Here is a 57671-nt window from a genome sequence, read left to right on the forward strand (position 1 = left end):
ATCCCGACTCCAGCGTTGATGGAACGCAGATGCCGCAGATTGAACGGATGAACGCCGATCACACAACAAACAATGCCGATCCGCGCCCATCCGCGCCATCCGCGCCATCCGCGTGCCATCCCGACTCCAGCGTTGATGGAACGCAGATGCCGCAGATTGAACGGATGAACGCTGATCACACAACAAACAATGCCGATCCGCGCCCATCCGCGCCATCCGCGCCATCCGCGTGCTATTCCGGCTCCGATCCGCGTGCAATATAGATCACAAGGTTGCGTATGCCCACCTTTACCGTCGGCTCCCTGGTGCGTTGTCGTGAGCGCGAGTGGGTGGTGTTGCCCTCGCTCGACGCGGATCTGCTGCTGCTCCGCCCGCTCGGTGGTGCCGAGGCCGAGATCTGCGGCATCTTCTTGCCCGTTGAGGGCGAGCGCGTGGCTGAGGCGAGCTTCGCCCCGCCTGACCCGGCGAGTATGGGCGACTTTGAGGCTGGCGCGTTGCTGCGTAACGCGGCTCGCCTGAGCCTCCGTAGCGGTGCCGGCCCCTTCCGTTCGCTGGGCCGCCTCGGGGTGCGGCCTCGTCCCTACCAACTGGTGCCGTTGATCATGGCCCTGCGCCTCGATCCGGTGCGTCTGCTGATTGCTGATGATGTTGGCATCGGCAAGACCGTTGAGGCCGGGCTGATTGCCCGCGAGCTGTTTGACCGTGGTGAGATCGCCCGGCTCACCGTACTCTGCCCGCCCCACCTCTGCGATCAGTGGCAGCGCGAATTGAGCCAGAAGTTTGCCCTGGAGGCCGTGATCGTCCGCTCCAGCACCGCTGCCGCCCTGGAACGCAGCCTGCCCCGTGGTGATACCAGTGTCTGGGAGCATTTCCCGGTTACGGTGGCCAGCATTGACTACGTGAAGAGTGACCGGCGCCGCGATAGCTTCTTGCGCGCTGCCCCAGAGTTGGTGATCGTTGATGAGGCCCATGCTGCGGTCGGGATGGGTGGCAGTGCGGCCCAGCAGCAGCGTTACGAGTTGGTGCGCAAGTTGGCCGCCCAGGCCAACCGCAACCTCATCTTGGTCACCGCGACGCCGCACTCTGGGGTTGAGGATGCCTTCACCAGCCTGATCGGCTTGCTTGACCCGCGCTTCGCGCAGTTCGACCTTGCACACATGGCTGATGCCGACCGCGACGCCTTGGCGCGCCACTTTGTGCAGCGTCGCCGCGGCGATGTGCAGCGCTGGATCGGGGCCGATGATGTCACGCCCTTTCCTGTGCGTGAGGCGGCTGAACTGACCTACACCATGCCGCGCTCTTCAGCCTATCGCAAGCTGTTCGACGAGGTCTTCGCCTTCACGCGGGAACTGGTGCAGGATGGTATGCACCACGAAGGCACAAAGGCCACAAAGGATTCGGATTCTTCACACCTTCGTGCCTCTGTGGTGAAACAACCCTGGCGCCAACGCGCACGCTACTGGGCCGCCCTGGCCTTGCTGCGCTGCGTGATGAGCAGCCCCGCTGCTGCTGAGAAGGCTCTGCGCTTGCGCGCCGCAGCGCTCACTACGGATGCACAGCGGCACAAAGCCGGTGCAGAGGAAGTGGACGTAGAGATTGATGCAGCGCCCCTGCGCGATGCGGTGCAGGATGAGCGTGAGCAGGCGCTCGATTTTGAGCCTGCCCTCGGTGGCATGGACGAAGAGGGGCTAGACCCCGCCGTCTCGTTGAGCCTTCGTGGTGATCCCACAAGTGAGCGTGGCCGCCTGAACCGCTTTGCTGCTCGCGCCGTCGCGTTACGCGGCAAGGATGACCCGAAGCTTCAGCGGCTCATTCAGGTGCTCAACGACCTGCTGCGTGATGGCTACAACCCGATCATCTACTGCCGCTATATCGCTACCGCCGACTATCTGGCCGCCGAGTTGGCGCAGAGCCTGAGCCGTCAGGTCGGCCTGCGGATCCTCGCCGTGACCGGCGAACGCTCCGAAGAGGAGCGCGAAGTCCTGATCAGCGAACTAGAGGCGAGTCCGCGTCGTGTGCTGGTGGCGACCGATTGCCTCAGCGAAGGCATCAATCTTCAGAACGGCTTCGACGCGGTTATTCACTACGACCTGCCCTGGAACCCGAACCGGCTGGAGCAGCGCGAGGGCCGCGTGGATCGCTACGGCCAGCGCCGCCCCACTGTGCGTACCGTCCTGCTCTATGGCCAGGACAACCCGATGGACGAGGCGGTGATGAAGGTGTTGTTACGCAAAGCGGTACGTATTCACAAGACCCTCGGGATCACGGTGCCGCTGCCGGTTGAGAGTGGTACCGTGGTCGAGAGCCTGATCGCTTCGCTCTTCCAGCCCACTGCCGAGCAGATGGCACTGTTTGATACCGCCCGCCAGATGACCTTGCTGGATGCGGTGCAAGCGGTGCAGGCCGTTGACGTCGCTTGGGATCGGGCGGTGGAGCGCGAGCAGGCGAGCCGCACGCGTTTTGCGCAGCGCCGCATTAAGCCCGAGGAAGTCGCTCGTGAGCTGGAAGAGAGCGATGCTGTGCTTGGCGATGCGGCCGCCGTCGAGCGCTTCGTCATGGCGGCCTGCGAACGCCTGGGCGTAGAAGTCAAAAGGCAAAAGGCAAAAGGCAAAACTGAAGACGCGGCTGCCTCTTACGAGATCGTCATGGCGCAGTTACCGCTGCCGGTACGCGAGCGGCTAGAGGCTAGCCTGAGTGCCAGTATCCCAGAACGCATGCGTCCAGTTCGGGCGACGCCTTTTTCCTTTGACCTTTTTCCTTTTTCCTTCGACGAAGTCGGGCGTAATCATCCGCTCGTGGTCGCCCTGGCCGACTACCTGATGGAGACCGCGCTGGCCCCTGATGAGGATGTGCCGGTGGCAGCCCGCTCGGGCGTCGTGCGCACCCGCGCAGTCACGAAGCGTACCCGGCTGCTGTTACTGCGCGCCCGCATGCTGATCGAGAGTGTCCGCCAGCGCACCCCGGTACTCGCTGAGGAGTTGGTCGTTGTCGGCTTTAGCGGGCAGCCTGCGGCACCCGCATGGCTCAGCCAGCCTGATGCGCTGGCCCTGCTTGAGCAAACGCAGCCTGCCGCCAACCTTACCCGCGACGAACGCAGCATGGCGTTGAACGCCGCTCGTGCGGAGTTGCCCGCACTGGCTGACGAGCTTGGAAACATCGCTGAAGCGCGGGCCGCAAAGCTGCGCGAGGCCCATCTGCGCGTGCGTACCCAGACCGGCGGCGGCAGCGTGCGCGTGCGTCCCGCTGGCCCGCCTGATGTGCTTGGATTGTATATGTTGTTGCCGACGTTGTCAGGCTAGGATGGAACGCGGATAGCGCGGATGGCGCGGATTAGCACCGATCATACCTTTTTTGCAGTGAGGAGTTGATGATGAGCTTGAAGCACCACGATCTGACCGATGCGGTTATCAATGCTTTTTACCACGTCTACAACACCTTGGGATCAGGCTTTCTAGAGAAGGTGTATGAAAACGCGTTGGTGTATGAACTGAGGAAGCGTGGTTACACTGTCGCTCAGCAACTACCGATCAAAGTCTTGTACGATGGGCATGTGGTGGGTGACTACTATGCCGATCTCGTTGTCAATAATTGTGTCATTTTGGAGCTGAAAGCAGTCGCTACAATCACCACCGATCATGAGGCACAATTGCTGAACTACTTGCGTGCCACGCGCTATGAAGTTGGGTTGCTGCTGAACTTTGGCCCAAAGCCACAAGTCAAGCGCAAAATCTACGATCTCGCCCGTCAGAATAGATGATGTAAGGGAACGCGGATGGCGCAGATTGGACGGATTGACACGGATCGCACAACTAAAAATTCCGATCCGCGCTCATCCGCGTTATCCGCGTTATCCGCGTGCTATTCTGCATGCTATAGGCTAAACTACCATGCCCTACACGACCATCACAACCGAGGGCGGGTTGCTCCCCGCCGACATCCTCGACGCGATTGCCGCTGGCGAACTTGAGGGCCAGCGGCCCGAGGATTTTGGCCTGGAGCGCACGCGCAAGCTCTCCGACCGCATTTCGGCGGCGTGGCAGGCCGTGCGCGGCCAATGGCTGCTGTTTCAGTCCTACCTCGCCGATCTTCCCGCTGGTGAGACGGCTACGACTGAGACCCGTGAGCAGTGGGTGTTGCCCCTGCTGCGCATCCTTGGCTACCAGCTTGCCCGCAACCGCAGCGCCTACATCGTCCATAGCCGCACCTTTGCAATCTCCCATCGGATGGGCGAGGGTGATGATGCGCCGCCGGTGCATATCGAGAGTATCCGCAATAGTCTTGATGCCCGCCCGCCCTCGGGCCGCCCGCGCCTCTCGCCCCACGCCTTGATGCAGGAGTACCTCAATAGTACCGAGCAGCTCTGGGGCATGGTGACCAACGGGGAACGCTTGCGGCTGCTGCGTGACTCGGTGCGCTTCACGCGCCCTTCCTACGTTGAGTTCGATCTGCGGGCGATGATTGAGGGCGAACAGTTTAGCGAGTTCGCCCTGCTCTACCGGCTGCTGCACCGCTCGCGGTTGCCAGTGCATGCTGATGAGGCTGCGGCTTGCCTGCTGGAGAAGTACCACCAGCGCGCCATCGAGTCCGGCGGTCGCGTGCGTGAGGGCCTGCGTGATGGCGTGGAGTTCGCACTCAAGCGGCTTGGTGATGGTCTGCTGCGCCATCCTGCGAACGCCGGGCTGCGCGCGAGGCTGGGCCTCGTTGCTGTTGATGGAACGCAGATTCCGCACGATGGAACGCAGATTCCGCACGATGGAACGCAGATTCCGCAGATTGGACGGATTGACGCAGATCGGACAAATGAAAATTCCGATCCGCGCTCATCCGCGCCATCCGCGCCATCCGCGTTCTATTCCGATCCCGCGCCATCCGCGTTCCCTCAACTCACCCCAGAGGAGTTCTACCGTCAACTCCTCCGCCTCGTCTACCGCCTGCTCTTCCTGATGGTCGCCGAGGAGCGCGGCCTAATCGCGTCAGAAGGGGCGCACCACCAAGGCACCAAGGACACCAAGGCCGAACCTGATCTTTCCGATCTTGGTGCCCTTCGTGCCTTGGTGGTTCCTCCTCCGAATACGGCTCTGCGCATCTACTACGACTACTACTCGGTAGGCCGCCTGCGCCGTCTCGCCGAGACTTCTGGGGCCGGGCGCGGTCCCTACAGCGACCTTTGGGATGGCTTGTTGACCACGTTCCGCATCTTAGAGGGCAGCGATGAGATCGCTCCGCGCCGCCTCGGTCTGGCGCCGCTCGACGGCGACCTCTTCGGCGAAAGCGCCTGCGCTGCACTCACTACCGACACCCGCATCGCTAATGCCGATCTGCTGGCGGCAGTGCGCGCCCTCTCGCTCTACCGTGACAAGGAGAGCCAGCAACTGCGCCGCGTCAACTATGGTGCGCTTGATGTTGAGGAGTTGGGCAGTGTCTACGAGAGCCTGCTCGACTATCGTCCCGTCGTTACTGTTGATAGCACGCGGATGGCGCAGATTGGACGGATTGGCGCAGATCAAACAAATGAAAATTCCGATCCGCGCTCATCCGCGCCATCCGCGCCATCCGCGTGCTATCGCTTCGATCTCGTTTCCGGAACTGAGCGCAAAACGACGGGCAGCTACTATACCCGCCCTGAGCTGGTGCAGGAGTTGATCAAGAGCGCCCTGGTGCCGGTACTAGAGGAGCGCCTACGGCTCGTTGAGAAAACGCGGATGCCGCATGATGGAACGCGGATGCCGCAGATTGGACGGATTGGCGCAGATCGCACAACTAAAAATTCCGATCCGCGCCCATCCGCGCCATCCGCGCCATCCGCGTGCTATCAAACAGCCGAAGAGGCCATCCTCTCGATCAGGGTCTGCGACCCGGCCTGCGGCTCGGGGGCGTTCTTGCTCGCCGCTGCGCGCCGCCTCGGGCGCGAACTGGCCCGTGTGCGTGCCGGCGAAGACCAACCCTCGCCGACGCAGTTTCGCCACGCCGTGCGCGATGTCATTCGCAACTGCATCTTCGGTGTTGACCTCAACCCGCTGGCAGTTGACCTCTGCAAGCTGAGTCTCTGGATTGAGGGCCACGCCGCTGGGCTGCCGCTGAGTTTCCTCGACCACCACATTCGCCACGGCAACAGCTTGGTTGGCGCGACCCGCGAGCTGGTTGAGGCGGGTATTCCCGATCAGGCCTACAAGCCGGTTAGCGGCGATGAGAAAGCAACCGCCAGTAGCCTCAAGAAGCGTAATAAGCAGGAGCGCGAGCTACACCAGCAGCAGGGTATGCTGCAGCACGATCTCTTCGGCGCTGCGACGGCCCTCGGCGCTGATCTGGCCGCTGCGCTGCGTGCGCTCGATGCAGCCGCCGATGACAGTGTGGCCGCCGTGCGCGCCCGCGCCGCCCGCTACGCCGCCCTGCGCCGCCAGGCCCACGCCGAACGCGCTCGGTTTGATCTCTGGACAGCAGCTTTCTTTCAGCCACTCACCTCAGCAAACGCCCGCTATGTGCCGACGACCAAGGATCTGCTCGACTTCGACCCCGGTAGCGAACAGGCGCTCATGGCCGCGCCCCTGGCTGAAGAGGTCGGCTTCTTCCATTGGGAACTGGAGTTCCCACAGGTATTTGCGGATAGCACGCGGATGACGCAGGATAGAGATAGAACGCGGATTCCGCAGATTGGACGGATTAACGCAGATCGCACAACTGAAAATATTGAAAATACTGAAAATTCCGATCCGCGCTCATCCGCGTTCTATTCCGGCTCCGATCCGCGCTCATCCGCGTCATCCGCGCCATCCGCGTTCTATTCCGGCTCCGGCTTTGACGTGATCCTCGGCAACCCACCCTGGGAGCGCATCAAGCTCCAGGAGCAGGAGCATTTCGTGGATGTACCGGAGATCCGTGCGGCCGCCAACAAAGCCGCCCGCGCGAAGGCCATCGCCGCCTGGCGCCAGGGCGACGAGCGCCAGCGTGCGCGCATCGCCCAGTTCGACGCGGCCAAGCAACGCGCCGAGGCCGAGAGCCGCTTCGTGCGCGCCTCCGGGCGCTTTCCGCTGACCGCCGTCGGTGATGTGAATACCTACGCGCTCTTCGCCGAGCATTCACGCAACCTGCTCGCGCCCACCGGGCGGGCGGGGATTATTGTGCCGACCGGGATTGCGACCGATGATACGACCAAGGCGTTTTTTGCTGCTATTGTGACGTCACAAAGTCTGGTTTCCTTCATCAGTTTTGAGAATGAAGCGCGCATTTTTGCGGAAGTGCATCACGCGTTCAAGTTTGCTGCGGTGACGATGAGTGGTAGCGGTACTCAGATCGACCAGGCCCGCTTTGTCTTCTTCTGCCGCCATTTTGAGCATGTCACCGATCCCGTACGCAACTTCACCCTGAGTACGGAAGATTTCCTGCTGATTAACCCCAACACGCGCACCGCGCCGGTCTTCCGCACCGCACAGGATGCGGAGTTGACCAAGAAGATCTATCGCCATGCCCCGGTGTTGATCAACGAGCGCGCCGACGTAAGGGCGCAGCATGCTGCGCCCAATCCGTGGGGCGTGAGGTTCACGGCGATGTTCCACATGTCCAACGACAGCCACCTCTTTGCAACCGCGCCAGGCGATGGTCTGCTGCCGTTGTATGAAGGCAAGATGATCTGGCACTTTGATCATCGCTATGGTACCTATGCAGGCGCAACTCAGGCCCAACTGAACCTAGGGAGTTTACCGCAGCCTGGTGCAGATTGGAAGCAAGATCCTGCCAATGCCATCACCCCGCGCTACTGGGTTCCTACCAACGCGATCACGGAGCGATTGGCCGGGCGCTGGGAGCGTGGGTGGTTGCTTGGTTTCCGTGATGTCACCAGCAATGTCGTTGAACGCACCGCGATCTTCAGCCTGCTGCCGCGCGTGGGGGTGGGGCACACGCTGCCGCTAATCTTCTTTGCCAGCGCCAGTGCAACGCAGATTGCATGTTTTCTGGTCAGCATTAACAGCTTAGTCTTTGATTTCATCACTCGCCAGAAGCTTGGCGGCACCCACCTTACCTACACCTACCTCAACCAACTCCCCGTCCTACCCCCTTCATCCTTCACCCCCGCCGACATCCTCTACATCGTGCCACGGGTCGTGGAACTGGTGTACACCGCCTGGGACATCAAAGCCTTCGCGGAGGACGTGTGGGCAGAAGCCGACGACGAACTCCGGGCGCTGATCTACGCCCGCTGGGAAGCGCAGAACAGCACCCACATGCCGGACAATGGAACACGGATAGCGCAGATTGAACGGATAGACACCGATCCGAACCAAAACAACGCCGGCCCGATCCGTGTTCATCCGCACAATCCGCGCAATCCGCGTTCTATCCTACCTCCCCCCTTCATCTGGAACGACGCCCGTCGCGCCCAGATCCGTGCCGAGCTGGACGCACGCATCGCGAAGCTCTACGGGCTAACGCGGGACGAGCTGCGCTACATCCTCGACCCGGCGGACGTGTACGGGCCGGAGTTCCCCGGCGAGACGTTCCGGGTCTTGAAGGAGAAGGAGACGAAGCTCTACGGGGAGTATCGGACGCGGCGGTTGGTGTTGGAGGCGTGGGATGGGGAACACCGTAAAGGGTAAAAGGTTTATGTAATGCAGCAGATAAGCACTGTTACTTTAGAGCTTCATCCGCTGATGATCTTCTCTGCCATCTGTTGCTCCACACGGCACTGTGCAACCTACACGGCTCGCACGCGCTCCCCCAGCGACTCGCGGTAGACGCTCACATACGTTATGATGTTGCACACGACGTGACGAGGAAACGACGTATGCCAACCGTCTTGCGTGTCGGCCGGTTCCGCTTCTATTTCTTCAGCAACGAGCGGCAGGAACCACCACATATTCACGTCAAAGCAGCCGAGGATCAAGCCAAGTTCTGGCTTGATCCGCTGGTTCTCGCCGCCAATTACGGCTTTGCAGCGCGTGAACTGAACGAGATCGAACAGATCATCGTGGAGCATCAAACCGAACTCTTGGAGGCATGGCATGACTACTTCAGCCAGACCTAAGCTCCGCCACGTGCGGGCGTATGTTCCAACGACTGCGCTGGTGAAAGCGGTTACTTTTGATGATGCGCTCATGCACGTCACCTTAACGGATGGACGGATTGTAAGTGTGCCGATTATCTGGTTTCCGTTGTTACATGCCGCCGCATCTGAACAGCGCAGCCACTACGAAATCGGTGCTGGGGGACGATCCCTCCATTGGGCAGAGTTGGATGAAGATATCTCAGTCGCCCACTTACTGGCCGGTGCGGATCATACCTCGACCTAACCACGCTTCTCCACGACAACTGCCGCCGCCCTGCCGGATCGAGGTGCTTGTGATTTTTATCTCAAATAGAACGTAGTACCGATCGACAAAGGCGCTCTCATGGCAGGCGGCTGACGCAGGCCGTTATGCGCAAGAATGTAACAGGAAACTGAGCACATGAGACTTGTTGAAGTTAAAATAGAAAACTTTCGCGGCGTCCGTTCCCTGCATCTGCCCCTTGACCGTGTGACAGTGCTGATCGGCGAGAACAACACCGGCAAGTCAACCGTGCTAGAGGCCATCCGGCTGGTGCTGGCGCGCGGTTTCGGCGTCCGGCGAGATGGTCGGTTCACTGAATACGATTTTCATCTGAAGGACGCTACTGCCACGCCGCAGACAGCTGAGCCGATTTCAATCACCCTGCATTTTGCCGAGGAACAGGAGGAAGAATGGCCCGATGCTGTCGTTCAGCAGATGAGCGAAGTTATTCAATTGGATATGACAGCCGGATTGAATCATATCTGGTTGCAGGCCAAAGGTGTTTTCCAGGCGGAATCGGCATCGTTTGAAACCAAATGGGCCTTTCTCAATACTGGTGGCACGGAGCTAGTTCTCAAGAACGCAACGTCGCTCAATCTGATTTCCCGTTTTGTGCCGCTCTTTTTCCTGTCGGCGCTACGCGACGCCTCACAGGAGTTCGGGCAACGTGGTCAGTTCTGGAGTGGTTTTCTTAAATCCATTCAACTCCCAGATGATCAGCGGGAAAAAATTGAGGAAATGCTCCGGGAGGTCAACACATCGGTCATCGGCGCGAACGCCGGGCTGACCGAGGTCACGAAAAAAATCGCCGACGCCGGGCGGCTCGTTCCGCTGGATGCCGCCGATCCCGTTGCGCTGGAAGCTATCCCGACCCGTGTCTTCGACATGGTCGGAAAAGTCCAAGTGCATCTGAAGTCGAGCCAAGGCGCGAAACTTCCCCTGCACCGTCATGGCGAAGGAACCCAGAGCCTTGCCGTGCTCATGCTCTTTCAGGCCTTCGCCGCCGCCAATCTGGCCGAAGCCTACGCCCCGGAATCCACACCGATTCTGGCGCTGGAAGAACCCGAGGCGCATCTTCACCCATCGGCGATCCGTTCTCTTGGATCGTTTCTGGAAACGATGACGGGACAGATTCTTGTTTCGAGTCATTCCGGGGATCTGGTGTCGCGGGTCTCGGTCATGGCGCTACGAAGGCTGTATAAACACAATGGGGAAACGAAAATAGGGAGGGTGGAGAGCGGCGTCTTCACGGATCGGGAACTACAGGCCATTGACTACAGCATACGCCTCGCCAAGGGCCATTATCTGTTTTCTCGCTGCTGGCTGTTGGTGGAAGGCGAATCGGATTTCCACCTCATGCCGCTGCTTTTTGAATTGATGGGGCACTCGCAGGATCAAGTCAGTTTCTCCGTTCTGGAGATAAGCCAGGTTATCGACAAGGGCGAACCGCTTATCAAATTCGCCAAAGCGCTGGGCATTCAGTGGTTTTTGATGGCGGACGGAGATAGTGCCGGAAACGATTATGTGAACCGCGCAATCAACCACCTCGCAACAGGCGAAAACTCCGCGGACCGTGCCCGGACATTAACTCATACCGACATTGAGCATGAGTTCTGGTGTAATGGTTATGACGGCTTTATCGAAAACATGGTGACCAATACACGCAAAGGCCAAATCGGGACCGCGGCTGCGGGCGACGACGTTAAAAAAACGAAACTGCTGATCAAGGCGGCCATCCAACAAGCGGGGGGGAAACCGGCTTTTGCCCAAGCCTTGGTGAAAGAGGTTCGGCAACGTGGAGTCGGCTCTATCCCGCAGACAATTCAGGACATCATCGCTCGTGTTGTCCAACTGGCCGGAGGTTGAACAGCATGATCGATTTATCATCACTGAACGAAAACCAGCGTGAGGCGGTGCTGTGGGACAATGGGCCTCTTCTTGTCTTAGCCGGTCCCGGCTCAGGCAAGACACGGGTGCTGACCTGTCGGATCGCCCGGATTCTGGAACAATCCGCCGGGCAGCATTTCCGGATTCTGGCGTTGACTTTCACCAACAAGGCCGCCGCCGAGATGCGCGGCAGGGTCGAGGAACTGGTTCCCGGCGAACTTGGCCGGGTTCGACTTACCACCTTTCATTCCTACGCCGCCGAGCTTCTCCAGCAGCATGGCAACCATCTCAGCTTCCGCCCCGATTTCCAGATTCTCTCAAACGATGCAGACCGTGAAGCCCTGCTGGACGATGTTCTCGGCCGGATTCGCAAGGATCTGGCGTATTCTCTGCCCAGCCATTTCAAGGCGGCCCAGCTCTTGCCGGCGGTCACCCGGCTTCTCGAACAATGCGTTCCCGCGGATCAGGCGGAAGTTAAGCTCCAGCAAGCGAACGTGGAGAACGCCATTCCCCTAGCCCGTGTCTACGCCGCCTACCGGGAAGCGTTGCGCAAAACAAACGCCCTCGATTTTCCAAGCCTGATCGCGGAGTCGCTCGACCTTTTGACCCAATATCCCTTCCTGGTGAAACATATTCGCAAGGTTTACAAGCATATTCTTCTCGATGAGTTCCAAGACACCAACCAAACCCAGTACCGGATTCTATCTTTTATCGTCCAGCCTGACCCAACCACGCTTTTTGTCGTGGCCGATGACGATCAGATTATCTACCAGTGGAACGGCGCGAGTCCCAAAAGAATTCAGGCGTTGCGGGACGATTTCGGCGTCTCCGAGTTACAGCTTCCGGAAAACTACCGATGCCCACCGCTGGTAATCGAACTGGCCAACGCTCTTATTGAAAAGAACCTCAACCGATCCGCAGGTAAAAAACCGTTGAAGGCTGTCAAGCAGGGTGAAAGCGGCGATGTCGTGCGGGTGTTCCATTTCAACACCGTGGATGAGGAAGCTGGGTGGATCGCGCAAGACATATCGCAAAGAAATCCTGATGAGCGGAAAAACTGCGCTGTTCTAGCCCGGACTAAAAAGCTTCTGGATCTGGCCGGACGAAAACTTGAGGAGGCTGGGGTTCCAGTCTATTACGCCGCTCGCAAGGATGAATTCAAAAGCGCTCCCCTGAGGATGCTGCATGCTATCCTTCGCATGGTGAACACAACTGAAGACAAGCAGTCCCTCGCACGGCTTTCCAAGGCGTTTTACGAACTCGAAGGCATCAGTATCGAACTGGCCCCCGTGCTTTCCAGTGCGTCCGCCGATGGCAAGGACTTGCTACGTTCCTGGCTTGACGAAGTTAAGCGCCGTGATGCCATTGAAGTGCGGACACAGCAGTTGCTTGACACAGGCATCAAGCCCCTTTTGAATTCGTTGAATTACCGCGACTTTTCGGAAAAGCTCCTTAAATGGGCGGAGGCCTGCCAACAAACATCGCGGCCGGATGAAAACGCCTTCAACGAATTCGAGGAGGAACGCGAGGTCTGGAAAATACTGCTGGCAGAAATAACCAAGAAATTTGAAGGCGAGGACGTGAGTCTGAATCAGTTGCTTCACGAACTCGACCTCACATCCAAAACACCGCCCAAACCGGCGGAAGCGGTTCCTTGCTTCACCATTCACGCTTCTAAAGGAATGGAGTTCGGGCACGTTTTTCTTATGGGACTGGTAGAGGATCAGCTTCCCAGTTGGGCCGCCGTTAAGAAAGGCGACAACTCTTTTGAAATGCAGGAGGAGCGCCGGAACTGCTTTGTCGCCATCACCCGCGCCCAGGAAAGTCTGACGATAACTTTTTCAGCGCAGGTTTTCGGATGGGCTAAACGGCCTTCCAGGTTCCTTGGTGAAATGGGAATCAAGCTATGAGCAAAACGAACCTTGCACAGGCGCATAACAAATCGCTGTACTGGATTTTTACTCCGCTGCGCTCCGTAAAAACCTCGGTACGGCTCGGTTCATCGCTACCCCGCTTGAGCGGAAACAAGTAGTCTTAGGGTGTCTTGGTAATGCGACATGTTCAAGGGTAATTGGTATAACACACTGCCACTTGCTGCCGGTGCAGTCATTTTTGAGCTATCACTTTACGAGCCGTTGATGGATGCGCGAGCTTGGGTTGAGACATTCTTTACAACAGGCAAGCGCCACAGTGTAAATTTAAATTTTGGAGTATCCCATGTCCCGTATCCATCTCCCCACCGCGCAGCCCTTCTATGACTCTGCTCATGCCTTCGTAGATCTGTGCCTGCGCGAGGATGGCTCGCTCTTCACGCCGGGGGCTGCGATCTGGACACAGGCCAACCTTGATGATCTCCACCAGCGCTTCAATAGCAACCCCGACGAGAGTCGCGGCAGCTTTGAGCATAAATTCCAGCGCCAGCTCGTGGATGCCGACCCGGCGATCTACCAACTGGCTGGCGAACTGATCTATGTCCACCTGCTGATTGCCATCGGCAATATCAACGGCGGGGCCAAGCGGCTGCTCATCCGCCGGGTGATTAGTTGGTCGCCCGATCCGGTCAGCATTCCCCCCGATCGTGATGCCGCCCTCGATGCTGGGCTCGCACGGGTGGGTACGGCCTACCTGACCTATCGCCCCTTCCAGCTCTGGTTCTTGATTGACTTTGCCCGCGCATGGAAGGGCATCCTGGACTCGGAGCGGGATCGATTGCTTGGTGACCCGTGGGCGTTCAAAGATTTCGTCTTCGGGCTTCCTATAAGCCGAGCCTACGCTCAGCGTGAAGCTCTGCTGCATATCGTCCATCCCGATAGCTTCGAGGCGATTGTCTCGCGCGAACGCAAGCGCAACTATGTCGCCCACTTTCGCGATCTCGTTGCCGCGCCGACCGGCGATGTGGATCGTGACCTCATCCAGATTCGCGCCGTCCTCGATCAGCGCTACGGGCCGGGCCACAGCCTCTACGCAATTCGCGACGGAAATGTACGCGAGCTTCCGTCTGCTGGCCCGCTGCCGCGCAGCCTCGGTGCCGAACTGAAGCCCTATGTGCGCCTCGCTGCCCTGCTCGACGATGTGCGCTATACGCCCGAGCAGATTGTTGAGCGGCTAGGGCGCGTTAGTCCGCCGGTGGCCAACCTGGCGGCCCTGCCCGAGCCTGCGGCCCTCGTTGGTGACCTGCTGCGTCTGCGCCTGATCGCGCCGCTTGAGCCCGACGGCAGCTATCGCCGCCAGCCTTTCCTCGATGGTGCGCTTGAGCACCAGGTGTTGCGCTACGCCGCCCTGACCGTGCTCGTTCCGCTCGGCGATGGGCGTCACGAGTTGCCAGCCCTGCGCGCCCCGCTCGATGGCGCTGCCCATCCGCCGAGTGCCTGGCCCTACGCCGACGCGCTGCTGCCCTGGTACGAGGAGGCGGGGCTCGTGAAGCCGCTGGGCGCTGGGCGCTGGCAGGCCCTGCCCGACGCGCTCAGCCCCCTCGCCGATGCGAACGACTGTGCCCGTGCGCTCAACCGCTTCCTTGGCTATCTCACCCAGGCCCGTGCCAGCCAGGTCGAGTCTCCGCCCATCAGCGACGAGGCTCTGCCGGTGCTCGATCCGATTGTGCTGGAGGAGCGCATCGCCGCAATTCAGCGCGAGTTGCTGATCGAGCGCAGCACCATCCTGCGTATCTATCGCGCCCTGGTCGCTGGCCAACACGTTATCCTGAGCGGCCCGCCGGGCACCGGCAAGACCCACCTAGCGACGCTGTTGCCGCGCGTACTCTGGCGCGACGTCGAACCCGTCGTGCAGCTCATCATGGGCACTGACCCGCGCATCGCGCCAACGGAGCCACCTGAGCAGCGCCAGGTCTACCGCGATGGCTACGTCGCCGAGTTGGTCACGGCCACCGAGGATTGGGGCGTACGCAACGTAATCGGCGGCATCAGCCCCCAGGTGCTGCGCGAGAACGGGCGTTCAGCGCTCGTTTACCAGGTGCGCCACGGCTGCCTCACGCGGGCCGTCCTGAGCAACTACGCCGGCTACGACGGCATCGCGCCACCGGCTACCTTCCAGCGGCAGGACGTACTAGAGGGGGCAACGCGCTGTCGCGGGCGCTGGCTGGTGATCGACGAGTTCACGCGCGCCCCGATTGATGCCGCCTTTGGGAGCCTGCTCACGACCTTGGGCGGGCAGCGCAGCCCACTGGCCGTGCCCACCGACAACGGTGAACTGAACGTGCCGTTGCCACGCGACTTCCGCATCATCGGCACCCTCAACAGCTTTGACCGCCATTTCTTGAACCAGATCAGTGAAGCGATGAAGCGCCGCTTCACCTTCATTGACATCCTCCCGCCAGGGCCGCAGCTCGCCGCCGCCGAGCGCGGGGCTGCCGCCACACGAGCGCTGCTCCGGCTCGCTGAGCAGAGTCTGATCGAGGTCAGTAGCGATCCGGTGGCGGGGCGCCTGCGCTGGGAGGATGTGCTTGCGATCAGCCGGAGCGAAGCCACCGGTAGCGACGTGCCCAGCTACACGCTGGAGTGGGACGACGAGGATGGCGCACGGGCGCTCAGTTCCTTCTGGCGCATCTTTGGCGCGATCCGTGTCTACCGTCAACTCGGCACCGCTCAGGCCGAGGCGGTCTGTACCGCACTCTTCAGCGGCCATGTGATCGGCATGGCCTGGGACGAAGCGCTGGACGCGGGTTTAGCCGATACGCTGGCCGATCAACTCCAGGTACTCACCCGTGACGAGCAGCGCGTGCTGCTGGCCTACCTTGACCACGCCGCCGAGCCGGTGCGCTTCACGGCGCAGGTGGGCCAGATCCTAGGGAGCATGCCGGCGGCGCGTCAGGCCGCGCATCTGGCTCTGCTTGGCTTAGCCAGCCCGGACGATCTGAAGAGTGAACGCCTCGCGGCACGCTTCAGCCTAGATGCGCCCCTGAGTATCAGCGGCGCGGGGCTCTTCGCGGCGCGCCTCAGAGCTTTTGTCGGCGAACGAGGCTTGTGATAGAACGCGGATTATACGGATTGTACGGATAAGCACAGATCAGAAACGTATATATATATTATCCGCGAACATCCGTATAATCATCGCTCGATTTAGATGATAGAATATAGAACGCGGATTATACGGATTGTACGGATAAGCACAGATCAGAAACGTATATATATATTATCCGCGAACATCCGTCCAATCCGTTCACATCCGCGTTCGAGAAATGTATGCAAATTATCCGCGAACATCCGTCCAATCCGTCCAATCCGCGTTCTATTAACCTGTCTTCTAGCACAGAGATAGCCGCCTACGCCGCGATGCAGGCCCGCCTCGTCGCCCTGCTACTGCGCTACGACGAAGGCGGCTTTGGGCGGTTGATCGGCGCCCGCACGAGCCACGCCGCCGAGCGGGCTGAGGGAGCGTTGCGGGAATACCGCGCCCTCGGCGTGGTCTTCGTGCTGCGTGACGAACTGTTCGAGGACATCCTGCCGCGCATCGTGCGCCGCCTGAGCTTTGCCGCGCCGCGCAACCTGATCGTCGAGGATCCGCCCGCCCGTGGCCGGATTGATTGGGGCCGCAGCCTTGATGCGGCCTGGGCCGAGCGCCCTGGTGATGCACCACTACTGTTGCACACACGCCAGCGCCGACGCGACTTCGCCACGCCCGAGAACCTGCTCGCCGTCGTGACCCTGCTGGAGTACCGGGCCGAGGTGGAACGGCTGCTCTGGGATGAGCAGGTGACCGTTGGCAGCGCAGCGCTGCGCCACCCGCTCAACGAACTGGTTGAACGCTGCGCCCGCGAGTTGGCCTTCCCGCAGTTCGCCGGCCTCCGGGGCGTAGCCCAGCAGATGCTCGATGGTGCGCAGGGTGGCCCTGAGGCACTGGAACACCAGGTACACGAGCAACTCATCCCCGGCGGCAATAGTGCCTACGAGGATCTGCTCGAATGGCGGGCGCGGTTGCGGTCATTGCGGCTGCTCCGCCGCAGCGCTGCCTGCGCCGATGCCGTCCTGGGGGCCGACCCCGAGCGCGACAACTACCTCTACCAAGTCTGGATCTTCTACGAACTGGCCGACCTGCTCCAGGAGCTAGGCTGCCTTGAGCGGGTGGATCCCCGTCCGGGGCGGATGGCGCTGCGCTTCCGCTGGGGCGTGGGCGCGGAACAGCGCACCTACGAACTGCGCCACGATCAGGCCGTGCCGACTCCATCGGCGCGCTGGGGTGCGACGCCGCTCAAGAAGTACGCCGTGCCAGGTGTGCGGCCTGACTTCTACCTCTGGCGGTGCGACCCACCCATAGAACAGGTATTCCACCAGGGCACCCTCATCTGGCGCGAGCCGGGGGTGGTCTGGGATGCCAAATACTACCGCGAGCGCGAACGTGCAGTCGCGCCTTCGTCGCCGGTAAAGCGCATGATCGCCGACCTGACCCTGCTGGGTGAAAACCAGGGCACGCTGCTGTTTGCGTTCCTGAAGGGAATGGAGGACGCACCGTTAGCCGCAACCTACCGCCTGCACCCGACCGTTCGCAATCAGCCGCTCGTGCCCGATCAGGAAGTCATCATCCAGCCACTCTGCCCGGCCCTGGATCTGCGGGCGGTGCGAACGACTCTGACGGGGTTGCTCGCGCACGCGCATGCCCACCTCGGCACGCCGCGCATGCCGCGCTGCCACGGCGTCTTCCTCGACACGCTGAGCCTGAGCGAGCGCGGGACGCTGGTTGGGCGCGATGGGGGCGCGTTGGCGCCAGAAGATCTGTTGGTCTGCCCGAAGCCGCACCTCGGCCCTTGGCGGGTGGATCTGGTGAGCCGGATCACCCACTGCTGCCGCGACGGGCGGCTCTGCCACATCATCGGCCAACCGGGGGCCGCCCCACCGATGCGTCCGCCGCGCACTGTGCGTGAACTTTTGAGTGAACTAGAGCGCCTCGCAGCCACAGACGCCATCGCAACCCTTGACGACGAACTGGTCGAGCAGGTGATTGGCCGCATCGAAGGCTTGACCCGGCGCTTTGCCGAAGTTACGGGGGCTTTGGAGAACCTGGGGCGCTACGAAGCCAAACTAGGCGACATCGGACTCGACCGCACGTTACCCATGATCGGCCCCAGCGAGCGCGAGTCGCTGGCACTCGCAATCTACCTCCGCGACCAACTCGATGACGTGCAGGCCAACGACTACTCAGCCTCAATCATCCATGTTGCACGAGTCCTCGAGCGTGAACTGCAGCGGCGCATCTTGGCCGTGCCTGGCATCACGGGCGCAGACTTCCCGCACGGCAAACCGACCCTGGGCACCCTCGGCGGCGTCTATCGCAAGAATCCAGCGCTCTGGGCACACATTGCCGCGCACTTGGCGCAGGTCTGGGTGGGCCAGATTGACCCTGAAGACGCGGCGTTCGAGGTCAGGATCGAGCAGTTGATCGGTGAAATCGACATCATCGTGCGGGCGCGCAATCAGGCCGCGCACACCACGCCGATCATCCGCACGCGCTTCCGTGAATTACTACGCACGCTCTGTAGTGGTGGGCCGTTGCGGGTGGGGGCACTGAATGTATTGCTCCTCGCATGGCCCCTGCCCAATTAATTATGGGTGTGACTGGAATCTGTAGGGCGGTGCCCTGCAACCCCGCCAGACAGGGGGAAATGCGGGGGAACCATGTTCCCCCGCACCCCCTATCTACACATGTTGGTCACACCCAATATAATATAGCCGATAGCCGATAGCCGATAGCTGAAAACCAAGGCGGGTTTTAGTGCGACAGCCCTAAACGTAGCATGGGGAACCTGGTTCCCCATCCAAGCTTAAGCAATACTAGAGGAGCGAAGGCGTGAGCAGTGAGCAAGCGACCAGGCCCAAGCAGCCTGAGACCATCCCACTTGTGGGGTTTAGTGATAAGGATCGCCCGAGTACCGACATGATCAATACCTGTGTCCACTGTGGCCTCTGCCTGCCTGCTTGCCCAACTTACCGCGAAACGGGCTTAGAGATGGCCTCGCCACGGGGACGCATCTACCTGATGAAGGCGGTAGATGAGGGGCGCATCGGGATGGAGAGTAGGGTCTTTCAGGAGCAGATGAGTCTGTGCCTCAATTGTCGTGCCTGCGAGGCGGTCTGCCCTTCGGGGGTGCAGTATGGTGCAATCCTCGAAGCGAGCCGTGTGCAGTTGGAACAGGCGCGTTCAGCGGGTAACTTGCCGGTGCCGCTGCTGCCGATTGTTGGCACACAGCCGGCCCAACTCCCGCCGCGCCCCCTCTGGCAACAGGCGCTACGCAGCATCGTCTTTGGCGGCCTCTTCAAAGAGATGGCGCTCTTCCGCGCCTTTTCAGGCTCAATGCGCCTCTACCAGCAGAGCGGCTTGCAGTGGCTGGCCCGCCAGAGCGGCATCCTCAAGCTGATCGGCATGGCCGCTACCGAGCGCATGTTGCCGCCCCTCAGCGAACGTTTTGTCACCCCTATGGGCCAAATCTACCCGGCTGAGGGCCAACGGCGCTATACGGTTGCGCTACTCACCGGCTGTATTATGAGCACCGCCTTTGCCAATGTACACCAAGCGAGCATCCGCGTGCTGCAAAAGAATGGCTGCGACGTGATTCTTCCGCCCGACCAAGGCTGCTGCGGGGCGTTGCATACCCACGGCGGCGATCTCGATGGCGGGCGCACAGTAGCGCGGCGCAACATTGCCGCCTTCACTGGCCTGGGCATTGATGCGATCATCGTCAATGCCGCAGGCTGCGGCAGCACGCTCAAGGAGTATGGCCACCTCCTGCACGACGATCCAGCATGGCATGCCCAGGCCAACGCCTTCACCGCCAAGGTCAAAGATATTCACGAATTCCTTGCCGCTATCGAACTCAACCGCGCCGATCTTGGCCGCCTAGAGCTGAAAGTTACCTACCAAGAGCCATGCCACCTTGCCCATGCCCAACGCATCACCGTGCAGCCGCGCAGCATCCTACAGGCCATCCCTGGCCTTGAACTGCACGAAATGCACGAGAGCGCCCTCTGCTGCGGGAGCGCGGGGGTCTATAACCTGACCCAACCGACTATGGCGGCCCAACTGGGCGCACGCAAGCTCAATAACGCCCTAGCCACTGGAGCCCACGTCATTGCCACCGCCAACCCCGGCTGCGCCCTGCAACTTGCGGGCGCATTGCAGCAACGCGGCGAGGATGTCCAGGTGCGCTACATTGTTGAATTGCTGGATGCGAGCTATAGGACTACGTCAAAGTGACCTCCGGTGGGGGTGCGGGGGCGCAGCCCCAACAATGTTGACGGAGCCCTATGGGTAGAGCCGCCCCAACGGGGCGGCTGCTCAAAACATCTATTTGGCCAAGTTCGCCGCTACGAGGATGGGATCCCAGACGGGCGCGAAGGGCGGGGCATAGCTGAGGTCGAGTTCAGCGAGTTGCTCGATGCGCCAGCCCGCATGCAGGGCGGTTGCGATGGTATCAATGCGCTTTGAGACGCCTTCGCGCCCAACCAGTTGCCCGCCCAAGAGGCGGCGCGTCGTGGCCTCATAGACCAACTTGATCTGAATGGGTTGGTGACCGGGCATGTAGTGAGCGCGTGAGCCAGCAGTGGCGCTGACGGTCTTGACCTCAAAGCCTTCGGCTTGGGCTCGCTGTTCAGAGAGGCCGCTGCTGGCTGCTTCAAGGTCGAAGACCTTGACAACAACAGTGCCAACGATGCCACCAAAGCGGGCATCGCCCCCTCCTAGATTTTCGCCAAGCACACGCCCCTGCTTATTGGCGGTTGTACCCAAGGGAACCCAGGCAGGCCGTCCGGTCACCAAGTGGTGGGCCTCGGCCAGATCGCCCGCCGCCCAAACATTGGGCACACTCGTGCGCTGGTGGTCGTCTACCGCAACGGCCCCGGTGGGGCCGAGGGTTACGCCAGCCGCTTGGGCCAACGTGACACTAGGGCGGATGCCGACCGCCATGATCACGATGTCGGCGGGGATGCTGGTGCCTGCAACCTGCACTTCACGTACCCGTTCGCTGCCGACCAGCACCTCAACCGCCTGTTCGAGGCGCAGGGTAACGCCCTGTTGCTCCAGTTCTGCTTGCACATGGGCGGCCATTTCGGGATCAAGTGAAGGAATGACTTGGGGCAAACGTTCAACGAGGGTCAAGGCAATCCCGTGGGCCGCGAGGGCTTCGGCCATTTCGAGGCCGATGTAGCCACCACCGATGATCACGCCACGGGTGGGGCGCTCTTGTTCAATCCATGTGCGAATGGCGAGAGCGTCTTCAACGGTACGCAAGGCAAAGACGCCGGGCAGATCGATACCCTGCAGGGGCGGGCGGGTAGGGGCACCGCCAGTGGTTAGCACCAACGCATCCCAGCCAACCTCAGTCTCGGCGCCACTGGCCCGTTCGCGCACCCGCAGCGTTTGGGCGGCGCGATCAATCGTCAGCACCTCATGGCCCACATGGGCCTGAATGTTCTGCTTGGCAAACTGGGCTGGCGTGCGTACCACCACATCTTCCACCTGCGCGATTTCGCCCTTAATGGCATAGGGAAACCCGCAAGCACCGTAGCTAACGTAGCCCGAACGCTCATAGACGACAATGTTGAGCGACGGATCGGTGCGGCGCGCCTTGGCGGCAGCACTCATGCCTGCTGCGCCACCGCCGATGATCACGATGTTCTTACCCATGGTTTCTGTTCCTTGTTCAGCCTATCGGCGGGGGTTGGGGGAGGCTTCGCCTCTTTTGTGCTGTTTTGGCGGCTACGCCGCCAAAACAGCACAAAAATCGTAAATGGTCTACAACCACTCATCCTGGGGCTTGCAGATAAAGGTGCAGCAGGGATCGCCCTTGGCAATACAAGTTGTCTCACGGCAGAAGAGGTTGAGGCCAAAGACCTCGCTACAGTAGCCGCCAATATAGCCTGCGAGTTGCCAGCAGACTGGCTCGGAGGCGGGGCCGATTTTACGCAGAAACTCTTCAGCGAGGTAGCTATGACGAAACTCAACGACAAGGTTAAACGTAGAGGCACCATCATACTCAAGACTGGCCAGTTTTGGCAAGCCGACACCCTCCCATGTGTGGAGCGTAGGCCCAAAGGCGAGCCATTCCATCTTGTCGGCAGGCTGAAACTCTTGCTTGACGGTACGCGCCCGTTCGCGGCCATTCGCCGCGCCAAAACGGCGCATAACCACCCGCGCTGCCGGCAGATCACCAATGTTGAGCAACTCTTGGTACAATTCCCCGAAGGCTTCGACGCCAAAGAGAACCATGCGGCTGTTGCCAAGGGTGATTTTGCCGTTTGTGGGGTCGAAATTGAGCGATTCCTTGAGGTTGAGATCGGATGCTTTCATTGAGATTCCTTTGATTTTCTTCTTTGTTTGTTTTTTGACGGCAAATCCGTCAAAAAAAACAAAGAAACATGTTAGTACGAAAAAACCTTGGGTTGGCAGGCTGCCTCGCGGTGGCTGAGCCTGTCGAAGCCAGCCTGTCGAAGCCACCGTCGCGGCCCAGAACTTTTTCGCGCTAACAAAAACCTTTAGGGGTGGCACATCCACTCCCAACCGCCAGCATGAGGGCTTGATTCAAAACACCCGCACATTGTAGCAATTGGTTATAACGAGGTTGAAACCATACATTGGGGAGTAGCTTGTATGCTCAGATTGACGCTCTTTGACAGTGGTTACTGTTTCGTGCCGGAGTGGCAGGTGTTGCGTGGTGGGCGACGGCAGCGTTTTGCTTGTCATGCCCTAGCGGCCTTGCTGGAGCATCCGCAGTATGGGCTGTTGCTCTTTGATACGGGCTATGCCCCGCGTATGCTGGATGCGACCGAGGCGTGGCCATTCCGCCTCTACCGCTACATGACACCGCTGTATCTGCGGCATGAGTTGGCACTGGTGGAACAGTTGCAGGCACGAGGCATTGGGCCTGAGGCAATCAGGATGCTGATTATCTCCCATTTCCACGCTGATCATGTGGCGGGGCTGCGCGATTTTCCCCAGGCGCGGATTGTAGCCGAGCGGGCTGCACTCTACCAGGCGCTTCAGTTGCGGGGCGTGGCGGCACTCCGACGCGGCCTAGTGCCAGCACTGCATCCGCCCGATTTGGCGCAACGCACCATTTGTGCCGATAATTTCCCGGCTGGGCCAGAGTTACCCCACTTGGGGCCGAGCCGCGATCTCTTTGGCGATGGCTCGCTGCTGCTGGTTGCCTTGCCGGGCCATGCCCGTGGCCAACTGGGCGCCTTAGTGCAGAGCAACAGCGGGCCAGTGCTACTGGTCGCCGATGGTGCATGGACAAGCCGTTCGATCCGTGAGTTGCGCCCGCCGTCGCGCCTGACCAATCTGCTGGTGGACGATAGGCGCGCTGTGGCTACGACCCTTGCCCGCCTCCACGCCTTTGCCCACAATCACCCCGAGGTGCGGATTGTGCCCTGCCACTGCCCAGAGTGTTTTGCCGAGCTGTGAAAGGGTGGGTTGGAGGCAACCAAGCCGCCCCCCAAGATTCCCCGTATCGTGTACAATACCTCACAAAGGTAAGCTGCCATCAGCGGATGGAGTGCGTGCCCTAGCATGCCACCGCCTAATGCTATTTCAGATTGTAGATTGTAGATTGTAGATTGCCGAACATGGCGTCTCAATCTAATGCCATTTCAGATTGTAGATTGCAGATTGCCGAACATGGCGTCTCAATACGCTTTGGCGCTCTTGATTGTGCGGCATGTTCAAGGGTAATTGAACGACACACCTATGCTCAAGGTTAAAATTGCTGGACTGGGGCACTACTTGCCTGAACATGTGGTAAGCAGTGCTGAACTTGAGGCTGAATATGGCCTCGAAGCAGGTTGGATTGCACGCACGACTAGGATCTATGCGCGCCACCGCGCCCTTGATGAGACAACAGTGCAGATGGCGTGTTATGCCGCCCAAGATGCCCTTGCGGCTGCGGGTATGGCAGTCCATGATGTAGACCTGATTATCGCTGCGGCCAGTGGGCGGCAACAGGCAATTCCCTGTACGGCGGCGTTCATTCAGCGCGAACTTGGTGCGCCTGATGGCGCGAGTGCCTGTTTTGATCTCGATGCCACCTGTCTCAGTTTTATCTTTGGGTTGCAGACCGCTGCCCACCTCGTGGCGGCAGGAACCTACCGGGCGGCATTGGTGGTGAGTAGTGAGATAACGCGCCGTTCGCTCAATCCCCAAGAACCGCATAGCGCCGTTCTCTTTGGCGATGCCGCCGCTGCTGCGGTGCTTGTGCCGACACCGCCCAATGAGACCGCTCAACTGGTCTGTGAGCAATTTGCAACCTATAGTAGCGGTGCCGACTTGACGACCATCTTGGGCGGTGGCACCCTGCACCACCCCAATGATCCAGCGACGAGCCCGACAATGAATACCTTCTCAATGCAGGGCACGGGGGTCTACAAAAAGGCAGCCCGCCTCGTGAAGCCCTTCATGGAACAATTCTTCACACGGGCCAACTGGTCACGCGCAGACGTAGATGTCGTGGTGCCGCATCAAGCCAGTGGTCACGCCCTCGATCTCTTGGTTGCACGTTACGGCTTCACCCCAGGGCAGGTGGTACGCAACTTGGCCGAACGCGGCAACTGTGTTGGTGCCTCGATCCCCCTAGCCTTCTCTGAGGCGGTGGCCAATGGGCGCATTCGGCGTGGTCAGCGCGTCCTGCTGATTGGCACCGGCGCCGGGCTGACACTTGGGGCAATTGGGTTGGTGTTTTAGGGGCTGTCTGGAAAGTCTATGAACTGGCGTTGGAGTGCCGGCTTCAGCCGGCTAAAGCCGGCACTCCAACGCCTGCCCACTAGCTTTTCAGACAGCCTCTTAGAGAGCATGAGCCATGACATCAGCCAAGCAACGTGGCATGACTGGGCGCTATGAAATTACCTGGGTTGGCGGCGAAAGTATCCAGTCATTCATCCCTAATCCATTACCTCCAGAACCGCCCCTAGCATTGGATTCGCGTCGTCAGCAGTTGCTGGAACGAGCTACGCTGGCTCTGGGGCGATTGGACAGCGTAACGTTGCTGCTGCCCGATCCTGACCTCTTTCTTTACGCTTATGTGCGCCGCGAAGCGGTTTTATCTTCGCAAATCGAAGGCACTCAATCCACCCTCCAGCAGTTGTTGCTCTTTGAACTCGAGGAAGCAACCGGGGCGCCCTTTGACGAGGTGGTGGAAGTCTCGAATTATGTGGCAGCTCTCAATTATGGTCTCCAGCGTCTCAAAGCAGGTTTCCCGCTCTCTAATCGTCTATTGCGGGAAATGCATGGCATCTTGCTTTCTCGTGGGCGGGGTAGCGAACAGTCACCAGGCGAGTTCCGGCGAACCCAAAACTGGATTGGCGGTACCCGCCCAGGTAATGCGCTCTTCGTCCCCGCGCCACCGTCCCTTGTGGAAGTGTGCATGGCCGATTTGGAACGTTTTCTCCACGGGGAGAAAAATCCTTATCCTATTCTGATTAAGGCTGCCCTAGCTCATGTGCAATTCGAGACCATCCATCCCTTTCTTGATGGAAACGGACGGATTGGACGTCTGCTCATTGCATTCCTGCTTCATCACGATAAACTTCTGTCTCAACCACTACTGTATCTCAGCCTTTATTTCAAACAACATCGCTCCGAATACTATCGTTTGCTCGACCGAGTGCGCTTTGAGGGGGATTGGGAAGCCTGGTTGGATTTTTTCCTTGAAGGCGTAGAGCAAACGGCGATGAATGCTGTCGAAACGTCCCGCCGTCTGCTGACCCTGTTCCAGCAGGATGAGCAGAACATTCGACAGCTACAGGGCAATGCTTCCGCTAAGTTACAGGTATTTCGTGTGCTTTGCGAACGCCCAGTGATGAACATACATCAGGTATGCGAACACACCGGGCTCTCTTTTCCCACTGTGGCGCGTGCTACGAAAACACTTGTAGATCTTGGCGTCGTGCGCGAAGTGACCAAGCAGCGCCGCAACCGCGTATTTGCGTATCAAGCCTATCTCGACATCCTGATTGAAGGAACGGAGATGCTTTGAGTATGAGTTTGACCACATAAGGGTGTGAGGGAACTAGGTTCCCTCACACCCTTATGTTGATCCGGCGCAGAGCAACTCCCCCTCTTATTAAACGATTCGGCGTTTTGCGTTAATAGCGGCTGCGGCTATTTAACGAAGTGAAAATAAGGGGGCCATGCCCCCGCGCCCCCAGCAGGGGGATTCTGCGGGGGCCATGCCCCGCGCCCCTGCCAGTTCATGGGCGGACAGAAAACGTGTACGTTGGCACGCAAAAACCTCATTGTAACGCCAAGAATCTCGCTGTCTTCGCCCCCTCTCCCACTTGTGGGAGAGGGGGAAGGGGGGTGAGGGCCAACCGGCGCATCCCCATCAGGAATCTGTAGGCACCCGCACAAGAATTCTGTCCGCCCATAAACCCCTGCCAGACGGGGCGACGAGCCTCGCCCACCCTACAAGTCAATCTCGCATGCCCCAGAGACGCAGGCCATCTCTTGGGCCGCGTTGGTCAGGTCTTGCTCTTCGTAGCGGTAGATCTTGGAGAAGTCTATGGGCGGGAAGTTGGCAACCAGGCGCTCGTACTCTTCGCGGGTGATCTCGACGTAGGGCATGTTGTCGTATTTCGCATCGAAGGCGGGTAGGAACGACAGGCCACCAATCAGGTCGCGGTGTTCCCAAACCCACTTCATCAGGTCAATCACCTCGTCGGGCTGGTAGATAATCGTGCAACTGGGGTTGTGTTCCGTCCAGTAGGTCTTATTCTGCAACCAGAATTCGCACTGGGCAATCGCCGAGCGCTCTTTGCGCGTGATCGCGTTGGCGGGCGAACGTACCGGGAAGTGGATGACCCAGGTGTTGGCGTTTTCAGCCGTCTGGCCATTTTCGGGCGACATCGGAACGCTGGCGTCGCGCAGGACTTTGAAGAGGGGCGAGTGGGCCGCGACGCGCACGTTGCGGATGTAGTAGGGGGCCCAACGCGCATGCAGGCCCGAAGCGCAGTCAATCAACTGCGACGAATTTCCGCTCGGTTTCACACATGTGATCGCCGCCGATTGGTTGATCCCCAAGGCCAACGCCGTCTGGCGGTTGGTCTCAATCGCCACCTGACGCAAACGCTCCTTCACCCCGGCATCTTGGGCGATGGGGCTATCCATCTGGCCAGTGATGTCCACCCCAAGCAGCCGCTCCTCCTCGCAGTTGCGCTGCCACTGCGGGCGCAACCCGGGAAAGTGGGTCGCCAAAGACTGAATCGTCCCAATGATCGTCGCCACCTCCACCTTCTCGCGCAGACTCTCGAACGTGTCGTCGCTGCGGGCGACGGCTGCCGAGAGGTTGCAAAGTTCCCAGGGACGGAGAACTATTTCACCGCAAGGATTGGTGCCAAACTCTGCACTTTGACGCCGGGCCGGTTTGAGCATCTTGGCCGCTTCGCGGTTGAAGATGCCTGGTTCGCCGCGCCCCGATTGTACCATTTCGAGGAATTGGCTGATGAATTCGGCTTGGGTGCGCCCACTCGTGAGCCAGACGGCTGAGTTGTTGGCGTTCCAGCGTTGGCTGTTTTCGCGCTCGAAGTCGCCATATTTGCTCTGGAGCATCTCGTCGTCGTCATAGTCGAAGAGGGAAAGCATTGCGGTGCGCCTCACCCCTCCGCTGACGGCGGCGTTACCAACGGAACACATCATGTCGTGGGCATCAATGGGGCGTAGGAAGCTACCCTGGCGGGCGAGGATGCGCCCGCGCACGAAGTCGAGCATGATGCGGAGCGGTTCGGGGCCGGAGGCGCGCCCGCCTTTGGTGCGTAGGGGCGCACCGGCAGGGCGTAGCAGCGAGAGATCGAAGCGGATGTCATCACCCTCGAACCAGGTCTCGAGGCCAACCCGTAGAGCCTCGGCCCAGCCTTCGGCAGAATCTTCGACCACCATGGTGGGGGCCATACGTCCGCTTTGACGCCGAATGCGCGGAAAATTCTCGATGTAACCCCGCTCCACCGAGAAGCCAACGCCGCAGCCGCTCATCGAGATGATCAATGCCTCGACGAAGGAGTGGATACTTTCGACCGGCTGGTAGCTACAGTTGTAGATCGCAACCGAGTTGCGCCGGGCGGCTGGGCCGGCCATAGCGAGGAGGCGCATCGAGGGCATAGAGCGCATCTCAAGGATGGCGCCACGCACACGCTCGTAGCTCTCGCGGGGCAAGCGGTCACCGGCAAGCTCGTGGAGGAAGGCGACCGAGCGATCCACCGTTTCGATCCAGGTCTCGCGTCGCCCCAGATCATAATTAAAGCGTGAGTATTTATCGAAGAACTGGAACTTCTGCAGGGCAGTGGGAAAAAACTGATCCGACGCCGCAAAGGCGCTACGCACCTCTTCGGGAATAGGACGTTCAACACGCTTCTTGGCGTGTTCGGCGCGGTAGAGAATGTAGTGCTTGGCAGCTTCAAATTCGCCTGCGGCAAGCAAGACCATCTCGACAATATCCTGCACACCTTCAACCGTCGGCGGGGTGCTCCCATGCTTCGCCGCAATAATGTTGACCACACGGCGGGTCAGGTCTTCAACCGGCGCATAGGGCGTGCGGTTGAGGGTCGCGAAGCATTTGCGTAGCGCATTGCTGATCCGTTCAGCATCGAATGTAACGACGCGACCATCACGCTTCACAATTGAAGCGGGCATGTTCATGCCCGCTTCGTCCAACGCTTGGTAGACGCCGTTGGCTATCTCTTTGTTGGCGCTCATTGAGTCCCTTTCAGAATCGTTCAAGTCAAATGCTGGACAGGGGGGCTTGGGGCGTAGCCCCATGTGCATGACGTTAAGCCCCCGGCGGGGGGGTGAGGGCGGCGAAGCCGCCCCCAAGAAGACTCTTGTTGTTGCGCTGTGGCGGCGAAGCCGCCAAAGCGCAACAACAAGAGGGTTTGGGGCGTAGCCTCAACAACTGTGAAGCAGCCCTTACGCTGGCGGCGAAGCCACCAAAACACTACATATGGTACAAAATACTTATGTTTACCACTATATATAGAACCTGTCCGAGTACGAACTATACCACGCCCCCAGAGGTCTGTCAAAGCATGGAGGGCAGGCTTGCCCGTGGCTCGCTGCTGCCTGTGGCTGGGTTGGGCTGGATTTGGCGCTCGATGTACTCCAAGGATTGGTGGCGAAAGTAGGTGTTGTACAGTTCCGCATAGTGCCCGCTGCGCTGCATGAGGTCGCTGTGGTTGCCCGCTTCGATGATGCGGCCTTGACGTAGCACAATGATGCGGTTGGCATGGCGCACGGTGCTGAGCCGGTGGGCAATCACAATGGCTGTGCGTTTGGCTAGTACGGTATCCAAGCCCTCCTGAATCAACGCCTCGGTCAGTGGGTCTACACTGGCGGTCGCTTCATCCAAGATGACAATCGCGGGGTCTTGCAGCAGCACGCGGGCGAGGGCGACGAGTTGACGTTGGCCCATTGAGAGGTTGCTGCCCCGTTCGCCCACTTCGCTCGCCAGGCCCTGCGGCAGCCCGCTAAGCCAGTCGCCGTTGCCGATGTGGGCGGCGGCAGCGTATACCTCGGCGTCGCTCGCTTCGGGCTTGCCGTAGCGAATATTCTCGCACACCGTACCGTCGAAGAGGAAGGGCGTCTGGGTGACAATGCCGAGCCGAGCGCGGTAGGCGCGCAGGTCGAGCGCCCGAATGTCTACCCCGTCAATCGTCAACTCCCCGCTCTGGAACTCGTAGAAGCGGGCGACCAGTTTGGCAATGCTGCTTTTGCCCGATCCGGTGTGGCCCACCAGGGCAATCACTTCGCCGGGGGCGATGCTGAGATTGAAGTTCTGCAGTACCGGCTCGTCCTCCTTGTAGCCAAAGGTCACGTCGTTGAAGACAATCGCTCCACCCAGCGTTGGTAGTTGCTGCTGATCATGTTGCACTACGCGGGGCTCGGCATCAATCAGGGCAAAGACGCGCTCGCCCGCAGCGAGGCCAAGCTGAAATTGGCTCCAGAAGGAGGCAATGCTGGTTAGTGGGAACCAGAAGGCTTGCAGCCCTTGGATGAAGAGGAACCATGTGCCCGGGGTGATTTCGCCGCCGCGCACGCCTAGACCACCGACATAGACGAGGGTCGCTGTGCCGATGCCTGCCAGTAGGTTGAGTACCGGAAAGATGGTGCCAAAGACGTAACGCATCCGCATGTTAACGCGGCGACTCTGGCTGTTGACTGCCAAGAATTCGTTGTAGATGTTTGGCTCTTGGCGGAAGGTTTTGGCTACCCCAATGCCATTGATCGTCTCGCTGATATGGGCGCTCACCTCGGCGTTCATCCGCCGCGAGGCGGTGATGGTCTTGCGCGCAATCTGACGAAAGCCTAGGGCTGTCCCAATGATCAAGGGGGCCAAGAACAGCAGAATCCCAGTCAGCATCAGGTTGATGGTGGCCAAGTAGCCCACAATGAAGACAATCAGCAACAGGCGGCTGATAAATTCCATGGTCAGGGTCATGACCTGGGTGAAGGCGGCGCTATCGGAGTTGACGCGGCTGACAATTTTGCCACTGGCAAACTCGTCGTAGAAGGAGAGATCGTGGCGTAACACGGCCTCTACCGCGTCTTCGCGCAGCTTGAGGACGACATCGCCTACCGCTTGGGCCGAGAGGGTCTGGCGGATGAGGTTGAAGACCCACGAGGATACGCCGAGGGCCGCGAGGATGCATGCCAGCGTGATGACCAATTGGGTCGAGGGGTCGGCCCCGATCCAGTCGAGGCTGTGGGCAATGAAGATCGGAATGCCCGCATCGAGGGCGGCGGTGGCTGTAACCATCAGGGCAGCAATGAGCATCTTGCCACTCTGCGGGCGAAAATAGCCCAGAATGCGCCGCACCAGCGCACCATCGCTATATTTACGGTCGTATGCTTCGGCGTCAAGGCCGTCGAGAATAAAACCCATAGGGGATGTGTTCCTTGATTCGGTATGTGCGGGCGGCGAAGCCGCCCGCACATACCAGCAAAAGGGGATATTAGAGGCTGTCTGAAAAGTCTATGAACTGGCGTTGGAGTGCCGGCTTTAGCCGGCTAAAGCCGGCACTCCAGCGTGTGCCACATCGTGTGGAACGACACTGAAGCCCTTTTCAGACAGCTTCTTAGCGATAGCTACCTACTACCTACTACCTACTACCTACTACCTACTGCCTACTGCCTACTTCCTGCACAACCTCTGGCTCATACCGCGCAAAGATGCGCTGGTAGAGCGCACAGCTCTGCAAGAGCTCTTCGTGGGTACCGGCGGCAACCAGGTGACCGCCGTCGAGCACGATGATCTGGTCGGCCCAGCGGATTTGCGAGAGGCGGTGGGTGATCAGAAGGACGGTGCGCCCCTCTTGGGCTTTGCGGATGGCCTGCTGAATCTGGTCTTCGGTGGCGCTATCAATTGCACTGGTAGAATCGTCGAGAATGAGGATGCGCGGGTCGCTCAGGAAGGCGCGGGCGAGGGCGATGCGTTGGCGTTGCCCCCCAGAGAGGGTGACGCCCCGTTCGCCCACGACGGTGGCATAGCCGTCGGGTAGGGCGCTGATGAAGGCGTGAGCTTGGGCGGCCTGCGCTGCCGCTTCGATCTGCGCCTGGGTCGCGTTGGGTGCGCCGAAGGCGATGTTTTCGGCGAGGCTGCGCGAGAAGAGAAAGATGTCCTGTTCGATCTTGCCGATCTGTGAGCGCAAGCCATCGAGGCTCCAGTCGCGCACGTCTATGCCGTCGAGCAGCACGCGCCCGGAGGTGGCCTCGTAGGTGCGGTTGACCAGTTGGGTGAGGGCGCTCTTGCCGCTGCCGGTCTGACCCACGATGGCGACGGTCTGCCCAGCGGCGATCTGGAAGCTGATGTTGTGCAGAATGGCGGTGGGTGGTGCAACACTGCTTGTTGTTCCGTGGGGGCCGTTGGTGCCTTGAGCGGCCTGGAGTGGCACCTGTCCGGCATCCTGCTGCGCCTGCTCTGCCGTCGCCATATGCTGAGGGGCATCCTCCACATGCTCGGCGGGGTAGGCGAACGAGACATTCTCGAAGCGGATTTCGCCGTGCAGCGGGGCGCGGTGGCCCTGCCGGTTCTCGTCGAGGTCGGTTTCGGCCTGAATGATGCGGAAGATGCGGCGGGCACTGGCGATCCCGGCTTGGATGACCGAGAAGGCGAAGATGGAGATGAAGGTGGGGAAGCGCAGGACGTTGACGAGGCCCATGACGGCGATGACCTGGCCGACGCTGATGGTGCCTTGGCTGTAGAGCCACATGGCGTGGAGGAAGGTGAGGCCAACGGTGATGCCGTAGATCAGTAGGGGCAGGTAGCGTGCTTCGATGTAGCCCTGGCGCACAAAGAAGTCGCGGAAGAGGCGGGCGTTGCGTCGGTATTTGGCATGCTCGAAGGGCTCACGCGCACTGGCCTTGACCACCTCGATGCCCGAGACGGTCTCTTTGAGGCTGGCGTTCATGCGCCCGTACTGCTCGCGTTGGGCCGTGATGACAGGATCGAGACGGCGGAGGTAGCGTCGGGCGGTGATGATGTAGAGTACCACGAAGATAATCGGTACGAACAAAAGCTCTACATGGGTAAGCCCGATGAAGGTAAGGGGCACCACAATCCCGATCACCGTCTCGGAGGCGAGCAGCCCACCAGGGACAATCATATTGGCAAGGGCATTGGTATCATCGGTAGCGCGAGCCATAATATCGCCGGAGCGCTGACGGTCGTGGAAGGTCTTACTCTTACCCAAGAGGCTCTCATAGAGTTCTTGGCGCGCATCGGCCTCAAAGCGCGCCGCGAGCGTCTCGGCAGAGATGATACCGAGTAGTGAAGAGAAGGCATCGCCCACAAAGACGGCAAAGACGAGCAGCGCGACAATCAGCAGGCCGTTGGGCGCACTGGGGCTAATAATCTCATCGGCGGCGCGCCCAATCAGCACCTGTGAGCCAGCGTAACAGGCCCAAGCGGCGAAAAAGCAGAGATAGAAGCCGAGCAAGAGACGCCAATAGCGCAGGAGATGCGAACGAATCCACCCCCCCAAACTACGTTGATCATATTGATAGGCACCTGCTATCGAGAATTCACTACGAAGGGCCAAGGGGTACGCTCCTTGTAAGGATATAGAAACAAGGAAATAGGAAATAGGCTTGTGGGGTCAAGCATTAGGGTAGCACACTTGCGCGGCTTTTGCCATCAGACTTTAGGCGGAGTAGAACCCCCGGCGGGGGTTTGGGGGAGGCGCGGTGGCTTCGACAGGCTCAGCCACCGCGCCACCGCGCCTTTTGTTCCGTTGTGGCGGCTGCGCCGCCACAACGGAACAAAAAAACTAGTTAGCGCGAAAAAGCCTTGGGTTGGCAGGCGACCTCGCGGTGGCTTCGACAGGCTCAGCCACCGCGCCGCTGGCTCGGTGGTTGAGCCTGTCGAAGCCAGCTTGTCGAAGCCAAGCGGCGCGGCCCAGAGCTTTTTCGCGCTAACAAAAACCCCAACAGCGGGTTGGAGGGCGGCAGCCCTAAACGTTAGCCCAGCCCCAAGCACAGGTTAGGCCATGGGCATGCTATGATGGAACCGATATGATTAGTCCGGGACAACAGATTATCGTCATTGGCGGGGGCTTGGCGGGCTTGGCAGCGGCGCGTCAACTTCAGCATGCAGGTATGCGGGTGGTGGTCTTGGAGCGAGCAACGGCGGTGGGGGGCCGGGCACGCACCGTGATGGAGGGGGGCTACCGCATTGAGTTGGGGGCTGAGTTTTTGGCCAGCTTCTATACGCGCACGCTGGCGTTGATTGACGAGTTAGGTTTGGGCCATGCCTTACGCCAGATCCCCCGTAGTGCGGCGACACTCCGCAATGGGCAGTTGCATGCGTTGTGGCCCAATCTGCGGGCAGCCTTTACCCAGTTGGTAGGGACACGCCAGAAGTTGCCGCTTTCATACTTGGTTGGTTCACTGCTGCGCCATGCCTCGCAGCTCGATCTCCATGCCTTTGCGAAAGCCCACCAGCTTGATGACTGCTCGGTGAGTACTTATGCGCGGGCCCATCTCTCGGAGGAGCTGCTGGAGTATCTGTTGCAACCGGCGATTGCGGGAATCTTCTACTGGACACCTGAGCGTACATCGCGGGCTTTGCTGCTGATTGCATTGCGGGCCGGCTTGGCCCACCCAGCGGGCTTACGGATCTTTACGCTCGACGAAGGGATTGGGCAGTTGGCCCGGGCCTTAGCGGCCCACCTGGAGGTACACAGCGCCACCGAAGTGCTTGCGGTAGAACGACATGCCCATGGGGGTTACCGCATCAAGGCGCGCCAGGGGGGCAGCGAGCGGAGCTATGAGGCGGCGGGGGTGGTGGTGGCGACGACGGCCAATGTGGTGCCGCAGCTCTTACCCTGGCTCAACGGGGCGCAGCGGGACTTCTTTGCCGCAGTACACTACTCGGCCACCGTCAATCTCGCGGTGGGCACGCGGAACCAGTTGCCCAACGAGATCTATGGGCTACTCTTTCCGCGCCGCGAGACCCCCTTCCTGGCATCGGCCACCATGCAGACGGTCAAGGCGGCCAGCTTTGCGCCACAGGGGCGCGACCTGATCTGCCTGCACATGAGCGGCCCGGCGAGTCGGGCGTTACGCGAGCATGACGATGCCAGCTTGGGCCGTCTGATGCTCAGTGAACTGCGGCGGCTCGTGCCATCCTACGACCCCACGCCTCACGCAGAATTCCAGCGGCTCTATCGCTGCCCAGAGGCGCTCCCCGAATTTGATGTAGGCAGCTTCCAGCGCATCGCCCGCTTCCTCAGTGGTGGGATCGAAACGCAGAAACTCGTCTTTGCCGGGGATTACTTAGGCGGCCCCTTTGTGGAGGGAGCGATCACGAGTGGCGAACAGGCAGCCAAGAGGCTGTTAGGCTAGTGTTGCGGGAGTGTGCGGGAACCAGGTTCCCGCACACTCCCGCTAGTTGGGGCTACGCCCCCGCGCCCTCGGCTGGAGCAGCGCGTTAGCGTGTACAGATCATGCCGCCATCAACCACAAGGGTGGTGCCGTGGATGTAGCTTGCCTCATCGCTACAGAGGAAGAGCACAGCGGCGGAGACATCGGCAGGTTGGCCGATGCGCCCCTTGGGGATGCGGCTCACGAAGTAGCGTTCGCGTTCGGCGTCGCCGAGCATACGGCGGGTGATGTTGGTGACGATGATGCCGGGGGCTACAGCGTTGACGTTGATATTGTGGCCACTCACGTCCACCGCGAGGCCCTGGGTGAGCAACTTGGCTGCGCCTTTGCTCGCGTTATAGATACTCTGACCAACGGCGGCCACTTCACCCATAATGGAGGTCACATTGACAATTTTGCCATAATTGTGTTCCATCATCGTCGGCAACACAGCGCGGCAGAAAGCGAACGTACCGCGCAGATTCGTATCCATCACGCGGTCGTACTCCTCATCGCTCATACGGGGAAAGGGCATAAACTGACCCACCCCAGCATTGTTGACCAGAATATCAATATTGCCAAACTGTTCAAGAGTAGCTTGCACACAGGCCGTAATCGCACTCTGGTCGCGCACATCAACCGTCATTGTGGCACAGACGCCATTGAGGTCAATAATCGCCTTGCGCGTCTCTTCAAGCCCTTCGACATTACGTGCGGCGCAGATCATCACCTTAGCGCCTTCGCGGGCCAAATCAAGCGCAACCGCCTGGCCAATCCCGGACGAGGCACCAGTAACGATAGCGACCTTATTGTGAAAGCGGGAAGCCATGAATTCATTCCTCCATAATCTACAATCTACAATCTACAATCTGAAATGGTATCATGCCCGTCCTTGACCAAAGGCACTCTCAGCCTCTTCGGGGGTAGGATGGATCGCAAAGACCTGAGTAAAGCCGGTGAGCGCAAAGACCTCATGAACCTGGGGTTGCAGCGCGGCTAGGCGCAGCTCACCGCCCAGGGTCATCAACTCCTTACGAATAATCAGCAGCGCCCGCAGCCCACTTGAAGAGAGGAAGACCACCTCTTGCAAATCGAGTAGCACAAAGCGGGCACCCTGGGCAATCTGCGCGTGAACATCGCGGGTAAGCTGGGGCGCAGTAACGGCATCAACCCGCCCTTGGATGGGCATGATCACCACATCATCACGCGGGCCACTGGCAATATACTTGACCATTGTCAAGAGATTTCCACCATTGGGATTAAAATCAAACCGCACCTCATCCATGAGGCGCGTAATCAGATAGATACCCAAGCCCCCAACCTGGCGTTCTTCGATAGAAGAGTTAATATCGGGGGCCGGGACATTATGCGGATCGAAATGGCGTCCGTAGTCACGGAGAACAATAACGAAGCGCTGCTCATCAGACTGCCACGAGAGGGTCAGATCGCCGGGATGATCGGGATCATAGGCATGCTGAATAACATTGGTGGCCGCCTCATCAACCGCCAACTGCACCTGCCAAGTGGCACGCTCATCAAGGCCAGCCAACTCAGCCGCCTCAGTAATAAAGGCACTAATTTGGGCCAGGGCATCAAGATCGGCAGTAAGCGTAATGCTATCCATTGGCACTTCGTCTGCGGGGAGGTTTGAAGGAGCTTAGAGGCTGTCTGAAAAGTCTATGAGTTGGCGTTGGAGTGCCGGCTTTAGCCGGCTAAAGCCGGCTAAAGCCGGCACTCCAGCGTGTGCATCCCGGCTTTTCAGACAACTTCTTAGAAAGATCCGACTGCTGCGGTTACATCAGCATAGATTTCAAAGAGCGACGTAAACCCCGTGAGATCAAAGACCTCCTTGATACGGGGGGGCAAATTGGCAATCCGAATATCGCCACCCTCAAGGTCGGTAATCTTCCACTCGCGGGCACGTTTACGCGCCTCAATCAGCACACGCAGGCCGGGGCTACTGATATACTCCAACTGGGCCAAATCAAGCACCAGCCGGTAGCGACCTTGCTCAAAGAGCGCCTCAACCTGTTGTCTCAACTGAGGCGAGGTGGCCGCATCAATGCGCCCCGCCACCGCCAGGAGGTCAACCCGATTGAAGCTCCGATGCTCGATCTGCATCCAAACCTCCTCAACGATCTTGTCAATAAGCGCAAGGCGCATTATAGCATAGCGGCGGGGCTTCGGGGGCGGCTGTGCTGATCGATAGGCTTACGTTCAGGGCGGTAGCCCTAAAATCCGCTGGTGGGGTTACGCCCCAAACCTTCATTTTTCGTTCGTGTTGGCGGCTTCGCCGCCAACACGAACGAAAAAAGTTCTGCGGGGGAGGCGAAGCCTCCCCCGCACCCCCACCAGAGGATACTTGGTCACACCCAATTGATATAATGCAAGCAGATATTGTTGTGCGGGCCTAACGTTAAGGGGAGCATACTATGACCACTGCTAACATTCTTGAAGATGAACGTCCAACGTTGGCAGAGGATGGGCTGACGCTCTCGGTTGTCATTCCGGTGTACAACGAGCATGAGAGCCTGCCGATGATCTGTAAGCGGATTACTGAGGTGTTGGCGGCTGGTCCGGCACCCTACCGTGATAGCTATGAGATTTTGTTGGTAGATGACGGGAGCCGTGATGGGAGCTTTGAGGTAGCGCAGAAGTTGCATGCGGCTGATGAGCGCATTCGGGTGGTGCAGTTTCGGCGCAACTTTGGCAAGACGGCTGCACTCCAGGCGGGATTTACGCTCTGCCGGGGGGCGCGGGTGGTTACCATTGATGCCGATATGCAGGAAGACCCGGTTGATATGTTCCGCCTCTTTGAAAAGCTCGATGCGGGCTACGATCTCGTCTCGGCGTGGCGGATCAAACGCAACGATCCGCTCTCCAAAACCCTGCCCTCGCGCATCTTTAACGGGGTGGTCTCGCGCATGACAGGTGTCCACCTCCATGATTTCAACTGTGGCTTTAAGGCGTACAATGGCGACGTGGTGCGTGAAATCCAGCTTTATGGTGATCTGCACCGCTTCATTCCGGTATTGGCCCATCAGCAGGGCTTTAAGGTGACCGAGGTGTCGGTTGAACATCAACCCCGACGTTATGGCAAGAGCAAGTTTGGCGCTCGGCGGTTGGGGCGAGGCTATATTGATTTTATCCAGGTTCTCTTTCTCACCTCCTACCTGAATCGTCCCTTGCGGCTCTTTGGCACCATTGGGACACTGTTGATGCTGGTAGGAGGGGCGATCTGCGCCTACCTGAGCATCCTCTGGTTGCAAGGCTTTCGCCCAATTGGCGATCGCCCCCTGCTCACCTTGGGGGTCTTGCTACTGATTACTGGTTTACAATTCTTCTCGACAGGCTTAGTAGGCGAAATGCTGCGTCACAACACCTACCGGACGGGCGATGAGTTCTCGATTAGGCGCATGTTGCGTTAACATATGGTTATGAACACTACCAACTACACTAGTTCTAATTTGCAAAAGCATACGAGTGGTAATCCGCTACAACGTTACCTGCTGGGGCGTTTTCATACAGCGGCGGGAGCTTTGTTGGCGCGGATAGAGCCACGGCCCCTACAGATTCTGGATGCGGGCTGTGGCGAGGGCTTTGCGATGCGGGAAGTGTTGGCCGAGTTACCCGGAGCGGTGCTGGGGCTTGATGGCAGTGCGGGGGCACTGCGTGTGGCGGAAGAACTTAATCCGGGCCGTGGCTTTACCGCAGGCGATCTCTATGCACTACCCTTCCTGCCTGGCAGTTTTGATCTGGTAGTCTGCATGGAGGTATTGGAACATCTCGATCAGCCGGAACGGGGTCTTGCTGAATTGTTGCGCGTCAGTCGGGATTGGCTATTGTTAAGTGTGCCCAATGAGCCCCTCTTTCGGGGGGCAAATTTTCTGCGCGGCAAAAACGTGGCCGCATGGGGCAATGATCCCGGCCATGTGAACCATTGGTCAGCCTGGGCTTTTCGGCGTTTTGTAGGTAGGCATTGCCGCATCGTGGCCACTTGTACCAGCTTCCCGTGGACGCTGGCCCTGTGTAGGATTTGAGCTATGCACGCTGTGCTACGCTCGCCTTGGCTGCGTGGGGCGATCTTTGGCTTGGTACTCCTAGCTTGGGCTTGGTTCCTGTGGGGCCAACTTGATGAACTACGTCACTACCCTTGGCAATTGGGGCCACTGCCGCTGCTGATCAGCATAGGCTGGGGTGCGCTCTACTTTGCCGGGCTTGCCCTTGGCTGGACACTGCTGTTGCGCACTATGGAGGGGGCTGCAGGGCAGGTTGGTTTGCTGGCAGGGAGTCACATCTGGTTGAGTACCATGCTCGCCCGGTATGTGCCGGGCAACATCTGGCATATTGTGGGCCGGGTGGCGCTGGCGGGTCAGTTGGGGGTGAGTAAGAGCCATGTGGCTACGAGCGCCACCGTTGAGCAACTGCTGACGCTGATGGGTGCGGCGTTGCTCTTTGGGCTGAGCCTGCCTTTTTGGGGCGTTGGGGCGGGCGCAGAGCTGTGGCTGCTTGGGCTGCTGCCGCTTGGGCTGATCGCGCTGCACCCACGCATCTTTGGGGCGCTCTTGGCTTGGGCGGCGGTACGTCTGAAACGTCCCGATCTGGCATGGCCCTACCGCTACCGCACCATGCTTTGGCTTTTGGGGGCCTTTGCGCTGGCCAATCTAGCCGCTGGGCTAGCGCTCTATGTGTTGGTTGCGGCACTTACGCCGGTAGGTATTGCGCTGCTCCCCTTCTTGGTGGGCGCGGCGGCACTAGCGTGGGCCTTGGGCTATTTGAGCCTGTTGACCCCAAGTGGCTTGGGCGTGCGTGAGGCGATCTTGACCACCCTTTTAGCTCAGGTGGTACCCTTGCCGGTGGCGATTATAGGCAGCCTACTACACCGCTTGGCCTTAACCTTGGGCGAAGTGGTTGCAGTGGGCCTCGTGGTGGGCTTGAGGAGAATAGGATGAACTGTTGGCACTGTGACCGACCGGCCCATGGGGTCTGTCGTTTTTGTGGGCGGGCGCTCTGCCGTGATCATGTGCGCGAGATGCCGTATATTGTCGCGCTCTATAAGGATCAGCACAACACCCACCAGGCGATTGTGACGGCACGGGCGCTCTTTTGTGGCGTCTGCGAGCCGCGTGAGGAGCCGGTTGGCATGCCGGAGCTGAAGTGAGGTAGAGGTTACACGAGAACACAGAGGGTTTGAACCACAGAGGCACAGAGCGCACAGAGAGATGTTCTATCTGCATTTCTGCCTAACTTTCTCGCTCCTCCCCCTCTGTGTCCTCTGTGCCTCTGTGGTTCAAACTCTCTGTGCCCTCTGTACCCTAGAGGCACAGAGAGAGATGTTCTATCTGCATTTCTGCCTAACTTTCTCGCTCCTCCCCCTCTGTGTCCTCGGTGCCTCTGTGGTTCAAACTCTCTGTACCCTCTGTGCCCTCTCTACCCTCACACCGGATCAGGCACAATCAGCCCATAGTTCCCATCGCGGCGGCGATAGAGCACGCTGAGGCGCTGGTTCTCAGCGTCTTGGAAGATGAAGAAATTGTGGCCAAGCAGCTCCATCTGCTCAATCGCGTCGTCGGTGAACATGGGGCGCAGAGTGAACTGTTTGGTGCGGATGAGCTCGTGGTCGTGATCGGCTTCCTCGTCGGGAGCGGCTTCGGCTGTAGGCAGATCGGGCTCGTTGACAACGAAAGCCTCGACGGGGCGGGGGGCGCGTTCGCGCCGCCAGTATTTCTCTTTGTAGCGCTTGATCTGGCGCTGCAAAACCGACTGCACCTGGTCAATCGCCGAGAAGAGGTCGTTGCTCTGCTCTTCGGCACGCAGAATAACCCCATGCTCGCCGACCAGGGTGACTTGGACGCGACTGACTTCGCCAGCGTTGCGTTGCTGCTGGGTGTGGACCTCGACGGTGGCGCTGGTGATACCGCCCATATAGCGCACGAGCTTGCTCAGCTTCTCGTTAATATGGCTCCGCTGACGCTCGGTGATCTTACTGTTGCGGCTTTTGATTGTGAGTTCCATCTGGTCCTCCATACCAATAAACAAGCGGCACCCACGCAAAAATTTCGCAGCGGGTGTACAGAACGGCAAAGCCCCCGGGCGCAGGGCGCACCGAGGACTCTGCTGACTGTCAAACTATGGGGCGATGCGACGTGCGGTTGCAACTGTTGCCATCGCGGAAATCTTTCTGCTCACAACGCTGTGGGATGCGGTGGTTTGGCCACCACAATACTCATATGGTGCATTGTACAACGCTTGAGCCAGTGGTATAGTTGTGAAATCTTAACTCTTGCTTAAAGTACTGCGCCAAGGCGTCCGAAAGACCGTAACATGCCCGTAACTCTTACAGTGTACAATGCTATCGTAATGCAGTGCGTTATGCCATTTCAGATTGTAGATTGTAGATTTCAGATTGTAGATTGCCGAACATGGTGTTCCAGTGAGCTTTCGCGTGCTTGATGATGCGGCATGTTCAACGGTATGTAGGATTATACGTGTTGGCGAAAGGCTAATATGAGCAATGTCTTGTTTGTCAACCATCCCAACCCCACCGCTACGGTAACGCTAACCGCCCGTAATGGCTACGCGGTGCGGGTGCGTCATATGCGCCGCGAAGATGGGGCGCTGCTTGAGCGCATGTTTTATCGGCTCTCTTCTCAGACGCGCTACCGGCGCTTCTTTGTGCCACTGGATCACATTGATCCCGATCGGGTTCATCAGGAAGCCCAGCGCCTAGCTCAGATTAACCCCAAGCGCGAGTTGGCACTCATTGCACTGATTGAAGAAGAGGGGCGCGATGAGTGTGTGGCTGTCGCACGCTATGGCTGTATTGCGGATCGTGAGCATGCCTGCGAAGGCTCGATTGTGGTACGCGACGATTTTCAGCATGCCGGGCTCGGACGGCAACTCTTTGATCTGTTGATTCAATCCGCAATGGCGCGGGGCATGCAGCACATGTCGCTCTTGACTCATGCAGATAACACTGGCATGATTGCCCTCGTGCATGGCTTGGGTCTGCCCTATAAAGGCCGCTACAGTGCTGGACTCTATGAGGTGGATGTGCAACTCAGTGATGGGACACAGCCCTTCTTTCCCTTTACTGCGCCACGCGGATGAGCTATGCTATTGCGCTACCGCCCTATTTTCTCTTTCCTATTTCCTCTTTGCTTGCCTAAGGAACTCCTCTATGATCCGTCGCAGTGCGTTGCTTCCTTCGCTGCTCAGTGGGGCGATTGGCCTTGTTGGGGGCGCTTTGGGAGCGGCTTGGTATGTGAGTGGCCGCGTAAGCCCTGAGCCGCGCCGCACCTTCCTTGATGCCTATACCTTTACCCCTTGGGAGTTGGGCGTACCCTTTGAGCCTGTGCGTTTTACCAGTAGTGCCGGGGTTACGCTGCGCGGTTGGTGGTTGCCCCAAGCAGAGCCCAAAGGGGTTATGATTGGCTGCCACGGCCATAGCGGCAGCAAGGATGATATGCTTGGCATTGGCAGCAATGTCTGGCGTGCGGGTTATAGTGTGCTGCTCTTCGATTTCCGAGGGCGCGGTGAATCTGATCCCTGGCCACAAACCCTGGTGAGCCGTGAGGTGGATGATCTGACCGCCGCAGTGGATTTTGTCGCCGCCCGTGAGCCCCAGGCGGCCATTGGGGTGGTTGGCTTTTCGATGGGTGCAGCGGTGGCCATCCTCACTGCGGCTCAAGATGCCCGCATTGGCGCGGTGGTGGCCGATAGCGCCTTCACCACGGGCCGCGATGTGGTGGCCCATAATATCCGTAGTGTGCTGCGCCTGCCTGCAGAATTTTTAGTCATGGCCGCTGATCAGATTGTACACATGCGCCATGGCTACCGCTTCAGCAGTGTGCGTCCGCTGGATCGGGTGGCCCAGCTTGCCCCACGCCCACTTATGATCATCCATGGTGCTGAGGATACCCTCGTGCCGTGCAGCCACGCTGAGCGGCTCTACCAGGCCGCCAAGGAGCCGCGTGAGCTCTGGATGGTGCCTGGCGTTGATCACTGTGGGGCCTATTTTATTGATCGGCCAGCCTATTGCCAGCGGGTGATTGGGTTTCTGGATCAGTATTTGACCAGTTTGGGGTAAAAGGATAATTTGGTATTATTTCGTTCGTGTTGGCGACTATGCTACCAACACGAACGAAAAAACGCATGATTTTTGATGTCCTAACTCTCTTTCCCGCGATGTTCAGCGGGCCCATGACTGAAAGCATTCTCAAGCGGGCGCAGCAGGCCGGGCTGATGACGCTGCGTCTGCACAATATCCGCGATTGGGCTACGGATCGCCACCGTACCGCTGATGATGCGCCCTATGGCGGTGGGGCCGGTATGGTGATGAAGGCGGTGCCGACGGCGGCGGCTATCCGTGCGGTGCTGGCACTAGAACCGGAAGCGCCGCCTGCCCCCGTGATCCTCCTCAGCCCTGATGGGACGCCTTTTACCCAAGCGTTAGCCCACGAACTGGCGCTCCAGCCGCGGCTCATTCTGCTCTGCGGCCACTATGAGGGTCTGGATGAACGGGTGCGCGAGACGCTCGTGACCCAAGAAATGAGCATCGGGGATTATGTACTCACTGGTGGCGAATTGGCCGCAATGGTGCTGATTGATGCGGTTGCCCGCTTGCGCCCTGGTGTGATTGATGCCGAGTCGATTAGCGAAGAGAGCCATAGCGACGGCCTGCTCGAATACCCGCACTACACCCGACCTGCCCTCTGGGAGGATCACCCTGTGCCGCCGGTGCTGCTCTCTGGACACCATGGTGCAGTGGCGCGCTGGCGGCGCAAAGAGCGTCTGCGCCGCACCCTTGCCCGTCGGCCCGACCTATTGCCCCGTGCTTATGCCACAGGCCAACTGAGCCGCGACGATCTGAACTTTTTGGCTGAGTTGGGTTGGGTACCGTGAGGAGTTGGTACCATGCTAAAACGCCTACGCCAATTTCGGGGAATCGAGTTTCAACTCCTCTTCACTGTCCTGCTCTTCTTTGCAGCGGGCTACCTGCTGGTCATGGTGGCGACGCAACAGCGTGAGTTTGTAGCTACAGTGCCGGGGCTGTTGAGTATCCTCTGGCCTTCGACGCTGCCCCTGCTGCTCTTCATTGCGGTCTCGGTGGGCTTGAGCTTCCATAGCCCCCAGGCCGATCAGATTCTCCTGCCGTTGGTGGCGCTCTTGGCGGGCCTAAGCCTGATGCTGACGGCACGCCTGGAGCCGAGCCTCAACGCGCTCTACCGCTGCTCTACGCCCGACGGGGTGGTGTTTGGCTGCTACGAAGCAATTGATGCCAAACAATCACTCTGGGTCACGCTGGGGGTGGTGGGCATGGCGGCGATCATCTTTCTGCCCTGGGATCGCATCCTGATCCGCAATCTGCGTCTCTCACTCATTGATGTCTTGGATCACTACCGCTACTTTTGGCTGGCCTCGGGCTTGGTGCTGATCGGCGCAACCTTTATCTTTGGCGTTGATCCCAACAATTCCGGTGTGAACCTCTGGTTCAACTTTGGCTTCTTTCTCTTCCAGCCCTCGGAGTTGCTCAAGATTATCCTGGTGATCTTTATGGCTTCCTACCTAAACCAGCACCGCGAGGTGGTGGCTGGTGGTTATCAGTTGGGGCCATTGACCTTGCCGCCGCTCCCCTATCTGGTGCCCCTCGCTGCCATGTGGGGCATTGCAATGAGTACCATTGTCTTTCAGCGCGACCTAGGAGCAGCCTTGTTGCTCTACGGGGTCTTTTTGGCCATGCTCTATGCCGCGACGGGGCGGGCGTGGTACGTACTCGCCGGACTGATCGCCTTTGGCGGCGGGGCGTACATTCTCTACCAACTGATGCCTATTGTCTCACTGCGTATTCAGGTCTGGCTCGATCCCTGGGCGACCGCACGCGGCAGTGGCTACCAGATTGTGCAGGCGATCTACGCGCTCGCTTCAGGCGGCATCTTTGGCCAAGGGTTGGGCATGGGCGTACCGGCAATTGTCCCCGCAATCCACACCGATTTTATCTTTACAGCCATTGGTGAAGAGTTGGGCCTCGCGGGAGCATTGGCGGTCTTGATTGCCTACATCCTCTTAATTTTCCGTGGCTTTCACATTGCCCTACGAATTCCGGGGCGCTTCCGAGGCTTTGAGCAACTCCTCGTGGTGGGGCTAACATCCATCATTGCCGTGCAGACGCTGATCATCCTCGGCGGCAACCTACGCCTCATTCCACTGACAGGCATCACCTTGCCCTTCATCTCCTACGGAGGCTCCTCGATCCTGATCAACTTTCTGATCGTGGGGCTCTTGATGCGTATCTCGGCCCAGACCGGGGGGCGGTAGGGCGGAACAGAGGAACAGGCGAACAGGCGAACAGAGGAACAGAGGAACAGAAGAACAGAAGAACAGGGGAACAGAACGGTGCCGCAAAAGAGCGCAAAGGAACGCACAAAAACAGCGGTGCCGTCGCCCCTCTCCCACGTTGTGGGAGAGGGGCCGGGGGTGAGGGCCATCCTTGTGATCCCAAAGCTCTAGCCATAGATCCCTCAACGAACAACCAACGGCAAGTAGAGTTTCCTGATAACCACTCCTTCTATAACGAAGACTTGGGTGAAGCTTCTGTCGGTATTGAACGATGCCTCAGTGTTATGGTGGGTGATCCAATTCAGGATCACGTCACCAGCGACGCCACCGTTCACTTGCACCCTGAAGACGATCAGCAAGCGTCCAGATCGCTCATCTGTAGCGGCTGGAATGGTCAGGTTGGACCAGATGAGATTCTGACCGTCCACTTGGGGCGACGGCCCGATCAAGGTCTGGAGGTATTGGAGTTTCTCGTTGAGGTTATTTCTGATGTCAACGTTGACCGGACTGTTCGTCGGGTTGATCGCGGAGATAACGTAGTAGAACTCCTCTTCAGAGCTCACACTGCTCTTGTTTGCATGCAGGCCAAGGGCCGGATTGGGGGGTTCACAGAGACTAATGATCGGGTCGAGAACCCCGTCCTTGATGGGCAGGGCCCCATCAGGGCTATTGGCCTGGGCGCGGGGCTGGAGTGGCCCCCAGACTTCACCGATGCGTAGACGCATACGTAGGGCGATCTGGGCTGCCGATACGTCCGCTGGCTTCTCTGGTACATACAGATTCTCCCAGCGCAGCACCGTACCGTTATGATCCTCCGAGATCACACGCGGCGGGTTGCCCCCTTCCTCCAACATTCTCTCGTAGTAGAGGCCCAGCGGCAGCGTCACGGTCACCGCCGTGCTGGTGTAAGCGTGGCGATTGGTGTTCACGATGCTAATCTGGTAGTCGCGCTCCTGCTCGTGGTCAAGGTTGACGCATTGATCGGCCCGCTCAATTGTGGGCTCGACGGTAGCCATCGGCACCACCTGGATATTAGCAAAGGCATAGAGCCTAAACTCGTCGTCCTCATCTTCGATCCATTCGTAGTTGCGGCAAGGCTCTTGCGGATCATCAGGGCAGGTGCCTACGCCGTCAATGTTGTCGGCCTCGGCGCGGAACAGATTTCTAAAGGGGCCAACGATATCGCCCGAACGGGCGAAGAAGCGCACATTCGTACTGGCGTCAGGCGCAAGCGTGGCAAGCGTCCATGTCAGCACTACACGCCCGTCTTCGCGTGTAGTGCTCTGAGGCTGATCTCTAATCGCACTATCGGGTGACATGCCATCAAAGGTAAAGCCGGGGGGCAGTACATCAATGAAGCGTACATTACGCTGTTCAGCTTCGGTATTGTTATTCTTCACATTCAGCCGAACTTCGTGGCGATCCTGGAGGCTGATGTTGCCGCGCGGGTCAATTGCCTTGCTGAAGGTGAGTGTGTTCAAGACGGTACCGCAGAGGTATTCTACGGGAGCAGCGGTGCGTGGCACTGAACGCACAACGTAGGACGTTCCACCAAGGCTGGGTGTGAAGCGGAAGTCAAGAATGTTGTTAAAGGAGGTGCTTCGGCAGCGAGGTGGATCCAGCCGGGCCACAAAACGCACCGTGTAGCTCTCATTCGGGCCAATGGTTCGTTGCGGCCACTCGAAGGTATTACCACTGACAACCGTCGGTGGCGGATTGTCGTCGTCCATACGGACAAAGGCAAAGTTGCCGCCAACATCATAGAGGCCGACGCGGTATTCACGGTTGTCGAGGTTCCTATAGGTGAGGGTGAAGACCACTTCGTGGTTGTCTTCCTCATTATTACCGTCAATCGTCTCACGGCTGGCCGTCTTGGTCAGGATCATCGGCGGTGAGATGCGTACACAGACCCGGTTTGCGCGGGTTTTGTTGACAGTTTCGTCGCTATCTACCACTTCATAGTCGAAGGCGTTGCAGTGGTCAATATACTCGTAGCCTTCGATGTTCAGGGTGTAGCGGAGCTGTATCGTCTCTTCAGCCGGTACGCTGATGCCCTCCCAGGTGATCGTGCCACCGCTACCATTCCGCACATCCGTGGGTTGGAACGATTGGCCATTGAGCGTGGAAGAACCCTGCTGGTAGCTAAAGTTAGCACCGTTGCCCGAGGGCATGCGGTCAATCACGCGGACGTTATCGGCGGTCTCCGAGCTACGGTTCTCGATCTCAATAATGTAGGTGAAGCTACCGCCGCGTGTAACCAAGTATTGGCCTTCGGTCTGCTCCATCTCGGGGTCGGCGAGCTTGCTGGCAAAGAGGCGCGTAAAGGCTTGGAAGTTCGCCCGCCCACTCCGGGGTTGGATACAGGCCGAGGGGACATCTTGGGGCACACTCACACTGGCGACACCAGTCCCACGAGCCACGGTCGTCGTATTACCACCACGAATCACCAGAGTCACGGTCTGGCTCGAGGGAGCGCTGAAGGAGCCAGCGGGCATATTGAGCTTCCAGACCACATCGCCGCCAAGTTCTCTGCCGTCGGGCGCAGAATAGGGCGGTGGATTAGCGCGGCCTGGTATGTAGTAGGCATTAGACTGGATAATATAGCGCAATTCGAGATCATTGATCGGCCGATCCCAGAAATTCTGCACCCTGATAGTAATCTCGGCCTCATTGCCCAAGATCGGGCGGGCGGGATCGGCACTGACCGCTGCGATCACCACGGGCACCTGGATGCTCGCATCTACACGCCTACCTGAGATGATATGACGGGTTGTGGCTGAACCCAGCAGAGGTATCTCATCGCTGGTTACAAAGTAGGTATTGTTGCGGAGGATGGTACACTCGATGGCAACATCGAGCTTAAAGAAGCGCACCTTGAACTCCAGCGGATTGGCACCAGGTTGCAGTGGGCCAGGGATCACCCAACGGATCTCGCCGTTCTCTTCGTCCACTTCGGCCTGTACCGGCCCCTCCGAACTTACATACTGGCTACCCGCAGGAATGCGATCCGTTAGGGTAATATTGGTCGCAGCAACCGCATCGGCGCGAATAAGATCGCCAGCACGGTCGCCGGGAGCGGTAGCGTTACCGAGTCTGATCGTGAACTCGACAACCTGATCGGGGCGGGCGTAGTAGTGTGTCGCGGGACTCGTGCGATCCTTTTCTAGCACAAAGACCGGGCCAATAAAGATCGCGTTGGCGGTGTCCTCGCTGATACTTGGGCTACCAACACTATTGGCCAGTGCAGCCGAGCCCGCAGGCCGCTTGGGCGGCTGGCCCGTGAGCGGATAGTGATTGTCGCGTGTGCCTAATACCACTTGGAAACTGCCAGACTGGCCGGGAGCGAGCGATGAGGTAATTTGGTATATCACATTAGCATCGGTCGTATGGGGAATAATCTCCACCGTGGCGTTGCGTTGTTGCTCTGGTAGGCAGTAACGCGGGGGTACAACCTGCAGGTCGCTGTTCTTGCAGAACTGTTGGACTGTATTCCTATTATTAACAAACGCGAATTCAGTCCAGCGGGCTGCAATAACAAAGTCGGAGGCAGGAGTGCTACGGGTGTTCGTGAAGATATAGGTGTAGATAATATCTTGACCGGGCGTGACGCGCTCGGGGCTTATCACCACGTCAACCTGGATGTCGCCCTGAATTTGCTGCGGGAAGGAGAGATCGTTCAGTTGTTGCAGGCTGAGATCTGCCAGTTCGCTGGGGGGCATGTAGCCTGCTGGGGCAACCGGCTCGGCTTCGGCGAATGGGACGACTACATCCATTTCGGGCAATGCGTCGGACGGCGGGGTGTAACGTTCACCAATTTGCCGTGGGGGGCTAGCCACGGTCGGCACTGATAGCTCGGCTGCATCGAGCGTCAGTCTGGTAGCCGCTTGTTCATCAACAGGCGTCGGTGGGGGCGCCTGGGCCAGCGTAGCACTAGGCGGTGTTGGCGTTAAGAGCAGCAACACGAGTACCATGGCGAACAAGCTGTAGAGGCGTCGGAAAGACAAAGACATCATGGAGCTCCTTTCGTATTTGTGGGTGTACCTGCACATGTGCCTGTTAGAAGCTGTCTGAAAAGCTAGTGGGTACGTGTTGGAGTGCCGGCTTTAGCCGGCTAAAGCCGGCACTCCAACGCCAGTTCATAGACTTTTCAGACAGCCTGTTAGGGATTATGGAGACGATATATTATACACCCACGTCTATTATACGTGTGTACGCACCCACAAATACGCCCATATCCCCGCTGCATTTGTTGCAATTTGGCGACTTCGCTAACAGACTGCAACGCCCTAGCCATACGCATAGGCGCAATTGAGTTGACACACAGGTATGAATTGATGAGAAGTAGTGCTGGGTGATTATGGCCCAGTGTAGCAGAGTCGCATTACCATACTGCTACCGTATAATTGTAGATTGCCGACTTGCGAGGGTGCGTGAGGCGAGGATGCGGGAGGCGAGGATGCGGGAGGCGAGGATGCGGGAGGCGAGGGTGCGCGTCCTCGCGTCCTCGCGTCCTCGCGTCCTCGCGCCCTCGCGTCCTCGCGTCCTCGCGCCCTCGCGCCCTCGCGCCCTCGCGCCCTCGCGCCCTCGCGTCCTCGCGCCCTCGCGCCCTCGCGTCCTCGCGCCCTCGCGCCCTCGCGTCCTCGCGTCCTCGCGTCCTCGCGCCCTCGCGTCCTCGCGTCCTCGCGTCCTCGCGCCCTCCACCTAAGGATAGATCCGATAAAGCATCCGTGGAAACGGGATCGTCTCACGGATATGGCGCGTCCCTGTAAGCCACGCAACTACTCGCTCGATGCCCATGCCAAAGCCGCTGTGGGGCACGCTACCGTAACGCCGCAGATCTAGGTACCAGCGGTAATCTTCAAGCTTCAGGCCATGCTCAACAATGCGCCGTTCGAGGAGCTCAACATCGTGGATGCGCTGCGAGCCGCCGATAATTTCGCCATAGCCTTCAGGGGCCAAGAGATCGGCACAGAGGGCCAGTTCGGGCCGTTCGGCGTCGGGCTGCATGTAGAAGGCCTTGATCGCAGCGGGATACTTCTCAACAAAGACGGGGCGATCAAACTGTGAGGCAATCAATTGCTCGTGGGGTGCGCCAAAATCTTCGCCCCAGGCCAGTGGCGTCGCGCCCTCCACCTCGCCCTGCCGCTCGGCAATGAGTTGCAGCGCAGCATCGTAGGTGATGCGTGGGAAGGGTGGGAGACAACGTTCCAACACAGTCGTGTCGCGCTCCAATACCTCCAAATCGGCCCGGCGACGTTCCAGTACACGCTGCACAATCGCGCTGATGAACTGCTCCTGCAGCACCAGGTTATCTGCATGGGTGGCAAAAGCCACCTCCGGCTCAAGCATCCAGAACTCGGTGAGGTGGCGCCGGGTTTTGCTCTTTTCGGCGCGAAAGGTGGGACCAAAGCAATAGACCTTGCCAAAGCTCATCATGCCCGCTTCGACATAGAGTTGGCCGGTTTGCGCGAGATAGGCTGTGCCGAGGTCGAAATACTCCGTGGCAAAGAGATTACTTGTACCTTCAGCCGCCGTCGCAGTCAGAATAGGCGTATCAAAGCGCACAAAGCCCTGAGCATTGAGCCACTCCTGGGATGCCGCCATCACCTCAGCACGCACGCGCAGCAGGGCGTGCTGGCGGGCCGAGCGCACCCAAAGGTGACGATGTTCCATTAAAAACTCGACGCCATGCTCCTTAGGGCTAATCGGGTAGTCACTGCTGCCCCCTACCAATGCCACCTCAGCCACATCCAACTCAAAGCCGCCCGGCGCACGCTCATCGGCACGCACGCTGCCCGTAATGCGACAGGCAGCCTCTTGGGTGAGTTGTTGCGCGGTGGCAAACGCTTCGGCACTCACATTCTTCTTAAAGACAACACACTGTACCGTAGCGGTGCCATCGCGCAGTTGCAAAAAGACCAGTTTCCCCTTTTCGGTCTTATGGTAAATCCAACCGGCCAGGGTTACTGTTTGGCCCACATGCTTGGCCAGAGCGGCCACGCTCGTGGTGGGAAGCAGGGACATGGGGGACTCCTTAAGTATTGAGTATCTAGGTGATAAGAACTCATTGTTCGATAAGCTGAATTGTAGCATAGACTTACCGTGTACGATTGTAGATTGTAGATTGTAGATTGTAGATTGCCGAACATGGCGTCCCAATGGGCTTTCGCGTGCTTGATGATGCGGCAGGGTCAAGGGTAATTGGTATAAAGCCCATTGAGACGCCTTGTGACGTGTGGCTGTGCTACAATACCTAATGGAAGGATACAGCAAGGAGAAAATAGAAAATAGGTTTGCCCCATCAGGATGCGCTGAATGCCGCTGAAGTGTAAAACATTGTTCCTCTGGTGCAACTGTCCTACTTTTCTCTATCCTCTAGCCTACTTTATTTACCTCTTTCCTACGTTTCTATCCCCCAGCCCCCCCGGAGTCCCTCATGCCCGAACTCGCCAACATCCATGCGGCCTTCTACAATCGCTTTGGCAAGCACCCGCGCCTGGTGGTGCAGGCGCCCGGGCGGGTCAATCTGATTGGCGAGCATACCGATTACAATGAGGGTTTTGTGCTGCCAGTGGCGCTGGATCGGGCGACTTTTGTGGCGGCTCGCGCCCGTACCGATCGCATTGTGCAGACCTATAGCGTTGATCTTGAGGCTGAAGACCGCTTTGCGCTCGATTGGATCGAACGGAGTAGCGATCAGCCTTGGAGCAACTATATCCGGGGGGTGGCCAAGAGCTTTATGGCCCGCGATCTGCCGCTGTTGGGGGCCGATCTGCTCATTATGAGCGATCTGCCAATGGGGGCCGGTTTGGCCTCTTCGGCTGCCCTTGCGGTTGCGGTTGCCTACGCGCTGCAATCGCTCAACAATGTTAATCTGCTGGGCGAAGAGTTGGCCCTGCTGGCCCAAGGGGCGGAACAGAGCTTTGTGGGGGTGCAGTGCGGTATTATGGATCAGTTTGTGGCTGCACTGGGGCATGCCAACCACGCGCTGCTGCTCGACTGCCGTGATCTGAGCTATCACCCGATTCCTATTCCCCCCGATGTGCGGATTGTCGTCTGCGATAGTGGCGTGCGCCACCAACTCGTTGATTCGGACTACAACGAGCGCCGGAGCGCATGCCAAGCAGCCCTACGCCTACTGCGTGGCCCCTTGCCGCAGATTGCTGCGTTGCGCGATGTGAGCATGGCGCAACTTGAGCAGCACGCCCCGCTGCTGCCGCGCACCATCCTCCAACGTGCCCGCCATGTCATCAGCGAGCTTGAACGTACCCAGGCTGCCGCTGCCGCCCTAGAACACGCCGATCTCGCGGGCTTCGGTGCGCTCATGAACGCCTCCCACGCCAGCCTCCGTGACGACTACGCGGTCAGTGTGCCAGAACTTGATGCACTTGTCGCTCATGCCCAAAGCCTCGACGGCTGCTATGGCTCGCGGCTCACCGGCGGCGGCTTTGGCGGCAGTACTGTTAGCCTCGTGCGCCTCGGCGCGGTCGAGCGCTTCACAGAAGAGCTTATCGCTCGTTACCATACGCAATTTCAACGCACGGCTCACGTTCTTGTTTGTGTTCCCGCTGAAGGGGTTGGGCGCATCGCTATCTATTGAAACTGGGGCAACCACGTTGCCCCCTATGTGTAGGGCGGTGCCCTACAACCTGGCCTGACAGCGGGAGCATGCGCGGGAACCTGGTTCCCGCGCACACCCCGAACTACCACCACAAAACTATGGAAGCAATCTCCTCCCAACGCATGAGTTTTAGTGAACCACTTTCGCGCGTCTTGATCCCGCTTGTGCTAGGGATCACCCGGCGCTTTATGCTGCGCGGCGGTACGCAGAGTTGCGAGCGCCGCTTGGCGGGTATTCCGACCCACTACTACCAACTACCAGCCCGAGGGAACCCCCAAAACCCTATGCCGGTTGTCCTGATTCATGGGATCGCCGATAGCGCCATCACCTGGGCCTTTGTTGCCCGTGGCATGGCGAAGATCGGCCCGGTCTATGCCGTGGATCTGCCCGGCTTTGGTTTGAGTGGCTACCCAGCAGGACGACGCTACGCTAGTATCAACGAGCAGGTGCAGGTAATCGAGGCGCTACTGCGTGATGTCGTAGGCGGCCCGGCCCTGCTTGTGGGCAACTCAATGGGGGGCTGGATTGCCGCCCGCCTCGCTGTGCGTAACCCCGAGTTGGCCCGTGGGATTGTCCTACTCGATCCCGGTGGCGCCCAGCTCGCTGGTCGGCCTTCGTGGGAGCCCTTTGCCGATACGGTGGCGGTGCGCGATATGCGTACCGTGCGGCGCATCTACCGCCAGATGTTTGGCCGCGTGCCTCTGGCCCTCTACCTGGCGCAACACAGCTTCCGCGATCTCTTTTTGCGCGATGCGGTACGCGAGTTTGTGGCTGCTGCCAAAGAGGATGACTTCTTTAGCCCTGAAGAGTTGGCCGCAATCCGCGTGCCCGTCGCCCTCGTCTGGGGTAGCCGCGATACCTTTTTGCCCGCTGGCTCCTTTGAGTTCTTCCGCGATAACCTGACGTCCGCCGAGGTCTGTCTGTTGCCTGGCTGTGGCCACCTGCCCCAGCGCGAACGCCCCTATAAGCTCGTGCGCTTTACGCGCCGTTTTGCCGCTCGGCTTGGTTCGGCAGGGGATGCGTGAGGTGAGGCGGCGCGGGTTGCGTGTCCTCGTAGGATGCGTGAGGCGAAGCGGCAGCCATCGTAGTGCCGACTTATGGTCTTCCAGTAAATAATCCGCTAACCAGACCTCGCAAATCTGGCATATCTATCAGGTCTAGCCCGTGCCGCGACACCGGATTAATTTCTGGAAGACCATTAGTCGGCTTCCCATCGCTTCCAAAGACCTCAGCCGACTAAAGTCGGCACTACCTACGGTCTCTCAGGATGACAAAACAATGGGGCAATGAACAAAATCCGCTTCCCTCACTTTCGCAACAACCGCTCAATAGTCCCCAAGAGGCTGGCAAAATCAATCGGCTTGGGTTCAAAGGCGTTGCAGCCCGCAGCCAGCGCACGCTCGCGATCTGCGTCTAGAGCGTAGGCCGTGAGCGCAATGATGGGCACCTCAGCACTGTCGCGGCGCGCCCGCAGGCGTTGGGTTGTCTGCCAGCCATTCAGCTTGGGTAGGCCCATGTCTAGCACAATCAGGTTGGGCAGACGCTCGCGCACGCGCATCAACGCCTCGATGCCATCACTGGCGCAGACCACCTCGTAGCCCGCACGGGTCAGGCGGGCTTCGACCATTGTGCGGATCATTGTGTCATCTTCAACTAGGAGTATATAGGTCATTGATGCTGCCTCTTTACAGTCGTAGTGCCGACTTTAGGGAAGCGGATGTTGTTGATTGCCCCGTTGCGTTGCCACCCTGAGCGAAGGTTCATAGGAACATTCCTGTTTTGCGCCGTAGGTAGTGCCGACTTATGGTCTTCCAGTAAATAATCCGCTAACCAGACCTCGCAGATCTGGCATATCTATCAGGTCTAGTCCGTGCCGCGACACCGGATTAATTTCTGGAAGACCATTAGTCGGCTTCCCATCGCTGGCAAAGACCTCAGCCGACTAAAGTCGGCACTACGATGCTCGCCCATGGACTATTCAGCATGACAGGCTGCTGGGATACGTAACAATTTCTGCTTCCCTAACGTCGGCACTACCTATGATGCAAACGGAAACCCGGTTCCTGCCTGTCCACTATTCCTTCATTGGGCGCTGCAACAGCGTTTGAACGCTCCGCAGCAACTCATCGCCCCGGAAGCTGCCTTTACGCAGCACCTGGGCCACCGATTGGTTCAGTTGTGCCTGTTCGTCCGCTCCGAGGTCTTTGGCTGTCACTACGAGGATGGGGATATTTGTACCATGAGGGTGGGCACGTAAGGCCGCAATCAGGCTGATGCCATCCATGTCGGGGAGCATGAGGTCTACGACGGCCAACGCAGGCGCTTGCTCGGCCAACAGGCGCAGGGCCGTCTCCCCGTCCTCCGCCTCGATCACGCCCCAGCCGCCCTGATCGAGGGTACGACGTAGATAGGTGCGGATGTCGGGATCGTCTTCCACCAACAAGAGCCGTTGGGTCGCCCCTTGGCCTTGCAGCAGCAATGCGACCTCTTGGCCCAAGCGATCCATCTCTACCGGCTTGCTGAGCAGATTGGCCGCCCCAAGCATCACGCCATGCTCCGTGTCCTCTGCGATGGTGAGCATCAAGACCGGAATGGCTGTGGTGTCGGGATCGGCTTTGAGTTGCTTCAACACATCCCAGCCGCTCATACCGGGCATGAGTACATCGAGCAGAATGAGGTCGGGCAAGAGCGCCATGGCCAATTCAAGCCCCTCCTCGCCACTGGCCGCCGTCTCGAAGTGAAGCCCAGGGTTGGCAAGCAGACGCGGCAACAGATCGCGGATAGCGGGGTCATCGTCAATGATCAGCACAATCCGGTTCTCGCCGCCAGGCAGGGCGGCAGGAGGCGCATCTTGATCGCTACTGGCCAAAGGGGTAAGCGGAATGTTGGTGGCACCACCCTGCACATGGCGCGGCAAGGTCAGCGTGAAGGTTGAACCGACGCCCAGTTCACTTGTGACCGTAATGGTACCACCGAGCAACTGGGCAAAACGCTGGCTCAAGGCCAAGCCGAGGCCGGTGCCGCCATACCTGCGCGTACTCGAAGCGTCCACCTGCACAAAATCCTGAAAGAGCCGCCCTATCTGGTCGGGCGCAATCCCAATCCCGCTATCCTGCACCGCAAAGACGAGGCGCTCTGGCAACTCTGGCCCCACTTCGGGCAGCACCGAGACCGTAAGGCTCACACGGCCATCGTGGGTAAACTTACAGGCATTACTGAGCAGATTGAGCAGCACCTGGTGCAGACGCATCTCATCGCTATACATCAGCCCCAGGTCGTCTGTTGCCTGCAACACCAGTTCATTGCCATTACGTTGCGCCAGTGCGCGTGCGGTCGCCAGCGCCTTATCGAGCAGTTCAGAGACATTGAACATACTCGGCTTGATCTGCATATGGCCCGCCTCAATCTTCGAGAGATCAAGGACATCGTTGATCAGTGCGAGCAGATGCACACCGGCACCATGGATGCGGGCAAGGTCCTGCTGAACCTCGGCAGGTTCAGCATCAGCAAAGGACTGCTCCAGCATTTCGGCGTAGCCAATAATCGCCGTAAGGGGCGTCCGCAACTCGTGGCTCATGGTCGAGAGGAACTGGCTCTTGGCCCGATTGGCCGCATCAGCCGCCTCCTTCGCCGCCCGTAGGGTCTGTTCAATCTGTTTACGCTCGGTGATATTCCGCACAATCACCTGTGTTGCTGGCGCCTCTTGGTCATAGAAGGGCAACGCCACCAGCTCAACCTCAAGCACAGCGCCTTGGGGCGTATGAAACACCGCCTCTTGGATGACTGGCACCCCATCAGGGCGCGGGCTCAAGCCCGCGATCAGTGGGTGTACGGGTTGGTCTACCAGCGTAGCAGGCAGACCATTACCCAAGAGCCGTGCCCCCGCCGAATTGATGTAGCGCACCATCTGCCCATTGTGGACAACAATCGCATCGGGGAGCAACTCGATCAACTGGCGATAGCGCTGCTCACTCTCGGCAATCTGGGTCTGGTAGTCGGAGAGGCGCTGCAACATCTGGTTGATAGCCTCACCCAACTGGCCCACCTCATCCTGGCCCAACGCTTCCACGCGCACCTCCGGTGTGTGCGGGCCAATCGCAGCAACCTGGTGACTCAGGCTCAACGTGCGGCGCAGGAGCGTGCGATCAACCACAAAGAGTACAAGTACCCCAAAGAGCAGGGCAGCCCCCACTAATACCAGTGTATAGTTACGCAAGGTTGTGCGGCCCAATTGATAGACTTCACGCGGTAGCTCAAGCGCCACAATGATCCCAGAAGTGCCACTCAGATCGGACATGACTGTGGCACCAAGAATCTGCTGATCATCCAAAATCTGAATGAAGGGTGTGGCCTCAACCCCCGCTGCTGCCAGCGGCTGCAACACCGCAGGCAATTGGGCCTCATCAAGCAACCAGACACTAAAATTGAGCCGCGTCAACGCCTCAAGCCTTGCGATCTCGCGCTCATCGAGCCAGCGCCCCATCAGCAAGGTGCCGACGGCAGGCCCTTCACCCAGACTTGTCAGGATTGACTTGGAGGCAATGAGCATGGGGCCATCCTCAAGCAACAACAAGCCCGACTGCCCCGCCTCAAGCTGCTCATGCTGCAACAACGTGGCATAGGGGCCAGCAAAGGACTGCAACTCAGCCGGTGGATCGGTAAAATCCTCCTCCTCAAGCTCAAAG

General features: G+C 59.2%; 38 protein-coding genes (1 of these 38 running past the window's edge). 25 read left to right on the forward strand and 13 right to left on the reverse strand.

Going from position 1 to position 57671, the window contains the following annotated elements; all coding sequences use genetic code 11:
• The 11 genes from CJ255_RS22405 to CJ255_RS02620 all read left to right on the forward strand — a co-directional run.
• Window positions 1-263 (forward strand): hypothetical protein (locus tag CJ255_RS22405; protein WP_217352388.1); only part of this gene is annotated, 263 nt, incomplete at its 5' end.
• 15 nt (window positions 264-278) lie between these two features.
• Window positions 279-3299, forward strand: a complete 3021-nt coding sequence (locus CJ255_RS02575; RefSeq protein ID WP_097642540.1) for a DUF8741 domain-containing protein — start codon at window positions 279-281, stop codon at window positions 3297-3299.
• Window positions 3300-3367: 68 nt separating this feature from the next.
• Window positions 3368-3757 carry a GxxExxY protein gene (locus tag CJ255_RS02580; protein ID WP_097642541.1) on the forward strand — a complete coding sequence of 130 codons (390 nt, stop codon included), beginning with the start codon at window positions 3368-3370 and terminating at the stop codon, window positions 3755-3757.
• Window positions 3758-3887: 130 nt separating this feature from the next.
• On the forward strand, window positions 3888-8591 hold the full coding sequence (locus CJ255_RS23995; RefSeq protein ID WP_174714045.1) for an Eco57I restriction-modification methylase domain-containing protein: 4704 nt from the start codon (window positions 3888-3890) through the stop codon (window positions 8589-8591).
• 188 nt (window positions 8592-8779) lie between these two features.
• Window positions 8780-9019: a DUF4160 domain-containing protein gene (locus CJ255_RS02590; protein WP_097642542.1), complete on the forward strand. Its 240-nt coding sequence runs from the start codon at window positions 8780-8782 to the stop codon at window positions 9017-9019.
• Window positions 9020-9029: 10 nt separating this feature from the next.
• A complete protein-coding gene (locus CJ255_RS02595) occupies window positions 9030-9284 on the forward strand; it encodes a DUF2442 domain-containing protein (protein WP_245863139.1) in 255 nt (84 codons plus the stop codon).
• 156 nt (window positions 9285-9440) lie between these two features.
• Window positions 9441-11168, forward strand: a complete 1728-nt coding sequence (locus CJ255_RS02600) for an ATP-dependent nuclease (RefSeq protein WP_097642544.1) — start codon at window positions 9441-9443, stop codon at window positions 11166-11168.
• A gap of 5 nt (window positions 11169-11173) precedes the next feature.
• Window positions 11174-13099: an ATP-dependent helicase gene (locus CJ255_RS02605; protein ID WP_097642545.1), complete on the forward strand. Its 1926-nt coding sequence runs from the start codon at window positions 11174-11176 to the stop codon at window positions 13097-13099.
• A 307-nt stretch (window positions 13100-13406) separates the two neighbouring features.
• Entirely contained in the window at window positions 13407-16172 is a 2766-nt protein-coding gene (locus CJ255_RS02610) for an AAA family ATPase (protein ID WP_097642546.1), read from the forward strand.
• A 215-nt stretch (window positions 16173-16387) separates the two neighbouring features.
• Complete coding sequence (locus CJ255_RS02615) at window positions 16388-18742, forward strand: hypothetical protein (protein WP_124681790.1); 2355 nt, start codon at window positions 16388-16390, stop codon at window positions 18740-18742.
• A 244-nt stretch (window positions 18743-18986) separates the two neighbouring features.
• Window positions 18987-20390 (forward strand): (Fe-S)-binding protein, encoded by a 1404-nt coding sequence (locus CJ255_RS02620; protein ID WP_245863141.1) that lies wholly within the window; start codon window positions 18987-18989, stop codon window positions 20388-20390.
• A gap of 90 nt (window positions 20391-20480) precedes the next feature.
• Here the strand turns inward: CJ255_RS02620 and CJ255_RS02625 are convergent, their stop codons facing one another.
• Together CJ255_RS02625 and CJ255_RS02630 are read right to left on the reverse strand one after the other, a co-directional pair.
• Window positions 20481-21818, reverse strand: coding sequence for an FAD-dependent oxidoreductase (locus CJ255_RS02625; RefSeq protein ID WP_097642548.1), 1338 nt, complete (start codon window positions 21816-21818; stop codon window positions 20481-20483).
• Window positions 21819-21926: 108 nt separating this feature from the next.
• The gene (locus CJ255_RS02630) at window positions 21927-22481 is read right to left on the reverse strand and encodes a XylR N-terminal domain-containing protein (RefSeq protein WP_097642549.1); all 555 of its coding nucleotides are present in this window, start codon (window positions 22479-22481) and stop codon (window positions 21927-21929) included.
• Between the two features lie 300 nt (window positions 22482-22781).
• Here CJ255_RS02630 and CJ255_RS02635 point away from each other — a divergent pair, with 300 nt between their 5' ends.
• From CJ255_RS02635 to CJ255_RS02645, 3 genes are all read left to right on the forward strand, one after another.
• Window positions 22782-23594 carry an MBL fold metallo-hydrolase gene (locus tag CJ255_RS02635; protein WP_097642550.1) on the forward strand — a complete coding sequence of 271 codons (813 nt, stop codon included), beginning with the start codon at window positions 22782-22784 and terminating at the stop codon, window positions 23592-23594.
• A gap of 282 nt (window positions 23595-23876) precedes the next feature.
• Window positions 23877-24866: a 3-oxoacyl-ACP synthase III family protein gene (locus tag CJ255_RS02640; protein WP_097642551.1), complete on the forward strand. Its 990-nt coding sequence runs from the start codon at window positions 23877-23879 to the stop codon at window positions 24864-24866.
• 139 nt (window positions 24867-25005) lie between these two features.
• On the forward strand, window positions 25006-26157 hold the full coding sequence (locus CJ255_RS02645) for a Fic family protein (protein WP_245863143.1): 1152 nt from the start codon (window positions 25006-25008) through the stop codon (window positions 26155-26157).
• A gap of 428 nt (window positions 26158-26585) precedes the next feature.
• Here CJ255_RS02645 and CJ255_RS02650 read toward each other — a convergent pair whose 3' ends face one another.
• From CJ255_RS02650 to CJ255_RS02660, 3 genes are all read right to left on the reverse strand, one after another.
• Complete coding sequence (locus CJ255_RS02650) at window positions 26586-28868, reverse strand: ATP cone domain-containing protein (protein ID WP_097642553.1); 2283 nt, start codon at window positions 28866-28868, stop codon at window positions 26586-26588.
• 322 nt (window positions 28869-29190) lie between these two features.
• Entirely contained in the window at window positions 29191-31050 is a 1860-nt protein-coding gene (locus CJ255_RS02655; protein WP_097642554.1) for an ABC transporter ATP-binding protein, read from the reverse strand.
• 235 nt (window positions 31051-31285) lie between these two features.
• A complete protein-coding gene (locus CJ255_RS02660) occupies window positions 31286-33205 on the reverse strand; it encodes an ABC transporter ATP-binding protein (protein WP_097642555.1) in 1920 nt (639 codons plus the stop codon).
• A 472-nt stretch (window positions 33206-33677) separates the two neighbouring features.
• On the opposite strand from CJ255_RS02660, the gene CJ255_RS02665 reads away from it, so the two are divergent.
• Window positions 33678-35009 (forward strand): protoporphyrinogen/coproporphyrinogen oxidase, encoded by a 1332-nt coding sequence (locus tag CJ255_RS02665; RefSeq protein ID WP_097642556.1) that lies wholly within the window; start codon window positions 33678-33680, stop codon window positions 35007-35009.
• An 85-nt stretch (window positions 35010-35094) separates the two neighbouring features.
• Here CJ255_RS02665 and CJ255_RS02670 read toward each other — a convergent pair whose 3' ends face one another.
• The 3 genes from CJ255_RS02670 to CJ255_RS02680 form a co-directional block, all read right to left on the reverse strand.
• The gene (locus tag CJ255_RS02670) at window positions 35095-35856 is read right to left on the reverse strand and encodes an SDR family NAD(P)-dependent oxidoreductase (protein ID WP_097642557.1); all 762 of its coding nucleotides are present in this window, start codon (window positions 35854-35856) and stop codon (window positions 35095-35097) included.
• 51 nt (window positions 35857-35907) lie between these two features.
• Window positions 35908-36651, reverse strand: a complete 744-nt coding sequence (locus CJ255_RS02675; protein WP_097642558.1) for an anti-sigma factor antagonist — start codon at window positions 36649-36651, stop codon at window positions 35908-35910.
• Between the two features lie 146 nt (window positions 36652-36797).
• On the reverse strand, window positions 36798-37148 hold the full coding sequence (locus CJ255_RS02680; RefSeq protein WP_097642605.1) for an STAS domain-containing protein: 351 nt from the start codon (window positions 37146-37148) through the stop codon (window positions 36798-36800).
• Window positions 37149-37459: 311 nt separating this feature from the next.
• Here CJ255_RS02680 and CJ255_RS02685 point away from each other — a divergent pair, with 311 nt between their 5' ends.
• The 4 genes from CJ255_RS02685 to CJ255_RS02700 are packed head-to-tail and all read left to right on the forward strand — an operon-like array spanning window position 37460 to window position 40188.
• On the forward strand, window positions 37460-38455 hold the full coding sequence (locus CJ255_RS02685) for a glycosyltransferase family 2 protein (protein WP_097642559.1): 996 nt from the start codon (window positions 37460-37462) through the stop codon (window positions 38453-38455).
• A 3-nt stretch (window positions 38456-38458) separates the two neighbouring features.
• Window positions 38459-39067 carry a class I SAM-dependent methyltransferase gene (locus tag CJ255_RS02690; protein WP_097642560.1) on the forward strand — a complete coding sequence of 203 codons (609 nt, stop codon included), beginning with the start codon at window positions 38459-38461 and terminating at the stop codon, window positions 39065-39067.
• A 3-nt stretch (window positions 39068-39070) separates the two neighbouring features.
• A complete protein-coding gene (locus CJ255_RS02695; protein ID WP_097642561.1) occupies window positions 39071-39979 on the forward strand; it encodes a lysylphosphatidylglycerol synthase domain-containing protein in 909 nt (302 codons plus the stop codon).
• Window positions 39976-40188 (forward strand): hypothetical protein, encoded by a 213-nt coding sequence (locus tag CJ255_RS02700; RefSeq protein WP_097642562.1) that lies wholly within the window; start codon window positions 39976-39978, stop codon window positions 40186-40188. Before CJ255_RS02695 ends, CJ255_RS02700 begins: the two co-directional genes overlap by 4 nt.
• A 275-nt stretch (window positions 40189-40463) precedes the next feature.
• Here CJ255_RS02700 and hpf read toward each other — a convergent pair whose 3' ends face one another.
• The gene (hpf, locus tag CJ255_RS02705) at window positions 40464-41042 is read right to left on the reverse strand and encodes a ribosome hibernation-promoting factor, HPF/YfiA family (protein ID WP_097642563.1); all 579 of its coding nucleotides are present in this window, start codon (window positions 41040-41042) and stop codon (window positions 40464-40466) included.
• A 492-nt stretch (window positions 41043-41534) separates the two neighbouring features.
• Here hpf and CJ255_RS02710 point away from each other — a divergent pair, with 492 nt between their 5' ends.
• From CJ255_RS02710 to CJ255_RS02725, 4 genes are all read left to right on the forward strand, one after another.
• Window positions 41535-42137, forward strand: a complete 603-nt coding sequence (locus CJ255_RS02710) for a GNAT family N-acetyltransferase (protein ID WP_097642564.1) — start codon at window positions 41535-41537, stop codon at window positions 42135-42137.
• Window positions 42138-42207: 70 nt separating this feature from the next.
• Window positions 42208-43116, forward strand: coding sequence for an alpha/beta hydrolase (locus CJ255_RS02715; protein WP_097642565.1), 909 nt, complete (start codon window positions 42208-42210; stop codon window positions 43114-43116).
• 65 nt (window positions 43117-43181) lie between these two features.
• On the forward strand, window positions 43182-43931 hold the full coding sequence (gene trmD / locus CJ255_RS02720; protein ID WP_097642566.1) for a tRNA (guanosine(37)-N1)-methyltransferase TrmD: 750 nt from the start codon (window positions 43182-43184) through the stop codon (window positions 43929-43931).
• Between the two features lie 12 nt (window positions 43932-43943).
• Window positions 43944-45344 (forward strand): FtsW/RodA/SpoVE family cell cycle protein, encoded by a 1401-nt coding sequence (locus CJ255_RS02725; protein WP_097642567.1) that lies wholly within the window; start codon window positions 43944-43946, stop codon window positions 45342-45344.
• Between the two features lie 203 nt (window positions 45345-45547).
• On the opposite strand, the gene CJ255_RS02730 is transcribed toward CJ255_RS02725, so the two are convergent.
• Both CJ255_RS02730 and asnS read right to left on the reverse strand, forming a co-directional pair.
• Window positions 45548-49378 carry a DUF11 domain-containing protein gene (locus CJ255_RS02730; RefSeq protein ID WP_165774534.1) on the reverse strand — a complete coding sequence of 1277 codons (3831 nt, stop codon included), beginning with the start codon at window positions 49376-49378 and terminating at the stop codon, window positions 45548-45550.
• Between the two features lie 688 nt (window positions 49379-50066).
• A complete protein-coding gene (gene asnS / locus CJ255_RS02735; protein WP_097642569.1) occupies window positions 50067-51389 on the reverse strand; it encodes an asparagine--tRNA ligase in 1323 nt (440 codons plus the stop codon).
• 412 nt (window positions 51390-51801) lie between these two features.
• Between asnS and galK the strand changes: the two genes are divergently transcribed.
• A complete protein-coding gene (gene galK / locus CJ255_RS02740) occupies window positions 51802-52965 on the forward strand; it encodes a galactokinase (RefSeq protein WP_097642570.1) in 1164 nt (387 codons plus the stop codon).
• A gap of 143 nt (window positions 52966-53108) precedes the next feature.
• Window positions 53109-54011 (forward strand): alpha/beta fold hydrolase, encoded by a 903-nt coding sequence (locus tag CJ255_RS02745; RefSeq protein ID WP_097642571.1) that lies wholly within the window; start codon window positions 53109-53111, stop codon window positions 54009-54011.
• A 281-nt stretch (window positions 54012-54292) separates the two neighbouring features.
• On the opposite strand, the gene CJ255_RS02750 is transcribed toward CJ255_RS02745, so the two are convergent.
• Both CJ255_RS02750 and CJ255_RS02755 read right to left on the reverse strand, forming a co-directional pair.
• A complete protein-coding gene (locus tag CJ255_RS02750; protein WP_097642572.1) occupies window positions 54293-54658 on the reverse strand; it encodes a response regulator in 366 nt (121 codons plus the stop codon).
• A gap of 402 nt (window positions 54659-55060) precedes the next feature.
• A protein-coding gene (locus tag CJ255_RS02755) for a response regulator (protein ID WP_097642573.1) crosses the window boundary here: on the reverse strand, window positions 55061-57671 show its 3' portion. Its footprint extends 368 nt past the window's final position; only the last 2611 of its 2979 coding nucleotides appear in the window; its start codon lies beyond the right edge, outside the window — the gene reads right to left on this strand; its stop codon occupies window positions 55061-55063.

The organism is Candidatus Viridilinea mediisalina (genome assembly GCF_002532535.1).
GTDB classification, from domain to species: domain Bacteria; phylum Chloroflexota; class Chloroflexia; order Chloroflexales; family Chloroflexaceae; genus Viridilinea; species Viridilinea mediisalina.

Coding starts and splice junctions, on each gene's coding strand:
- CJ255_RS02575 (WP_097642540.1), top strand. CDS start 279: ATGCCCACCTTTACCGTCGGCTCCCTGGTGCGTTGTCGTGAGCGCGAG.
- CJ255_RS02580 (WP_097642541.1), top strand. CDS start 3,368: ATGATGAGCTTGAAGCACCACGATCTGACCGATGCGGTTATCAATGCT.
- CJ255_RS23995 (WP_174714045.1), top strand. CDS start 3,888: ATGCCCTACACGACCATCACAACCGAGGGCGGGTTGCTCCCCGCCGAC.
- CJ255_RS02590 (WP_097642542.1), top strand. CDS start 8,780: ATGCCAACCGTCTTGCGTGTCGGCCGGTTCCGCTTCTATTTCTTCAGC.
- CJ255_RS02600 (WP_097642544.1), top strand. CDS start 9,441: ATGAGACTTGTTGAAGTTAAAATAGAAAACTTTCGCGGCGTCCGTTCC.
- CJ255_RS02605 (WP_097642545.1), top strand. CDS start 11,174: ATGATCGATTTATCATCACTGAACGAAAACCAGCGTGAGGCGGTGCTG.
- CJ255_RS02610 (WP_097642546.1), top strand. CDS start 13,407: ATGTCCCGTATCCATCTCCCCACCGCGCAGCCCTTCTATGACTCTGCT.
- CJ255_RS02615 (WP_124681790.1), top strand. CDS start 16,388: ATGCAAATTATCCGCGAACATCCGTCCAATCCGTCCAATCCGCGTTCT.
- CJ255_RS02625 (WP_097642548.1), bottom strand. CDS start 21,818: ATGGGTAAGAACATCGTGATCATCGGCGGTGGCGCAGCAGGCATGAGT.
- CJ255_RS02630 (WP_097642549.1), bottom strand. CDS start 22,481: ATGAAAGCATCCGATCTCAACCTCAAGGAATCGCTCAATTTCGACCCC.
- CJ255_RS02635 (WP_097642550.1), top strand. CDS start 22,782: ATGCTCAGATTGACGCTCTTTGACAGTGGTTACTGTTTCGTGCCGGAG.
- CJ255_RS02640 (WP_097642551.1), top strand. CDS start 23,877: ATGCTCAAGGTTAAAATTGCTGGACTGGGGCACTACTTGCCTGAACAT.
- CJ255_RS02645 (WP_245863143.1), top strand. CDS start 25,006: ATGACTGGGCGCTATGAAATTACCTGGGTTGGCGGCGAAAGTATCCAG.
- CJ255_RS02650 (WP_097642553.1), bottom strand. CDS start 28,868: ATGAGCGCCAACAAAGAGATAGCCAACGGCGTCTACCAAGCGTTGGAC.
- CJ255_RS02655 (WP_097642554.1), bottom strand. CDS start 31,050: ATGGGTTTTATTCTCGACGGCCTTGACGCCGAAGCATACGACCGTAAA.
- CJ255_RS02665 (WP_097642556.1), top strand. CDS start 33,678: ATGATTAGTCCGGGACAACAGATTATCGTCATTGGCGGGGGCTTGGCG.
- CJ255_RS02670 (WP_097642557.1), bottom strand. CDS start 35,856: ATGGCTTCCCGCTTTCACAATAAGGTCGCTATCGTTACTGGTGCCTCG.
- CJ255_RS02675 (WP_097642558.1), bottom strand. CDS start 36,651: ATGGATAGCATTACGCTTACTGCCGATCTTGATGCCCTGGCCCAAATT.
- CJ255_RS02680 (WP_097642605.1), bottom strand. CDS start 37,148: ATGCAGATCGAGCATCGGAGCTTCAATCGGGTTGACCTCCTGGCGGTG.
- CJ255_RS02685 (WP_097642559.1), top strand. CDS start 37,460: ATGACCACTGCTAACATTCTTGAAGATGAACGTCCAACGTTGGCAGAG.
- CJ255_RS02690 (WP_097642560.1), top strand. CDS start 38,459: ATGGTTATGAACACTACCAACTACACTAGTTCTAATTTGCAAAAGCAT.
- CJ255_RS02695 (WP_097642561.1), top strand. CDS start 39,071: ATGCACGCTGTGCTACGCTCGCCTTGGCTGCGTGGGGCGATCTTTGGC.
- CJ255_RS02700 (WP_097642562.1), top strand. CDS start 39,976: ATGAACTGTTGGCACTGTGACCGACCGGCCCATGGGGTCTGTCGTTTT.
- hpf (WP_097642563.1), bottom strand. CDS start 41,042: ATGGAACTCACAATCAAAAGCCGCAACAGTAAGATCACCGAGCGTCAG.
- CJ255_RS02710 (WP_097642564.1), top strand. CDS start 41,535: ATGAGCAATGTCTTGTTTGTCAACCATCCCAACCCCACCGCTACGGTA.
- CJ255_RS02715 (WP_097642565.1), top strand. CDS start 42,208: ATGATCCGTCGCAGTGCGTTGCTTCCTTCGCTGCTCAGTGGGGCGATT.
- trmD (WP_097642566.1), top strand. CDS start 43,182: ATGATTTTTGATGTCCTAACTCTCTTTCCCGCGATGTTCAGCGGGCCC.
- CJ255_RS02725 (WP_097642567.1), top strand. CDS start 43,944: ATGCTAAAACGCCTACGCCAATTTCGGGGAATCGAGTTTCAACTCCTC.
- CJ255_RS02730 (WP_165774534.1), bottom strand. CDS start 49,378: ATGATGTCTTTGTCTTTCCGACGCCTCTACAGCTTGTTCGCCATGGTA.
- asnS (WP_097642569.1), bottom strand. CDS start 51,389: ATGTCCCTGCTTCCCACCACGAGCGTGGCCGCTCTGGCCAAGCATGTG.
- galK (WP_097642570.1), top strand. CDS start 51,802: ATGCCCGAACTCGCCAACATCCATGCGGCCTTCTACAATCGCTTTGGC.
- CJ255_RS02745 (WP_097642571.1), top strand. CDS start 53,109: ATGAGTTTTAGTGAACCACTTTCGCGCGTCTTGATCCCGCTTGTGCTA.
- CJ255_RS02750 (WP_097642572.1), bottom strand. CDS start 54,658: ATGACCTATATACTCCTAGTTGAAGATGACACAATGATCCGCACAATG.